The sequence below is a fragment of the Robbsia andropogonis genome, from assembly GCF_000970345.1.
Classification (GTDB): domain Bacteria; phylum Pseudomonadota; class Gammaproteobacteria; order Burkholderiales; family Burkholderiaceae; genus Robbsia; species Robbsia andropogonis.
In genome coordinates, this window is sequence record NZ_LAQU01000006.1 from 1 (window position 1) to 57,671 (window position 57,671).

33 protein-coding genes and 2 pseudogenes (1 of these 35 running past the window's edge) are annotated in these 57,671 nt (G+C 62.6%); 18 read left to right on the forward strand and 17 right to left on the reverse strand.

Translation table 11 applies throughout. From position 1 onward, the window contains the following. The 3 genes from WM40_RS07540 to typA all read right to left on the reverse strand — a co-directional run. Positions 1-885: 2-oxo acid dehydrogenase subunit E2 (locus tag WM40_RS07540; protein ID WP_046152600.1), on the reverse strand; the 885-nt coding region annotated here is incomplete at its 3' end. A gap of 182 nt (positions 886-1,067) precedes the next feature. Then, positions 1,068-3,932, reverse strand: a complete 2,865-nt coding sequence (locus tag WM40_RS07545) for a 2-oxoglutarate dehydrogenase E1 component (RefSeq protein ID WP_024901324.1) — start codon at positions 3,930-3,932, stop codon at positions 1,068-1,070. A gap of 439 nt (positions 3,933-4,371) precedes the next feature. Then, positions 4,372-6,195, reverse strand: coding sequence for a translational GTPase TypA (gene typA, locus WM40_RS07550; protein ID WP_046152601.1), 1,824 nt, complete (start codon positions 6,193-6,195; stop codon positions 4,372-4,374). Positions 6,196-6,805: 610 nt separating this feature from the next. On the opposite strand from typA, the gene WM40_RS07555 reads away from it, so the two are divergent. From WM40_RS07555 to WM40_RS07570, 4 genes are all read left to right on the forward strand, one after another. Continuing rightward, on the forward strand, positions 6,806-7,423 hold the full coding sequence (locus WM40_RS07555; protein ID WP_082102520.1) for a MarR family winged helix-turn-helix transcriptional regulator: 618 nt from the start codon (positions 6,806-6,808) through the stop codon (positions 7,421-7,423). A gap of 47 nt (positions 7,424-7,470) precedes the next feature. Further along, the gene (locus tag WM40_RS07560) at positions 7,471-8,949 is read left to right on the forward strand and encodes an efflux transporter outer membrane subunit (protein WP_046152602.1); all 1,479 of its coding nucleotides are present in this window, start codon (positions 7,471-7,473) and stop codon (positions 8,947-8,949) included. A gap of 61 nt (positions 8,950-9,010) precedes the next feature. Further along, positions 9,011-10,246, forward strand: coding sequence for an EmrA/EmrK family multidrug efflux transporter periplasmic adaptor subunit (locus tag WM40_RS07565; protein WP_036006564.1), 1,236 nt, complete (start codon positions 9,011-9,013; stop codon positions 10,244-10,246). A gap of 114 nt (positions 10,247-10,360) precedes the next feature. After that, positions 10,361-11,965: a DHA2 family efflux MFS transporter permease subunit gene (locus WM40_RS07570; RefSeq protein ID WP_082102504.1), complete on the forward strand. Its 1,605-nt coding sequence runs from the start codon at positions 10,361-10,363 to the stop codon at positions 11,963-11,965. 25 nt (positions 11,966-11,990) lie between these two features. Here WM40_RS07570 and truB read toward each other — a convergent pair whose 3' ends face one another. From truB to WM40_RS07615, 9 genes and pseudogenes are all read right to left on the reverse strand, one after another. Next, complete coding sequence (truB, locus tag WM40_RS32445) at positions 11,991-13,190, reverse strand: tRNA pseudouridine(55) synthase TruB (RefSeq protein WP_046152603.1); 1,200 nt, start codon at positions 13,188-13,190, stop codon at positions 11,991-11,993. Positions 13,191-13,194: 4 nt separating this feature from the next. Continuing rightward, entirely contained in the window at positions 13,195-13,563 is a 369-nt protein-coding gene (gene rbfA / locus WM40_RS07580; protein ID WP_024901329.1) for a 30S ribosome-binding factor RbfA, read from the reverse strand. Between the two features lie 202 nt (positions 13,564-13,765). Continuing rightward, positions 13,766-16,798, reverse strand: coding sequence for a translation initiation factor IF-2 (gene infB / locus WM40_RS07585; protein ID WP_024901330.1), 3,033 nt, complete (start codon positions 16,796-16,798; stop codon positions 13,766-13,768). A 159-nt stretch (positions 16,799-16,957) separates the two neighbouring features. Beyond that, positions 16,958-18,442 (reverse strand): transcription termination factor NusA, encoded by a 1,485-nt coding sequence (nusA, locus tag WM40_RS07590; protein WP_024901331.1) that lies wholly within the window; start codon positions 18,440-18,442, stop codon positions 16,958-16,960. Next, on the reverse strand, positions 18,439-18,906 hold the full coding sequence (gene rimP / locus WM40_RS07595; protein ID WP_024901332.1) for a ribosome maturation factor RimP: 468 nt from the start codon (positions 18,904-18,906) through the stop codon (positions 18,439-18,441). Before rimP ends, nusA begins: the two co-directional genes overlap by 4 nt. A 464-nt stretch (positions 18,907-19,370) precedes the next feature. Next, positions 19,371-21,185 (reverse strand): pseudouridine synthase, encoded by a 1,815-nt coding sequence (locus WM40_RS28675; RefSeq protein WP_461786664.1) that lies wholly within the window; start codon positions 21,183-21,185, stop codon positions 19,371-19,373. 675 nt (positions 21,186-21,860) lie between these two features. Further along, positions 21,861-22,553, reverse strand: a pseudogene (gene scpB / locus WM40_RS07605) (SMC-Scp complex subunit ScpB); the annotation flags it as partial. A gap of 501 nt (positions 22,554-23,054) precedes the next feature. Then, positions 23,055-24,320 carry a pyridoxal phosphate-dependent aminotransferase gene (locus WM40_RS07610; protein WP_024901335.1) on the reverse strand — a complete coding sequence of 422 codons (1,266 nt, stop codon included), beginning with the start codon at positions 24,318-24,320 and terminating at the stop codon, positions 23,055-23,057. Positions 24,321-24,495: 175 nt separating this feature from the next. Continuing rightward, complete coding sequence (locus WM40_RS07615) at positions 24,496-25,383, reverse strand: LysR family transcriptional regulator (protein ID WP_024901336.1); 888 nt, start codon at positions 25,381-25,383, stop codon at positions 24,496-24,498. Between the two features lie 562 nt (positions 25,384-25,945). On the opposite strand from WM40_RS07615, the pseudogene WM40_RS07620 reads away from it, so the two are divergent. The 4 genes and pseudogenes from WM40_RS07620 to WM40_RS07640 form a co-directional block, all read left to right on the forward strand. Next, a pseudogene (locus WM40_RS07620) lies at positions 25,946-26,332 on the forward strand (transposase); the annotation flags it as partial. Positions 26,333-26,849: 517 nt separating this feature from the next. Next, positions 26,850-27,377 (forward strand): hypothetical protein, encoded by a 528-nt coding sequence (locus WM40_RS07630; RefSeq protein ID WP_157685748.1) that lies wholly within the window; start codon positions 26,850-26,852, stop codon positions 27,375-27,377. A gap of 120 nt (positions 27,378-27,497) precedes the next feature. Next, positions 27,498-28,289, forward strand: a complete 792-nt coding sequence (locus WM40_RS07635; protein ID WP_024901340.1) for a YdcF family protein — start codon at positions 27,498-27,500, stop codon at positions 28,287-28,289. A 114-nt stretch (positions 28,290-28,403) separates the two neighbouring features. Next, positions 28,404-28,670 (forward strand): hypothetical protein, encoded by a 267-nt coding sequence (locus WM40_RS07640; RefSeq protein ID WP_024901341.1) that lies wholly within the window; start codon positions 28,404-28,406, stop codon positions 28,668-28,670. Between the two features lie 201 nt (positions 28,671-28,871). Here WM40_RS07640 and bamC read toward each other — a convergent pair whose 3' ends face one another. Both bamC and WM40_RS07650 read right to left on the reverse strand, forming a co-directional pair. Next, complete coding sequence (bamC, locus tag WM40_RS07645) at positions 28,872-30,056, reverse strand: outer membrane protein assembly factor BamC (protein ID WP_157685749.1); 1,185 nt, start codon at positions 30,054-30,056, stop codon at positions 28,872-28,874. 210 nt (positions 30,057-30,266) lie between these two features. Beyond that, positions 30,267-30,761 carry a hypothetical protein gene (locus WM40_RS07650; RefSeq protein WP_236693425.1) on the reverse strand — a complete coding sequence of 165 codons (495 nt, stop codon included), beginning with the start codon at positions 30,759-30,761 and terminating at the stop codon, positions 30,267-30,269. A 619-nt stretch (positions 30,762-31,380) separates the two neighbouring features. Here WM40_RS07650 and WM40_RS07655 point away from each other — a divergent pair. Beyond that, a complete protein-coding gene (locus tag WM40_RS07655) occupies positions 31,381-32,682 on the forward strand; it encodes an EAL domain-containing protein (RefSeq protein ID WP_046152649.1) in 1,302 nt (433 codons plus the stop codon). A gap of 2 nt (positions 32,683-32,684) precedes the next feature. Here WM40_RS07655 and WM40_RS07660 read toward each other — a convergent pair whose 3' ends face one another. Next, a complete protein-coding gene (locus WM40_RS07660; RefSeq protein WP_024901346.1) occupies positions 32,685-33,266 on the reverse strand; it encodes a hypothetical protein in 582 nt (193 codons plus the stop codon). 255 nt (positions 33,267-33,521) lie between these two features. On the opposite strand from WM40_RS07660, the gene WM40_RS07665 reads away from it, so the two are divergent. After that, positions 33,522-33,677 (forward strand): DUF3309 family protein, encoded by a 156-nt coding sequence (locus WM40_RS07665; RefSeq protein ID WP_036006573.1) that lies wholly within the window; start codon positions 33,522-33,524, stop codon positions 33,675-33,677. On the opposite strand, the gene WM40_RS07670 is transcribed toward WM40_RS07665, so the two are convergent. Together WM40_RS07670 and WM40_RS32050 are read right to left on the reverse strand one after the other, a co-directional pair. Then, on the reverse strand, positions 33,674-34,975 hold the full coding sequence (locus tag WM40_RS07670; RefSeq protein WP_413783799.1) for a DNA topoisomerase IB: 1,302 nt from the start codon (positions 34,973-34,975) through the stop codon (positions 33,674-33,676). The two genes, WM40_RS07665 and WM40_RS07670, sit on opposite strands and share 4 nt — an antisense overlap. A 468-nt stretch (positions 34,976-35,443) precedes the next feature. Beyond that, complete coding sequence (locus WM40_RS32050) at positions 35,444-35,578, reverse strand: hypothetical protein (protein WP_260843684.1); 135 nt, start codon at positions 35,576-35,578, stop codon at positions 35,444-35,446. Between the two features lie 489 nt (positions 35,579-36,067). On the opposite strand from WM40_RS32050, the gene glgA reads away from it, so the two are divergent. The 8 genes from glgA to treY form a co-directional block, all read left to right on the forward strand. Then, positions 36,068-37,693 carry a glycogen synthase GlgA gene (gene glgA / locus WM40_RS07675; RefSeq protein WP_082102523.1) on the forward strand — a complete coding sequence of 542 codons (1,626 nt, stop codon included), beginning with the start codon at positions 36,068-36,070 and terminating at the stop codon, positions 37,691-37,693. A gap of 234 nt (positions 37,694-37,927) precedes the next feature. Next, the gene (locus tag WM40_RS30820) at positions 37,928-41,995 is read left to right on the forward strand and encodes a maltotransferase domain-containing protein (RefSeq protein WP_169786165.1); all 4,068 of its coding nucleotides are present in this window, start codon (positions 37,928-37,930) and stop codon (positions 41,993-41,995) included. Then, positions 41,992-45,468, forward strand: a complete 3,477-nt coding sequence (treS, locus tag WM40_RS07685; protein WP_051504095.1) for a maltose alpha-D-glucosyltransferase — start codon at positions 41,992-41,994, stop codon at positions 45,466-45,468. The genes WM40_RS30820 and treS overlap by 4 nt, the downstream gene beginning before the upstream one ends. A gap of 32 nt (positions 45,469-45,500) precedes the next feature. Continuing rightward, on the forward strand, positions 45,501-47,762 hold the full coding sequence (gene glgB, locus WM40_RS07690) for a 1,4-alpha-glucan branching protein GlgB (RefSeq protein ID WP_082102506.1): 2,262 nt from the start codon (positions 45,501-45,503) through the stop codon (positions 47,760-47,762). A 201-nt stretch (positions 47,763-47,963) separates the two neighbouring features. After that, complete coding sequence (gene glgX / locus WM40_RS07695; protein ID WP_024901351.1) at positions 47,964-50,198, forward strand: glycogen debranching protein GlgX; 2,235 nt, start codon at positions 47,964-47,966, stop codon at positions 50,196-50,198. 30 nt (positions 50,199-50,228) lie between these two features. After that, positions 50,229-52,418, forward strand: coding sequence for a malto-oligosyltrehalose trehalohydrolase (treZ, locus tag WM40_RS07700; RefSeq protein ID WP_052738226.1), 2,190 nt, complete (start codon positions 50,229-50,231; stop codon positions 52,416-52,418). Then, on the forward strand, positions 52,415-55,225 hold the full coding sequence (gene malQ, locus WM40_RS07705; RefSeq protein WP_052738227.1) for a 4-alpha-glucanotransferase: 2,811 nt from the start codon (positions 52,415-52,417) through the stop codon (positions 55,223-55,225). Before treZ ends, malQ begins: the two co-directional genes overlap by 4 nt. Before the next feature lie 30 nt (positions 55,226-55,255). Next, positions 55,256-57,671, forward strand: partial view of a malto-oligosyltrehalose synthase gene (gene treY / locus WM40_RS07710; RefSeq protein WP_052738228.1) — the 5' portion only. It continues 800 nt past the right edge of the window; only the first 2,416 of its 3,216 coding nucleotides appear in the window; its start codon is at positions 55,256-55,258; its stop codon lies off the right edge, out of view.

The following is a 57,671-nucleotide window of genomic DNA, read 5'->3' on the forward strand; positions in this document are numbered from 1 at the left end:
GGCATTGCGCAGGATCGGCACCACCAGGCCGCGGGGTGAACCAACCGCGATACCAATGTCGAAGTAGCCGTGATAGACGATGTCGTTACCGTCGATCGACGCATTCACCAACGGGAATTTCTTCAGCGCGTGGATGGCGGCTTTCACGAAGAAGGACATGAAGCCGAGCTTTACGCCGTGCTCCTTCTCGAATTGGTCCTTGTACTTTGCCCGCAGATCCATCACGGGCTTCATGTTCACTTCGTTGAACGTGGTCAGGATCGCGTTCGTCTGCTGCGATTGCAGCAGACGTTCGGCGATACGTGCACGCAGGCGCGACATCGGCACGCGCTGTTCGGTACGGCCGTCGAGCGCTTCGCTCACGCCCGCCGGTGCCTTCGGCTGTGCCAGCGGTGCGGCCGCCTTTGGCGCCGCGCCGGCCTGCGCCGACAAGGCATCGCCCTTCGTCACACGACCGTCGCGGCCGGTGCCGGCGACCGACGATTCCGGTACGCCCTTCTCGGCCAGGATCTTTGCGGCGGACGGAGAAGCCGGGCCCGACGACGATGCCGGTGCGGCTTCCGGTTGTGCCGCCGGCGACGGCGCCGGCGTGGCAGCCTTCGCTTCCGGTGCGGCAGTAGCCGGTGCGGCGGCACCCGCCTTTCCTTCCGTGTCGATCTTCGCCAGAATTTGTTCCGACTTCACCGTTGCGCCATCCTGGAGCAGGATCTCGCTCAACACGCCCGACGCCGGTGCCGGCACTTCCAGCACGACCTTGTCCGTCTCGATCTCGATCAACGTTTCATCAACGGTGACGGCATCGCCGACTTTCTTCTTCCAACTGATCAGGGTGCCTTCGTCGACCGACTCCGAAAACTGGGGAACTGTGACTTCTTTGATAGCCATAACGCTTCCTGGACAATACGGTAAATGGATAGACGGGAGCCGCGCGAACGCACAACGGACACATCGAGCGCACGCGGCACGGCGCGCGAACCACCCCGCCCTCCGGTGTCACCGTGCCCGCATCGATGCTGGCAGATCTTCGTGACACGTTTGTGCAAGGCGCGTCCCGCGCCGCTGCTGCCTTACTTGGTCATTGCGCCCTTGAGACGGCCGAACGCACCTTCGATCAGCGCCTTCTGCTGCTCGTAATGCTTGGCGTAGTAGCCGACCGCCGGCGATGCGGATGCCGGACGGCCGCTGTATGCCAGCTTCTGCCCGTCCTTCAACGCCTCGAAGAGGTGATGTTCGACATAGAACCACGGCCCCTGGTTTTGCGGCTCGTCCTGCACCCAGACGACCTCGGCCAGATTGTCGTACTTCTTGACTTCGGCATCGAACGCCTTGTGCGCGAACGGATACAACTGCTCGATCCGCACGATGGCGACCTGCGCATTTGTCTCACGGCGATGCGCGACCAGATCGTAGTACACACGGCCCGAGCAAACAATCATCCGCTTGACCTTGCCGGCATCCAGCGCCTTGTTGTCCGTCACATCGCTGCGGTCGCCGATGACCGGCTGGAACGTACCGCTTGCCAGCTCGTCCAGTGAGCTGATGGCTTCCTTGTGACGCAACAGCGACTTCGGCGTGAAGACGATCAGCGGCTTGCGGAACTGCCGGATCATCTGGCGGCGCAGCACATGGAAAATCTGTGCCGGCGTGGTGGGCTGCACCACTTGCATGTTGGACTCGCCACACAATTGCAGGAAGCGTTCGATCCGCGCGGACGAGTGCTCCGGACCCTGGCCTTCATAGCCATGCGGCAGCAACATCGTCAGGCCCGACACACGGCCCCACTTCACTTCACCACTGGAGATGAACTGGTCGATGACGACCTGCGCGCCGTTGACGAAGTCGCCGAACTGCGCCTCCCATGCCACCAACGTGTTCGGTTCCGCGGTCGAGTAACCGTATTCGAAGCCCAGCACCGCTTCCTCGGACAGCACCGAGTCGATGACGGTGAAGTTCGCCTGATTCGGCGACACGTTTTGCAACGGAATATACGTACCGTCGTTCCAACGCTCACGATTCTGATCATGCAAGACCGAATGGCGATGCGAGAATGTTCCGCGACCGCTGTCCTGACCCGTCAGCCGCACCGCGAAGCCCGATGCCACCAGCGACGCGTAGGCGAGGTGCTCACCCATGCCCCAATCCAGCGGCTTGTTGCCTTCCGCCATTTCGCGGCGATCGCTGATGACACGATTGACCAGCGGGTGGACCTTGAAATTTTCCGGGTACTTCGTGATCGCGTCGCCCAGGCGCTTCAACTCGGCCAGCGGCACCTGCGTGTCGGCCGCGTCCGTCCACTTCTTGTTCAGGAACGGCGCCCAGTCCTGCGCATACTTGCTCTTGTAGTTCGACAGCACCGGATCGACGGTGTGATGACCCTGGTCCATCGCGGTCCGGAATGCCTTGACCAATTCGTCCGGGCCATCGGATTCCAACACTTTCTGCGCCACTAGCTTGTCCGCGTACAGCGCGCGGGTACCGGGGTGTTGCGCGATCTTCTTGTACATCAGCGGCTGCGTCACCGCGGGCGTGTCCTGCTCGTTGTGACCAAGCTTGCGGAAACACACGATGTCGATGACGATGTCCTGATGGAACGTCGCACGATAGTCCACCGCCAACTCGACCGCGTAGACGACCGCTTCCGGATCGTCACCGTTGACGTGCAGCACCGGCGCCTCGATCATCTTGACGACATCGGTACAGTACAATGTCGAGCGCGAGTCACGCGGATCGGACGTGGTGAAACCGATCTGGTTATTGATCACGATGTGCACGGTGCCGTGCGTGCCGTAGCCGCGCGTCTGCGCGAGATTCAGCGTTTCCATCACGACGCCCTGACCGGCAAAGGCCGCATCGCCATGCACCTGCACCGGCAGCACCTCGCGCCCTTCCAGGTCGCCACGGCGGTCCAGACGCGCCTTCGCCGAACCTTCGACCACCGGGTTGACGATTTCCAGGTGCGACGGGTTGAACGCCAGTGACAAGTGGATCGGGCCGGACTCGGTCGCGATATCGCTCGAGAAACCCTTGTGGTACTTGACGTCACCCGCGGGCAGATCGTCGACGTGCTTGCCTTCGAATTCGGCAAACAGGTCCGACGGCATCTTGCCGAGGGAGTTCACCAGGACATTGAGGCGGCCGCGGTGGGCCATGCCGATCACGACCTCCTGCACGCCGACCGATGCGGCGCGCTGCACCAACGCATCCATCGCGACGATGAAGCTCTCCCCGCCTTCCAGCGAGAAGCGCTTCTGACCGACGTACTTCGTATGAAGATAACGCTCCAGGCCTTCGGCGGCTGTCAGGCGCTCCAAGATACGCGTCTTTTTCTTCGTATCGAATTTCGGCGTCGAACGGGAGCCTTCCAGATTCTTCTGGAACCACCGTTTTTGCTCAGGGTCGCTGATATACATGTACTCGACACCGATCGTGCCGCAGTACGTGTCGCGCAGATCCTGCAGGATCTGCCGCAACGTGGCGGTGTCATAACCGAAGTACAGGCTGTTCGCGCTGAACTTCTGGTCCATGTCCGCTTCAGTGAAGTCGTAGAAACCGGGTTCGAGTTCCTTGATCGGCAGACGCTCCTGACGCTTCAACGGGTCCAGATTGGCCCAACGGGCACCCAGAAACCGGTATGCACCGATCAACGATTGGACAAATACCTGCTTGCCGGCCGTCGCCAAGCCGCTTTCGCCAGTCCGCGGCGTAAAGCCGTTGCCGCGCGCACGCTGCTCGAAAGATTCGACGATGGGACGGTGGGCTACGTCGTTCGCGGCACTGCCATCCACCGCGGGGACATGTTGTAGCGCATCGAAATAATCGCGCCACGTATCCGGAACAGACGCCGGGTTGTCAAGATACAGCTCGTACATTTCTTCAACGTACGCTGCGTTGCCGCCGAACAGGTAGGAGTTCGACTGGAATTGCTTCATCATTTTTTCACGCTCACTTTTCTTCGAGTTTCTCGAGAAATAGCGGGTTGCAAAAACCTTCCGCGACACGGCCTGACCGTTTGGCGGATTGCGAATCAAGTTGTGCTTGGAAGGACCGAGCTTCTTATTTCGAGAGCATAGCACGGATGGCCAATGCCCTGCGTCATGCAGTCGCACGATACGCGCGGCGTCTGTTCGGTTTCTGCACCTATTGACATGCCAATAAATATGACTGAACCCTTGATCCGACGGGCAAAGCGCGATGCGCATCTTTAAACGCGCCGCTCCCACGGCGCTGTCGCACGAAACGCGAGGTTACAACTATTCACCCGATCGCACTTTCCGACACGTGCCCATAAAAAACCGGCTGCCTCATTCTCACGTGGCAGCCGGTTTTTCAGACCAGTACGACAGTCAGTAACGGGCACGATGCCCGCGGCAATCAGCCTTCGCGCGATGAGCGCTTGCGCTCGTGTTCCTTCAGATAACGCTTGCGAATGCGGATCGACTCAGGCGTCACTTCCACCAGTTCGTCGTCATCGATGAATTCGACTGCGTATTCCAGCGTCGTCTTGATCGACGGCACCAGACGCACGGCTTCGTCGGTGCCCGACGAACGCACGTTGGTCAACTGCTTGCCCTTGATCGGATTGACGACCAGATCGTTATCGCGGCTGTGAATGCCGATGATCATGCCTTCGTACAGCGGATCGCCCGGTTCGACCAGCATGCGACCGCGGTCTTGCAGCTTCCACAAGGCGTACGCGACGGCATCGCCGTCGTCCTGGGAGATCAAAACGCCGTTGCGGCGCTCACCGATCTTGCCTTCCTTTGCCGGCTGGAAGCCATTGAAGGTATGGCTGATCAGGCCCGTGCCACGCGTCAGCGTCAGGAACTCGCCTTGGAAACCGATCAGGCCGCGCGCCGGAATAACGTATTCCAGGCGCGTCCGGCCACGGCCGTCGGACACCATGTTCGACAGTTCGCCTTTGCGGCGACCCAGTTCTTCCATCACGCCGCCCTGGTGTTCGTCTTCGACGTCCACAGTCAGGTTTTCGTACGGCTCGTGCTTCACGCCGTCGATTTCCTTCATAACAACGCGCGGACGCGACACGCCCAGTTCATAGCCTTCCCGGCGCATGTTCTCGATCAAGATCGTCAGATGCAATTCACCCCGACCCGACACCTCGAACGATCCTTCCTCTTCCGTATCCTTGACGCGCAACGCCACGTTATGACGCAGTTCGCTGTGCAGGCGGTCACGAATCTGACGGCTCGTCACGTACTTGGTCTTCTTGTCCCGGCCCGCCAGCGGCGAGGAATTGACCATGAAGTTCATCGTCAACGTCGGTTCGTCGACGCTGATCAGCGGCAGTGGTTCAGGCGTTCCCACGTCGCAGATCGTTGCGCCGATGCTGATACCCTCGATACCGTTGATCAGGACGATGTCGCCCGCCTCGGCCGAGGGCAACTGCACCCGGTCCACGCCCGAGAAGCCTTGCACCTGATTGATCTTGCCACTCTTCGGCTCGTCATCGACGCCGAATTGATACGTCACGTTCTGGCCCGGCTTGATCCGGCCGCGGTTGATACGGCCAATGCCGATCTTGCCGAGGAAGGTCGAGAAGTCCAGCGACACGATCTGCAACTGCAGCGGCGCATCCGGGTCGGCCGGACGTACCGGCACGTGCTTGAGGATGGCGTCGAACAGCGGACGCATATCACCATCGCGCGTTTCCGGGTCGAGGCTGGCATAGCCGTTCAGCGCCGACGCATAGACCACCGGGAAGTCCAATTGCTCTTCGGTTGCACCCAGCTTGTCGAACAGGTCCATGGTTTCGCCATGGACCCAGTCCGGACGCGCGCCTGGACGATCGATCTTGTTGATCACGACGATCGGGCGCAGGCCCATCGCCAATGCCTTCATCGTCACGAAACGCGTTTGCGGCATCGGGCCGTCAACGGCATCCACCAGCAGCAGCACGGAGTCGACCATCGACATCACGCGCTCGACCTCGCCGCCGAAGTCGGCGTGGCCCGGGGTGTCGACGATATTGATATGCGTGCCTTCGTACTCGACCGCGCAATTCTTCGCGAGAATCGTAATGCCGCGTTCTTTTTCAATATCGTTCGAATCCATCACCCGCTCGGCGGTCTGTTGGTTCTCACGGAAAGTGCCCGATTGACGGAGCAGTTTGTCAACCAGCGTGGTCTTGCCGTGGTCGACGTGGGCGATGATGGCGATATTGCGTAGCGCGCGGGTCATTGGTTAACTCGGAGGGAACTCGGATGCACGAAAATGGGGTCCGCGTCGACGGCGATGATGAGTTGACGACATCACCGGACGCTTCGGCCTGAACCGAACCTAAAAAAGGGGCCAGACCGGGCCTGTGTGCGATACCTGCCACATCTCGGTATCGCACCAGCCTGCTCTGCGCATTTTCTAGAACACGCGAGTATATCACCAGGACATGGCATAAACCCTCATTCCCATTTGCAACCAGGTCTTTTTGCGCCGCGATGCGTACCGATGCGGCTTTTTTGCCATTGCCGGCCCGACTTTCGTACCTCTTACCGTGACCTAATTCCCACACATTGCTTACCGGGAAAGAGGCTTCACCGAGCTCGTTGCCAAGGCTATGGAATACGCCTATAATCCATGCTTACTCAATGATTGCATTTGCACGCTTTTTGGTAAAAACCGAGTACTGAAAAGACGCTAACCGCAGCCGAAAGGGAGAATCCGCTTTCGTGCCGTGGCATGGCGTGGCGTGCAAGATGCCTTTTGCCGATATCGACCCGTGGTTTCCGCTCCTGCCCGTCCGCCTTCTAAAGAAGCCTACCGTTCCCGTGACGATCAGGACGATTCGCATGCCATGCCACCGTCGAACGATCGGCCGGACGGCGCGGGGCCGACGTCCGTATCCACTGCGACATTGTCGGATCGCCTCACCTCCGACGATTTCGAATGGTGTGCCGACGAGTCCGTCGGCTACCTGATGGCGCGCGTCCGATCGAAAATGGCCAATGAGACTAATCAAATTACGGTCGCGGAACTCGATCTCACCAGCACCCAGTCCAGTATGCTGCTCCTGCTCCGGCACGGCGCCTTGAGCGGTGCCGAACTGGCACGCGAATATGGCCTGGATGCCAGCGCGGTGACCCGCCTGCTTGATAAGTTGGAAAAACGCGGCCTAGTAAGCCGGGTGCGCAGCCAGGCCGACCGCCGCGTCGTCAACCTCGAATTGACCGACGATGGCTGGACGATGGTGGCGCGCCTGGGGCCGCTCTATACGAAGGTACTCGAGCGCATGCTTGCCGGCTTCACGCACGAGGAGGCCGGATTCCTGAAGAGCTTGCTGCGGCGCATCATCATCAATTGCGAACAGCCGCGCGAACCTTCTGCCGCGTCGCCCGGCATGCCCACTTCCCATAAACCGGCACGGCCCTCCCAAGGTGATGCCGGCCGTGCCTCGGGGAGAGACAAATCATGACAAAACGCTTGCAACGTCCACTATTTTTCATCCAAAGAAGACCGGCAATGACAGCCATTCGTTTCACGCGCCCCGTGTTGCGCGTCGCGCTGCTGGCCAGCACGGTCGCCAGCCTGACGCTATCGGGTTGCGCGAACTATGCGGGCATTCACAGCGACAAGCAGCCTGCCGCCCTGTCGCACTTCGATACAGCCCAGAGCCTGCCGCTCCAGGGCGGCAACTGGCCGACGATGCAATGGGCCACCACGTTCGGCGATCCCCAGTTGCAAGCGTTGATTGACGAAGGCATCGCCAATAGTCCGACGATCGCGGAGGCACAGGCACGGCTGAATCAGGCCGCGGCCTACACAGGGAACGCGGCCGCGGCGTTGCTACCGCACGTCAATGCCAACTATTCACTGAAGCGTGAGCTGTACTCGGGCAAGGCATTGTATCCGCCCCCGTATGGCGGCAATTGGTACACCGAGAACAATCTGGCCGCTACCGCATCGTACGAACTGGATCTATGGGGCAAGAATCGCAACGGACTGAAGCAGGCCATTTCGCAGGAACGCGCGGCGCTCGCCGAAACCCAGGAAGCCAAATTGACGCTGGCCGTCTCGATCGCGCAGGCCTATAGCGCGCTGGCGCGTCAATATGCGTTACTCGACGTGGCCAAGCGGGAATTACAGCAGCGCCAGGACATCGGCTCGATCAGTCGAACGCGGTTCGACGCGGGGCTCGACACGCAGGTGGAAACGCGGACGTCGGAAGCCGATATGGCCACCGCGCGCACGCAGATCAGCCAGCTCGAAGGCGCGATCGTCGTGACCCGCTACCAGTTGGCAGCCCTGCTAGGCAAAGGGCCGGATCGCGGTCTGCAAATCGCCGTGCCGGCGCTGGCGACCATCGGCACGTCGGATGCCTATGCGCTACCGGCCGACCTGCCGGCAAACCTGATCTCGCGCCGTCCAGATATTGTCGCCGCGCGCTGGCGCGTGGAGGCGGCAATGTCCGGCATCAAGGTGGCGAAGGCGAACTTCTACCCGAATCTGAACCTGAGCGCGGCTTTTGGCTTCGACGCGTTCGGCTTCGGCAACTTCCTGAAATTTGGTAGCCGGCAAATCCAGGCCGGCCCCGCCATCGATCTACCAATCTTCGATGCCGGTGCGTTACGCGCGCAGTTGAAGGACCGGTATGCGTCGTTCGACAACGCGGTGGCAAGCTATGACAGCACGTTGGTGCAGTCATTGAACGACGTTGCCACGCAAGTAGCGCAGATCCGTTCGACCGAACATCAGCAGGCGGATGCGCAATCCGCGTACGATGCCGCGCAGAAGGCCTATGACCTGGCGGTGATCCGTTACAAAGGCGGCCTGTCGACACAACTGCAGGTGCTGAGCGCGGATCAGGCGCTGCTGCAACAACGCCAGACGGTCGTGACGCTGGATGCGCAACGTCGAGACCAGCAAATCGGCTTGATCAAGGCGCTTGGCGGTGGCTTCGATGCCAACGCCGACATGCCCGGCAGCAAGCCCGCTCTATAAAACATGGACGCGTACGTCAATCTCACAACGTGCGCCACACGACGTCTTGAGGGAGTCAAGCATGAGTTCGAATCAACCGGCGGCCGGGACGCCCGATCAGGCCCCCAACCAAACACCGCATCAGGGACCGGGACCGCAACCGCCACAACCGTCGTCGGGGCGTCGCGCGCTCTGGTTGACGATTGTCGCGCTGATCGTCATTGCCGCCGCCGTCGCGTACGGCTTCTATTACTTCCTGGTAGCGCAGTTCCACGAGGAAACCGATGACGCCTATGTCAACGGCAACGTTGTGCAAATCACCCCCCAGGTTACCGGCACGGTGGTTGCCGTCAACGCCGACGACACGCAGACGGTCAAGGTAGGCGATCCGCTGATACGCCTGGATGAAGCCGATGCCAAGGTCGCGCTGGAGCAAGCCGAGGCCAGCCTGGCGCAGGCCGTGCGGCAGGTACGGACGCTGTACGCGAACACCAACGCATATCAGGCAACCGTCGCCGAACGCGAGTCGGATCTCGCGAAGGCCCGCTCAGATCTGACCCGTCGTCTGGCCATCGCGCGGACCGGTGCGGTATCCGCGGAAGAAATATCGCATGCCCGCGATGCGGTCAGCAGCGCGCAGGCCGCATTGAACGCCGCGAAGCAGCAGTTCGCCTCGAACCGCGCACTGACGGACAACCTGACAGTATCGGATCATCCGAACGTCAAGCTGGCGGCGGCCAAGGTCCGCGATGCCTATCTGAACTATGCCCGGAATACATTACCGGCACCGGTAAGTGGTTTTGTTGCAAAACGCTCGGTGCAAGTGGGGCAGCGCGTGTCGCCGGGAACACCGCTGATGGCAATCGTGCCGCTCAATGAAGTCTGGGTGGATGCCAACTTCAAGGAAGTGCAACTGCGGAAGGTGCGCATTGGTCAACCGGTTGAATTGACCGCCGATGCCTATGGTTCGAGTGTTGTCTATCACGGCCACGTGCAAGGCTTCTCGGCCGGAACCGGCAGCGCCTTCGCGCTGCTGCCGGCGCAGAATGCCACTGGTAACTGGATCAAGGTGGTGCAGCGCCTCCCGGTACGTATCGCCCTCGATCCGAACGAATTGAAGGACCATCCGCTGCGGATCGGATTGTCCATGGACGTCGACGTCGATACGCATGACCAGAATGGCGGCTTGCTTGCCAGCACGAAAAACACGGTCTACCAAACTGACGTGTTCGCACAATATGGCGCGCAAGCAGACGCGGAAATCGCGAAGATCATCGCCGATAACGTCGCGATGTCGGGCAATGCCAAGTCGAAGTAATCGAACGTAGCAACAAAGACCGGCGCGCCGGCGCGGTTCGAGGCACGGCGCACTGTCATAGCTCGCCGTGGCGACGCATCGTAGTGGGTCGTCGTCACGGCACCGAGGTCACGCATGGCATCCTCCCCTTCTCCCGCCGCATCAAGCGGCGCATCCCCCGCGCCCGGCACGCCTGGCGCGGCACACCCGCCGCTGACCGGCGGCACGCTGGCGCTGGGCACGATCGCCGTGTCACTGGCAGTGTTCATGAACGTGCTCGACACGTCGATCGCCAATGTATCGATCCCGGCGATTTCAGGGGATCTCGGCGTGGCATCGGACCAGGGGACCTGGGTCATCACGTCGTTTGCAGTGGCCAACGCCATCTCGGTGCCCTTGACGGGCTGGCTGACGCAACGAATCGGGCAAGTGCGGCTGTTCTTCTGGTCGATCATGCTGTTCGTGATCGCTTCCTGGCTCTGTGGCCTGGCGCCCACCCTCCCCTTCCTGCTGGGCGCCCGCGTATTACAAGGGGCAGTGGCAGGACCGATGATTCCGCTCTCGCAGACGTTGCTGCTGTCCAGCTATCCCCGCGCGAAAGCGCCGATGGCATTGGCGCTCTGGTCGATGACCACCTTGATCGCACCAGTCGCCGGCCCGATTCTCGGCGGCTATATTTCGGATAACTATAGTTGGCCCTGGATTTTCTACGTCAATGTGCCGGTGGGCATCATCGCCGCCGCCGTGACCTGGGCGATCTATCGCAAACGTGAGTCCGCGACGCGACGCCTGCCCATCGACACCGTCGGCCTCGGCTTGCTGATCATCTGGGTCGGGTCGATGCAGGTCATGCTGGACAAGGGCAAGGATCTGGACTGGTTTAGTTCGACGACGATCGTCGTGCTGGCGATCGTCGCGGTTCTCGGATTGGTCGTGTTCGTCATATGGGAACTGACGGCCACGCATCCGATCGTCGATCTTTCCTTGTTCGCGTCGCGCAACTTCACCGGCGGCACCGTCGCATTGGCCGTGGGTTACGGGCTGTACTTCGGTAACCTGGTATTGCTGCCGCTATGGCTCCAGACCACCATCGGCTATACCGCGACGGCGGCGGGGTTGGTGATGGCGCCCGTCGGCGTGTTTGCGGTGCTGTTGTCGCCGCTGACCGGCAAGTACCTGCCAAAAACGGACCCCCGCTATATCGCTACCGCCGCCTTTATCGTTTTCGCCATCGTGTTCTGGCTGCGTTCACGCTACACCGTGGATGTCGATACGTTTTCATTGATGCTGCCCACGCTGCTGCAAGGCGCGGCGCTGGCAGGGTTCTTTATTCCGCTGGTAACCATCACGTTGTCGGGCCTACCGGGCAGCCGAATGCCCGCGGCGTCGGGTCTCTCGAATTTCGTTCGCATCATGCTGGGGGGGGTCGGCTCGTCGGTATTCACCACAGCGTGGGAACGGCGTACGGATTTGCATCATGCACAACTGACCGAGCAGGCCAACGTCTACAATCCGTTGTTCAATCAAAGCGTCGACCAGATGCAATCGATGGGGATGTCGCACGCCCAGGCGCTGGGGACTTTCGACCGGCTTGTAAATCAGCAGGCCCAGACGATGGGTGTCAACGACCTGTTCTACCTGTCCGCCGCGATTTTCATCGTGCTGATCGGCCTTGTCTGGATCACGCAACGCCAGCGCGCGTCGGCAGGCGCCGACGCCGCGGCATCCGGCGCGCATTGACCCGCCATGCGGTCATGCAATCGTGTTAGCCCCCGGTGCCGATCAGGCGTGCCGGAGCGAGCAAGCCATCGGTCCACTGCGCCGTCCCCAGCAATCGGAGGGGCAGCGTCCCCAGTGCGCTTGCACGCCCCGGATCGGTCGGTGCATCCGCCCCGCTGCTGACCGATTCGGCCGCGCCTGGGGCACTTTCGCTTTTGCCTGTACCGTAGACCCGTACCAATCCTGCATAGCCGTCAGGAAGCGCCGCCACGGCGGTTGCGTCCACGCGCAAACGCTGCCCATGAAGAAAGCGCGCGCTGAAAACGGCATCCAACGTCACGCGCGGCAGGCGCTGCAATAAGGCGTCAACCGGTTGCAGCCATGCCGCCATTATTACCAATGCCGCGTCGTCTGGCACCCCCCCCGTGACACCGGCGGCGGCAGCGTCGCAGCCCGCACCACCCTCGTGCCGCGCTGGAGGTGGCGCTGATTGTCGATCGCCGCCACTCTCGGCATCGGCATGCTTTCCAGTGCCCCGAATCCCATCGACGCGTGCCTGCAATGCATCGAGCGTGATCGCGTCGTCGATCGATAACGTCGCCACGCCGGTGCGACGTAGTGCAATCAGATACGCCCCGCATCCGAGCGCCTCGCCGAGGTCCTCGGCAAGTGTACGAACGTAGGTGCCCTTGCTGCACGTTACGCGAAAGCGCACCTGGGCATAGTGTGTCAGTTGTGCCTCATCGGATAGCACGGTCAGTGCGTGGATATGCACCTCGCGCGCGGCCCGCTCGACTTCCTGGCCCGCACGCGCATATTCGTACAAGGGCTTGCCATCGCGCTTCAATGCCGAATACATCGGCGGCACCTGAGCGATGACGCCGGTGAAGCGGTCAAACAAAGGTGTCAACTGGGCAAAGGCAACAGCGACCGGGCGTCGATCGATGATCAGGCCCTCGGCGTCGCCGGTGTCCGTCCTCGCGCCCAGTTGCATCGTCGCTTCATACGTCTTGTCAGCATCGAGCAGATCCTGCGAAAACTTCGTGGCCTCACCAAAACACACCGGCAAGAGTCCCGATGCCAACGGATCGAGCGTGCCCGTGTGCCCGGCTTTCTTCGCCCGCAGCATGCCCTTTGCCTTGATCAGCACGTCGTTACTCGACATGCCCAGCGGCTTGTCGATCAGCAGCACGCCATCGAGTGCCAGGCGCGGCCGCATTGGCCCGCGCGCCGGACGCTTCACCATACCGTCATTCCTTTGCGCGTGTCGCATTCGCCTGATCGATCAGTTTGGACATCTCGAACGCGTTGGCGAGCGTTTTGTCGTGATGGAAATGCAGCGTCGGCACGGTATGGATGTGCAGGCGCTTGAACAGCAGGTTATGCAAAAAGCCCGACGCGTCGTTCAGCGCCTTCTGCGTCGCGGCCGTATCCTCGGAAAGCGTCGTGAAATAAATCTTCGCGTGCGCATAGTCCGGCGACAGCTCGATGCTCTGGATCGTGATCAGGCCCACGCGCGGATCCTTGATCTCGCGCATGATCAGTTCAGACAAGTCTCGCTGGATCTGATCGGCGATCTTCGTGGCGCGATCGCCACCACTACGTTTTTTACTTGGCATCGTGTGCCTCCTGCGTATCGACGCGGCCAGACAACGCTGCCGATGCCCCGCCCTGGGAACATGCGCACAGCGATCCACCGCGCAGACAAAAGAAAAAGGGTGGAGTCAGGGAGAGATACCGCGCTTTTTCAAGCACCCTCCTGAATCCACCCTCGTAGACTGTTCGCCCCGCCGATAAGCCCGGGTGGGGACGGAACGCCGTTTACAGCGTCCGGGCGACCTCGGTGATCTCGAACACTTCCAACTGGTCGCCTTCGGCGATGTCGTTGAAGTTCTTGACCGACAAACCGCATTCGAAACCGCCGCGAACTTCCTTCACGTCGTCCTTGAAACGCTTCAACGAATCCAGCTCGCCGGTATGGACGACCACGTTGTTGCGGAGCACGCGGACCAACGACGTCCGCTTGACGACACCGTCGAGCACCATGCAGCCGCCCACCGCGCCGATCTTCGGCACGCGGAAGACCTGACGCACTTCCACGGTGCCCGTGACTTCCTCGCGTTTCTCCGGCGCCAACATCCCGGACATCGCCGCCTTCACCTCATCCACCGCGTCATAGATGATGTTGTAGTAACGGATATCCACGCCGTTGGATTCGGCCAGCTTCCGTGCCAGCGCATCGGCCCGCGTATTGAAGCCGATGATGACGGCCTTCGAGGCGGTTGCCAGGTTGACGTCCGACTCGCTGATGCCACCCACGGCCGCATGCACGATCTGCACACGCACTTCGGATGTCGACAGCTTGAGCAAGGACTGCACCAATGCTTCCTGCGAACCTTGCACGTCGGCCTTGACGATCAACGGCAGCGACTGCATCTCGCCTTCGCCCATGTTTTCGAACATGTTCTCCAGCTTGGCCGCTTGCTGCTTCGCCAATTTCACGTCGCGGAACTTGCCCTGACGGAAGTTCGCGATTTCGCGAGCCTTCCGCTCGTCCGGCATGACGATCACTTCCTCGCCCGCCGCGGGTACTTCCGACAGACCCTGGATCTCCACCGGAATCGACGGACCGGCGGACTTCACCGACTTGCCCGTCTCATCCAGCATTGCCCGGACACGACCATACGCCGAGCCGGCCAATACCATGTCGCCGCGATTCAACGTACCCGATGTCACCAGGATCGTCGCCACCGCGCCGCGACCCTTGTCGAGCTTGGCTTCGATGACCAGGCCCTTTGCCGGTGTTTCCACGGGCGCCTTCAATTCCAGTACTTCGGCTTGCAGCAAGACGTTTTCCAGCAGGTCGTCGATGCCCTGACCGGTCTTCGCCGACACACCGATAAAGGGTGCGTCGCCACCGTACTCTTCCGGTACGACGCCTTCCGCGACCAGTTCCTGCTTGACGCGGTCGAGGTTCGCATCCGGCTTGTCGATCTTGTTCATCGCGACGACGATCGGTACACCGCCCGCCTTCGCATGGGCAATGGCTTCCTTCGTCTGCGGCATCACGCCGTCATCGGCCGCCACCACCAGGATGACGATGTCGGTCGCCTTCGCACCGCGCGCACGCATTGCCGTAAAGGCTTCGTGACCCGGGGTATCAAGGAAGGTCACCACACCGCGCGGCGTCTCGACATGGTATGCACCGATATGCTGTGTAATACCACCGGCCTCGCCCGCCGCCACTTTCGCGCGCCGGATGTAATCCAGCAACGAGGTCTTGCCGTGGTCGACGTGACCCATCACCGTCACCACCGGCGGCCGCGGCAACGCCTCGACATTGGCGTGTACATCGCCTTCGTCGGTCAACAATGCTTCCGGATCGTCCAGCTTTGCCGCAACCGCGGTGTGGCCCAGTTCCTCGACGACGATCATCGCCGTTTCCTGGTCCAGCGGTTGGTTGATCGTGACCATCTGGCCGAGCTTCATCATGATCTTGATGACTTCGGACGCCTTGACGGACATCTTGTGTGCAAGATCGGCAACCGTGATGGTTTCCGGTACATGCACTTCGCGGACGATCGGCTCGGTGGGCGCCTGGAACGACGTGTTGTCACCCTGGTGACGGTTGCGCCCCTTCGGGCCGCCGCGCCAGTTACGATCAGCACCACCGCTCGCATCGCCGCGGGTCTTCAAGCCACCACGGCGCTTTGACGCATCGTCCTGCCAGCCGCCGCTCTTGCCTTTCTTCTTGTCCGCGGCACCCGCTGCAGGCGCGGCCGTGGCCGGCGTCGCGGCCGGCCGCGTTTCGCGCTTGACTGCGGGCGCAGCCGCGCCTTCCGGACGTGCTGGACGATGCAAGGTCCCCTTACCGTCACCGGTCTTCGCACCGGCCGGCGCTGCGGCAGCAGGCGCCGCGGCAGCATCCGCCGCTGGCGCGACCGCCTTGGCGACCGGCTGTTCGACTGGCTTCGGCTCGATGACCTTCGCCTTGCGCGGCGTGTTCATCATTTCGCGAATGGCCGCGGCTTCCGCCTCGGCGCGTGCGCGACGACGTGCAATTTCGTCCTGCTCAGCACGCGCGGCCTGACGTTTTTCATCCGCGGCCTGTTCAGCGGCGGCACGCGCTTCATCCGCAGCCTTCTTGTCGGCGGCGCGCTTTGCTGCCGCCTCTTCCTCACGGCTGACGTGGTCCACGCTGATCGTATCCTGCTCGGCGGCACGCGCCGCTGATTCGATACGCGCGGCAGCGCCCGCTTCCTTACGATGCGCCTCGAGACGTGCCGCTTCGGCGGCGGCCTCGGCGGCACGTTGCGCCGCTTCTTCTTCCGCGCGACGCCGCACATCCTCGGCCGCGCTTTCGCGCGCACGGCGAGCCGCTTCCTCACGCTCCAGCGCTTCCTGGCGTTCGCGCAGCTCAGCTTCCTGACGTTCCAGCGCCTCCGCTTCACGGCGCGCCTCTTCCTCGCGACGTGCGAGTTCCGCCGCCTGCGCCGCGTCGATCTCGTCTTCCTGGGCCACGGACGCCTGCGCGCCTTCGCCGGCTTCGTCGTCACGCTTGACGAACACGCGCTTTTTCCGCACTTCGACCTGAATGGTACGAGCCCGCCCTGTCGAGTCCGCCTGCTTGATTTCCGATGTTTGCCGACGCGTCAGCGTGATCTTGCGCTTGTCGCCTTCGGCATCGGAGCCGTGCGAGCGGCGCAGGTGCTCTAGCAAGCGGGCCTTGTCCGTCTCGGATACGGCATCGTCAGCGCTACGCTTCTGCACCCCTGCGGCTTGCAATTGCTCGAGGAGCACGCCGGCAGGCATCTTCAGTTCAGCGGCAAATTGGGCTACGTTGTTACTCGCCATTCATCCCTCTTGGAAGCAAGGAGCGGCGCTCCCTGCGGTTATACGTGCACGTTACCGTGCGTCATGCGTATTCGTCTGCGCATCATGCGGCCCGCATGGGTTGCGCCGGCGACGAGAATCCGTCCGATTCCCGTGCATCGATCGTCGCGTACATCGGTGTCATTCTTCGGACGTGAACCAATGTTCGCGGGCCTTCATTACCAACTCCGTGGCAGCTTCGTTCGACAATCCGGTCAATTCGACAATTTCGTCGACGGCCAGTTCGGCCAGGTCGTCGCGCGTCTGGATCTGATTTTCGCGTAGCTTTGCCAGTAGTTCCGGCGTCATGCCATCGAGGGTTTCCAGCTCGGGAACAATGTTCTCGGCCTTCTCTTCGTTCGCGATCGCCTGAGTCAGCAGCGCATCGCGTGCACGGTTGCGTAATTCATGAACGGTGTCCGCGTCGAACGCTTCGATCTCAAGCATTTCGTTCAGCGGTACATATGCGATTTCTTCGAGGCTCGTGAAGCCTTCGTCGATCAGGATGTCCGCAACTTCTTCATCGACATCCAACCGCGCCATGAACAGGTCGCGCAGCCCCGCGCGTTCCTTGTCCTGCTTTGCAGCAGACTCGTCCGGCGTCATGATATTGATTTGCCAACCGGTTAACTCGCTGGCAAGGCGGACGTTCTGGCCGCTGCGGCCAATCGCGATGGCAAGCTCGGTTTCGTCGACAACGACGTCCATCGAGTGCTTTTCTTCATCGACAACGATCGACTGCACCGCCGCCGGCGCAAGCGCCCCGATGACGAACTGTGCAGGATCCTCCGACCATAGCACGATGTCGACGTTTTCGCCACCCAACTCATTGCGCACGGCCTGCACACGCGACCCGCGTATGCCGACACAGGTACCGATCGGATCGATCCGTTTGTCGTACGCCACGACCGCGATCTTCGCGCGCATTCCCGGGTCCCGCGCTGCCGCCTTGATCTCCAGCAGGCCTTGTTCGATTTCAGGCACTTCCATCTCGAACAGCTTCATCAGGAATTCCGGCGCCGTCCGCGACAACTCGATCTGCGGCCCGCGTGCGGTGCGATCAACCTTCGTGATGAACGCCCGGGCGCGGTCGCCCACCCGCAGATTTTCCTTCGGAATCATCTGGTCACGGCGCAGCAACGCTTCGACCCGGCCCGTTTCGATGACCAGGTTGCCCTTGTCCATCCGCTTCACGGAACCCGTCATGATCTGGTCGCCACGCGCCAGGAAGTCGTTCAGGATTTGCTCGCGCTCGGCATCGCGGATACGCTGCAGAATCACCTGCTTCGCGGCCTGCGCGCCAATCCGGCCGAATTCGATGGACGCCACCGGTTCCTCGATGAAATCCTCGAGGGCGATATTCGGGCTCTGCTCTTTCGCCTCGAACAACAGGATCTGCTTGTCCGGCTCCTGCAGGCCCGCCTCGTCGGGTACGACCAGCCAACGACGATACGTCTGGTGCTCACCGGTAGTCCGGTCGATTTCCACTCGTACCTCGACGTCGCGGTCATAAAGCTTCTTGGTGGCGGAGGCCAACGCGGCTTCCAGCGCGCCGAAGACCACGTCCTTGTCCACGTTCTTCTCGCGAGCGAGCGCGTCCACCAGCGTCAATACTTCGCGACTCATTGTTTGCGGCTCCTAAAGTCCACGTGAGGCACCAGCCGGGCGCGATCGATTTCCGCCAATGTGAAATCGAGCACTGCGGGGCCGGTCTTCCCTTCAAATTCCAAACCGATCTTTTCGCCTTCCGGGGCCTGCAGAATCCCCCGGAACTGCTTGCGGCCGTCCAGCGGCCGCTTCAACGTCACCGTGACCTCGGCGCCAGCGAACCGGGTGAAGTCCGCCAATTTGCGCAGCGGCCGGTCCAGGCCTGGCGACGATACTTCCAGGCGTTCAAAGTCGATGTTCTCGACAGTGAAAACGTGTTGCAGTTGGCGTGTCACCTTTTCGCAATCCTCGATCGCGATATGCGCGTCGCCGGACGGGAAGTCGATATAGACGGTCAGCAGCCCACGGCCCGACCGTTCGAGGTCGACCAGCTCATAGCCCATGCCGGCCAGAGCCGTTTCAATCAATTCGGTCAGTTGCACATACACCCCAATCACGCTTTGCGGCGGCCCGCCAGACAGCGTGCAAAACGTCCGCGCAAAAAAAAATGGGCGCACGCCCATCTCTTCGCCGCTACCCTGCAATCCTGCGGCCACGCCGCCAACGCGCATGCCACCCACCGCGTACGCGCCGCCTACGGCCGCACCGTCGGCAGACGAAAATCGGCTTGAAAACAGCACGCATTTCCATCGGACGCCATCAAAAACACGGCATCCCGGCAGTCGCGATGACGCCGATACCCACATACGGATCGTACGAAAACGACGATGCTGGTGCGTCGACCCCATGCTCAACAAAACAAGCAAGGAACCCTACGACACCAGCGACGCTCGCAATTGTACGCGAAGCGTTTGACAAAGGCAAACCCGACACGGCGTAAAAACACAGGCACCGCGGGGGCTTCTCCACGGATTTCCGATCGCGCCTTTCCTGTATCGCCTTCTATTCAGCGACCGCGATTGCCAGGGCCGCGCGGTTTGCCGCCACCCGATGCGCCGCCGGGGCCACCCGCACCGCGGGGACCGCCACGACCCGGCCCACGAGGGCCACGAGGGCCCGGTGCGCGATTGCCCGGACCGCGCTCACCTTCCGTCGCCGCATTACCCGGCCCGGCACCGCGACGCGGCCCACTCCGGCCCTTACCCGCCGGCCCGCCGGCGTTGCCGAGTGGGTTCGGCTTATTGCCCCGCGCCACGTTGCCATTGACTTCACGTACCGGCCGGGCCGTATCCGGACGCGGCGTATCACGCATCAGGAAAGTGGCGCTCATATGGCCCTTTGGCCGCTGCACGCCCGGCGTCGGCGCACCGCGGCGGGGTGGGCGTTGCGCACCGTAGCTGTAACGCCCGGAATTCGTCATCGCACCATTCTCCGGCACGATGACACCGAGGAATGACTGCATCGGGTCCGGCTGGATGCGCTTCGGCTCGTCGCCACGAGGCCCCTTGCCCGGCTTTTCCACCTGGTTCTTCATGCCGACGGCGGCCATCAGCGCACGCACTTGTTGCTCGTCAAGCTCCTCATAGCGTCCACGGCGCACCGCGCGCGACAGCGTGATCGGGCCATGACGCGTGCGGATCAGTCGGCTCACCAGCAAGCCTGCCGCCTGGAACATCCGACGCACTTCGCGATTCCTGCCTTCCGAGAGCGTTACGTGATACCAGCGGTTCGACCCTTCACCATCATCGACTCCATCGACGATCTTGTGAAACTTCGCTTGACCGTCATCGAGTTCGATGCCCGTCAGCAATTGCTGACGCGCGCTTTCAGTTAGTTGCCCGACCACGCGTACCGCATACTCGCGCTCGACTTCATAGCGCGGATGCATGAAGCGGTTGGCCAGGTCGCCGGACGTGGTCAGCAGCAGCAAACCTTCCGTGTTGAAGTCCAGCCGGCCGACCGCCAGCCACTTCGCCGTCTTCATGGTCGGCAGCTTGTCGAACACGGACGCGCGACCTTCCGGGTCCGAGTGGCTGACAATCTCGCCCGCCGGCTTGTGATAGAGCAGCACGCGCGGGGGCTTGCTCTGAATCTTTCTGCGCACCGGCTTGCCGTTGATTCGCACTTGGTCGGCGGGCAGGATGCGCTGACCGATGTGCGCCGGCTCGCCGTTGACCGTGACCCGGCCAGCCACGATCAATTCTTCCATCTCCCGGCGCGAACCCATGCCCGCCTCGGCAAGCACCTTGTGCAGCTTCGGCGCGTCATCGTCCGGTGCCAGCACGCGTTTGGGCGCTTGCTGCTTGCGGCCACGACGCAACATGGGCGCACGCAACGAAGACCCGTGATTGTCCGCGTCGAATGCGGGCGACGTGACATAGGCAAAAACGTCCGCCGTATCGCCTGGCAGCGCGTCGTCGGCACCACGCTTCGGACCGCGCGACGCGGTTGCGTCGACACCGCCCGCTTGCGCGGCGGTGGACGGTCCGCGGCCGGGATTCGGCCCGCGACGCTCACCGTTCCGGCCACCACGTGGCGCCCGCACATTATTATCGGCACGGACCCCGTCCGAAGCGTCACGCGGTGCGCGCGATTGGCGTGGTGGACGCGCCGGCGTGGGTCGCGCGTCGATATCAGGCAACGTCTCGTCGAGACCCATGCCTTGATGCGTTTGCACGGGGTCATGTTCGTACGCGAGCGGAAGCGCATCGGCACCTGCGACATCGACAGGGCGCGGCGCACGTGGCGCACGTGGCGCACGCGGTGCCCGGGCGCGGCGGGCCACCGGTGCGTCATCATCACCGGACAACGGATCACCCAGCGCGCGATCGACGTCTCGGCTCGACACATCGCTTTGATCGAGCGGCAGGTCGAATTGTGCTGCACCGTCCGCCACAACCGCCTTGGCTACCCGCGGCTTGCGCGGTGCGCGCGCCCGTGGGGCCGGCGGGGCAGCGACATCGGCATCGAAGCCACCGACAACGGCATCCGGCGATACGCCCGGCACCTCGTCCGCGCCCTCGCCTGTCTTGGTCTTTCCGGACCGACGACGCGCAATCAGGCTACGAGGACCGCGACGCAGCCCGCGACGCGGTCGCTCGTCGCCTGCCGCCGCGACGTCGTTCGTGGGCAAAGCGGCGTCGGTCCCAACGTCCGCCACGGCTGTGCGGCGTGCGCCACCGGCATCGTCCACGCCTTCGGGCGCGGCGCTATCACGGGTCTGCTTCAAAAGCACCTCTGAATTCAAGTAAAGTGCCGGGCGTTCAACGCTGCCCCAAAGACACGACGCCAAAAACGCCCGGATGGCGCATCTTGACGACGCTCCCCGGTCCATATGCGGCGTTTCCGCCACCGCATGTCGGGCCGACTGCGTTTCGCCGGCATGGGCACACGGTTCCCGTGTGCCATGTCGAAAATCGGTTGGTACGCGGCTGCCTCAAAGGGCCGGCCGCGAGGGTTCGTGCACGATGTCCGCATCACATACGCCCGCGGACTCATCCCGCTGTCGCATGTCTCGCGCGCCATCTGTATCGGCCACATCAGATGCAGGTTGCACATCAGGCACCCCGTCCGCGGGCATCCTGGCTTCAGCTTCATCCGCCTCCGCCGCCGCTTGTGCAACCGCGGCCGCATCCAACGGGAAAGCCAGCGAGGTCTGCAAACCGCTTGCTGGATCGGCTGGGTCGGCCAATGGAGGCAATTCGCCCAGCGTCTGCAATCCGAGGTCGTCGAGAAAAGAGCGCGTGGTCGCATAGAGCGCCGGGCGACCCGGTGCCTCGCGATGTCCGATGACCTCGATCCAGTCTCGCTCCTCGAGTTGCCGTATGACCTGCGTATTCACGGTAACGCCTCGAATTTCCTCGATATCGCCGCGCGTCACCGGCTGCCGATACGCAATGATCGCGAGTGTCTCCAGTACCGCACGCGAATATTTCGGCGGCTTCTCCGGATTCAACCGGTCGAGGTATTTCTGCATCGACGGCACGCTTTGGAAGCGCCACCCCGATGCCAGCGCGACCAGTTCGACACCACGGCCCGTCCAGCGCTCACTGATTACGCCGAGCAAGGACTTGATCGTATCGGCCGAGATATCGTCGTCGAAAAGTTTACGCAAATCATTGAGCCGCAATGGCTCATGCGCACAGATCAACGCGGTTTCGAGGACGATTGTCGCCTCTTGGGTATTCATGAAACCAAGGTCTGACCCTTTGGGTCACATACGCACCGGTTTACACCACTGCACTGGCTGGGTGCCGAGTGAGCTGCGGACCGTATACGCAAATGATGTTCTGAAAAGCGGCAGCGTCGTGCGCGCGGGAAACCATCTCATGCAGCGAGTAAGCAGCGAAATACGCGGAGCCTCTTGGAGGCGAAGGCGCTACGCATCAGACCGGCGTGAACGGCGTGTACCCGTTGACGGGGTACATCAGACTAGAAGCTGCGCACCTCAGACTACCTTCGATGCACATCATCAAGCAAGCCAAGATACCCCGGCTTTCGTGTCAGCCGGTACGCAGACGTCCCAAAGACGCTGCGTCGATGTAAAACCGTCACCGATTTCACGCCACGCTGTTTTTTTGCATCATCACGCCGATAACGCCAGAGAGCGGGTCACAACAACCTTCGCCTGGAGTTCAAACCATTCTACAAATAAAATTCGGACGGGTAAAGGAGCATGATCGATATATTGTCATCGCAGATACGCCGACAAGCGACGCACCCCCTCATCGATCATCGCCACATCTCCTGCATAGCACCAGCGAATAAAGCCTTCCCCCTCATCGCCAAATGCGGCGCCCGGTGCAAGCCCAAGCCGCGCATCACGTACCAGCGCCTTGCACAAGGCGAGACTGTCATGTTGCCCGGCAATCCGGAAGAACAGATACATCGCGCCGTCCGACATCTTGACATCCACGCCCGGAATACCTGACAACCCGTCGAACAAACGCTGGCGTCGAACCAACAGATCCGCGCGCAACGCATGGGTGACCGCCTCGCCTTGCTCGACAGCCACGAGACCCGCACGCTGCACGAAGTCCGGCGCGCAGGAGGTGTTGTATTCCGCCAGCTTGCCCCAGTCGTCCATGACGGATTCCGGCGCGACAATCCACCCGAGCCGCCATCCCGTCATCAGCCAGGCTTTGGAGAAGGAATTGACCACTACCACGCGCTCGTCACGCGACGCCAGATCGAGAAACGAAGGCGCCGTCAACGGCGGCGGCGCCAACGCGACGCCCGGGGTCTGGGAGGGGCCATAGTAGAGGCGCTCATAAACCTCGTCGGCCAGAATCCAGATCCCGTGCTCGCGGCAATGTGCCAGCAGCGCCGCCTGTTGCACCCGCGGCATTGTCCACCCGGTGGGATTGTTTGGCGAATTGACCAGCACCATTCTCGTGCCGGGCGTTAGTGCGCCGAGCAGCTTGTCGATATCGAGCGCCCATCCGCCGTCGCCATAATCAAGCGATACCGTCTCGACCATTGCCCCCACGATCTTCGGCATTTCGACAAGATTCGGCCACAACGGTGTCACCGCAACCACGCGATCTCCCGGCCCGACCAGTAACTGCGTGGCGACCATCAAGGCGTTGACGCCTGCGCTGGTCACCGCGATCTGACTCATGCGCGTTTCACCGTGCAGCCGCGACACGTACGCCGACAAGGTTTCACGCAGCGGCGCGATGCCGAGATTATGCGTATAAAAAGTATGTCCATCGGCCAGCGCGGCGCTTGCCGCTTCACGGATAAAAGACGGCGTCACCTGATTCGACTCACCGAACCAAAATGGCAATACATCCGGCAAACCCAGCCCCGCATTGGCAACTTCCCGAATCTTCGAGGCGCGCAGATTGGCTACCGCAGCCCGGGCGACAACCGGCGAGCGCGCGAGGTCGAGGGACGAGACCGGGGAAATGGATGCATCGGTATGGGCAAAACCAGGAGTAAAAGCGCTGGACATGGGTAAGGATGGGAGCGAAATGGGAGAAACGGCGAGTATCGCGACGCGGTGCCTGCTGGACCGGGCACGACGGGAACGCATCCCCGACACGGGACGGGCGATCGACGCGACAGGTGCAGTGTAGCGCCCACCTATCCTGTTAGGAAAGGCCCGTGCTGCACGGGAGAGGTCCCCGCTACGACGTCTGGACGTCACCCACCAGCGCCCAGACAGCATCGGCCGCTGGAGATAGCGAGCGGCCGCGGCGGCGAACCCGCGCGACAGTGCGCTCACCACGCGGCGTCAGCGGACGGACGACCAGCGAGCCCTCGGCTGGCAGCGGCAACGACAAGGAAGGCAATACGCTGACGCCCACGCCTGCCTCGACCAGACCAAAAACGGTGGTCGAGTGCGCGAGTTCCTGCACCACTATCGGCGCAACGCCGTGGTAGTGCATCAGCCGCTCGATCACCGGCCGACTGCCCGACTGGTGATCGAGCAAGACGAGCCGCATCCGCTCCAGCGCGCGCCAGTGCACCTCCGGAAACGCCGCGAGCGGATGATCGGCCCGGCAGATAAGAACGAACGGATCACGCGACACCGTCTCGACAACCAGGTCATCCGCATCCAGCGGACCGATCACCACGCCGAAGTCGGCTTCACCCGATCGGACCTTCGTCAATACGTCACGCTGAACATCGTCGCGCAAGACCAGGGTCACATAGGGATAACGTGCCTCGCAGGCAGCCACGCAAGGTGGCATCATCCTGGCGGAAACAGTGGGACTTGCGCATACGACCACCCGCCCCCGACGCTGCTCCCCGATATCCTTGATCTCGCGCAGCGCGCCATCCAGGTCGGCGAGAAGCCGACCGACGCTCGCCTGCAAATTGGCGCCCGCGGCAGTCAACCGCACCTCGCGCGTGGTGCGGTCGATCAGGCGAAGGCCCAGCTCCGTCTCCAGTTCGCGCATCCCGCGACTGACGGCGGACTGCGTTAAGCCGATCTCGTCGCCCGCACGACTGAAACTGCCGTGCCGCGCGACGGCAATGAACACCCGAAGCTGACGCAGCGTGACATTCATGTTTTTTTCGGATTCAAAAACTTTATTGATGAGCGATAGTAATGCAAGTTTCCTGGCATTCGATCACCGCGTCATGCGGCCGCATGAAACATTACGTTGCCGGCGCCACCATGACCGCCAAGCGGCGTCGGCCTGTGTGACCAGACACCTTTTTTTCAAGCGACGTCAATCACGCCGCGGCGTGTGCTCGCCATGAGGGTCAGGACTATCCTTGGTGCAATATCAGCGGATTCCTACGCACGGCTTCGGTGCATGCACGAGATTGGGGATTAATCAACTAGTCACATCACCAATATCTTGAAATACCCTTTCACAATTAAAATTTTTTAAGATCAGTGATTTAGCAAGGTAAGCGAGCGCTCCCATGTCACATGGCACGACTGATGCTTTATAGCTCGCAGAAGCAGTCCGGTCCTGGTAACTCGGGGACGATGGTGGCAAAAGTTACCATCGAAAAAGCGACAAAGGCGTTAGGCCGGACGACACGGGGGCGCGCGTGACACACTTGAACGCGGCGCCAAACGACAACGGTTTACCCGAATGCGTTTTATTGAGGTGAAACATGCTGTTTGACGACCTGAAAGATCACGAGTGGGAACTTGTCGAAATGCTGTTCAACGATGAGCCGAAACGCAGCGAGCGGCGTGGTCGGCCGCGTGTTGAACCACGTGCTGTCGTGAACGCTGTTTTGTGGGTGTTGAGCACTGGCGAAGGCTGGTCGAAACTGCCAGGCCGCTACCCGTCGCCGCCGACCTGCCGCCGCCGTTTCGACGAATGGCAAGCAGACGGCACGCTGGCCGAAATGGTAAAGCTGCTGGCCTGTTCGGGTCGCAGTGTGTCGCTGCGTGGCCGCGCCGGTTCGATGGCGGCGAAGCCGCCCGCACCGCCGAGCCGTGATCGTCTGCGCGGCGCGTTCTGGACCAACCCCGAATCATGGCGCGCGCCCGTGAAGATGGTTTGAGCATCCCCTCATCGTCCATCGTTACCAGGCTGACAGACCACCCCCCCGGCAAATCCCTCGAGCGGCATCTGCCTGGCGTGGTTGCTTCCGGGCTCTGACCGTGAGGGTGATGGCATGCCGCCCGCTTGACACCATCGCCGTCCACCTCTGCCCGCACTCATAGCGCACCGATCGCGCTATCCAGGGCACATCGATACAATTCCTCACGAAGCTTTACAGCACTGCACAACTGGCGCTCATATAGTGTAACCATCGATACGCGTGAACGCGCTGGATCGAAGGCCCACACGGATTTACGCTGAACCTTCGGTTCATCTCCTTCACCTGCTCCGCGTCCTGACGGAATGCGGTCACCGCCAGGCGGCCATTTCTTGTCATCATGCGCGGCGGCGTCGTTCAATCGGCTGGTGCCGAACGATGCGTGTCGCCTCGCCTCGCCCCGGTGCCCAGCGTTGCTGACTCACCATATCCCAGGCATGGCGCGGAACATAACAAGGAGGGGATGATGTTTACACCTCGCCAGACGCATTCAGCGGCATCCGCCGGACCATCCACGTCGCATGCGACGCCCGTGATCCGCGACGGCCACCTGCGCGCGACCGTCCGTGCGACGTCGGCACTCCCGCTTGGCATGGCGGTACGCAATGCCCTGCCGAGTGCCGAGGCATGGTCCCGATTCGCGCATTCGGCATCCGTGACGGGTGTCATGGTCGGCATCGCCGTCGGTTTGTGGGCCGCGCCGACGCTCGCGCATTGGCAAGCCGATACAACCCTTCGCTCCGCGACGTTGACGACCTCGGCCCCGGCATCGGCGGCGCGCGCGACTGAATATCATACCAATCATGCCACGGCGCGTTGGATGCATGTCGCCGATCACGATGCATCGGCGGCGTCGCCGTCCCAGGCCGCGCATAACGCCCCCCCCACGGCTGGCCCTGACCGCACGTTTGCCATTCCGCGGGGCGATCTGCGAAAGGATATCTCGGACGCAAATCGTGCCGCCGGCCCTCGAACGACGTTTAGCGGCCATTAACACGGCATCGTTACAGTGGCCGCGTAGGGGTCGCACGAATGACGAATAGGGACCTCGCACCGTGGCCTTCCGCACGGCGCTTACAGTACAATCGCGGCCGATAACCCGTTCGGCCTTTCCATGATCGTTTTCCAACTGGCCGCGCTGCCGCTCGTCGCGGTGCTGCTCATTTTTGTATGCATACCGCGCTGGCGGCGCGGGCGCTTGGGCACCGCGGCGTGGCTGCGACCGGCGTTCGCCGCTGCCGTTCTCTGCGTGTGGGTGAATGCCTGCGGCTGGTTGCAGCCCCTCTATAATCGGATCCTCGATACGCACGGCTTCACGTGCATGCCAGGATCGACGGGCCACGCCCTCGCGCCCTTCGCACCCGGATCCCATCCGGTGTTCATCGTGCTCGGCGGCGGCACCGACTTCACCGGCCCCCATCGTACGCTGCGACCGAAAGGCGATTCGATCGAAAAGATCGCGATGGCGGGAGCCTGCTATGCGCGCGCCAAAGCCGATGGCGCACACCCGCGTGTGATCGTCACGGGCGGCAATCCGCAACGCCATCCAATGGCGGAAGGCGATGTCTATGCGCCGGACCTGCTGTCGTTAGGGATTTCCGCCGCGGACCTGTCTGTCGAGAATCGCAGTTGGAATACCTACCAGAATGCGGAATTCGTCGCACCAATGGTGAGAAAAGCCGATCCGGATGCGTTGTACCTGATTACCACTGCCTTGCACATGCATCGGAGCCTTCTCAATTTCGCGCGCTTCGATATGTCGCCCACGCCAATCACGCCTCCATGGCACGCCACCCGGATGACCCTTTGGCCGTCGTTGGACAGCCTCGCATTATCCGCCACGGCGCTGCATGAAATCATCGGCACCGTGGTATTTCATCTTTACCGCGCCATTGGCAAGTACTGAAGGCGGCGGATATGCCATGCATGGCCCCGTGCGCGGCATCGCGGTTTCCCCCGCAAGCAACGCGCTGAGCGATAATGCGGCCATGCCGTCAACAGACAGACCGAGGAGAACATCCTGACTAATATCGAACTTGAAATCGAGTGGACCGAACTCGCGTTGAAAAAAATCCAGCGGTTAATGGGTGTGAAGAACGGCCCAAATGCCGATGCGCCACTGCTGGCGCTTCCGCCCATCGAATGCCTGCCAATGGAAGGAGATGTTCTGTTTTTGGGACCCAAGGGAAACCAGGAGCCGTTTATCGTCGTCGAGCGGCAATATCACCATGAAGATGGCGATGGTGGCGACTGGCGCATCGTGCTGATCCTGGATCTGCCGGAATAACCCTGGCCGCATGCGGCGTGCATTCGTCGAACGAACCGAGCGTTGCAAACACCATGGCCCCTGACACGAGATCCGTGTCAGGGGCCATTTCGTTCTATCACGGCGGGCTTACCCGACCTGACTTGGCATCGCCGACCTCACGTGATGAGGACACGATCGCCGTACGCGTTCACAACGACACGACGGCATGAAAACACGCGCCTACATGTCGCCGACAACTAGATGCATGATCCGCTGCGCCAGTGGCGTTGAGACCACCTGACCGTTATTGTCGACGATGGCGACACGGGTCTGGGTTTCCGTCAACGCCTTCACATTGATGTGATACGTCGTGGCCACTTTCTCCTTCTTGCCGTGGAACACCTGGTTCCAGAAACCTTGCGCCGCCGTTCCCAGGTCATTCGGATCGGCATAACGGATCTCGTACAGACCACGCGACTTGTCACGCGTATCAACAGTGAAGTTACCGCGATCCAGTGCACGGCCAACACGGGCCCAGGCGTGATCGTAGTCCTCGCTCAGATCCAGCGCACCGTCCGGTGCCGGAGATGCCCCCGCGGGCAACATCGGCGTCGCATTCGGCTGCGGCCGATCCTCCATGATCGGCGAGGGCGGCGGCGCCGTTTTCTTTGCCGCGTTCGCCTTCGCCTGGGCTACGGCCTCCGGTCCGACAGCCGGTGTACTCGGACCTTGCGCCAATGCCCGTTGCAGCCGGCCCAGATATTCGGCTTCCAGGCCCGGATCATTCGGACGGCTTTGCCACTGCGTCGAATCATTGGCTGAGCCAGTCAGCACTTCGTGCAGGCCTTGCTGGCTGATGAAAACATAGGTCGTTCCGTTCGGGCCGGCCTGCAAGCGCGTCCGGTAGCGATTACGCTCGGCGCTGACATAGGAATTATCCACCGCCATCGACAGCGTATCGCGGATCAGCCCTTGATTCAGCGCCGCGCGGCTTTGTTGCCAGTCCGTCTGCATGATGCCGCGCGATTCGCTGTCCTCGGTCAGGAAGAAACCCTGCTCCTGCCAGAACACACGCAGACGCGACCACAGTTGATCGCGTGAAAAACGCGAACCCGATACGACCAGCCAACGTTGACTGCCGTCAACCTGCAATGCCAGGCCGGGCGTCGGCGGCAATACGGTTGTCGGGGTGGCTGGCGTGCCCGTGCTGGTCTGGTAACCGGTCACCGAAGCGTCACCGTCAACGGGCGCATCGGCGCGCGTGCGCGGCTCCATCATCAAGTCGGGTGGTGCGGCCAGCGACGGCGCCGTCGATTTCTTCGACGGTGCCAGCAGACTGCGACTGGTCTTATAGTCGATGGCCTGCGGGTCAGGCGAGCTGCACGCCCCCAGATAGCCGGCGGCGATGACAGCGGCGCCCGCCACGAGCACGCCCTTTCGGCGCGGCGTACGACAGCGACGACGTACCTTCAATGGTGGCGGGAGACGGCGGGAACGGCTGGGAAGACACTGACTGACGTTTCATGGAATCCTTTTGCTGGCGCCACGGCCTGTTTCCGCGGGATCAGCGGGGCATTTTACCGCTGTCGCCCCCGTCAGTGCCAAAAACTTGGCGAAACGGACCACGATTCGGCCTTAAATCGCGTTACCAGAGGTTTCATCGGTGCGTCGATAGGCCGAATCCGGCGACGTTCCCGCTTTCGCCTCGCCCGACGGTGCCGCCACGGCGGCCGCGCGTGCAGGGTCGAGCGTCGCGTCGAAGATCGGGTCCAACGGCACGATCCGCGTCCGCGGCCCCTGTTGCGAGCCGCCGGCGAGATCGACGTCATAGCGAAGACAGTACGTGGCCAGCCAGCCGACCGACGCATTGAATCGGGCATAGCCGAGCAAGTCGTCACGGAAGAACGCGCCCAGGCCTTCGGAGGACAAGGCAAGGAAAGCATTCAGCGGCGCATCGAATCGGGCCGCGTGATTACGGGGCGCGGTCAACAGCAGCCCCGGAACATCGTTGATCATCCGGGGTCCGGCAAAGCGAAGCATCGGCCATCCCATCAGCAGCAGGCCGCCGAGATCGGGCGCCCACTCGTCCAGAAACCGTACGGCGTCGCGCCGCCCTTTGTATCGTTCCATGGTTCGCCTCCACGTCTGCTTCTGTCCACGCTGTCCCGCCGATGACTCCCAGTGTGCATTGCCGCGCGCCAATAGTGGACTGTCAAGCGATTGCATGCTCGACGCACCGTGCCGACGCACCGGGATACGACATCGATGCACCAGTTCGAGACGTCTTTCGACGATGCGTCCCCCGCGCGCGGGGACGGCGGCTCGACACCAGCGCGGCCATGCACCGGCGCCGCCGCGCGCCACCGGCACAAATGACGGATAAATAGCGAATGAATCGGAAGAAAGTACGTTTGATGCGGGGCGCCGGGCCAGTCAATCGGCAATATGCGCCGCACAAACGCCTGTAAGCCTCGCACGCGCACAAAGCTTGCTTTATCATCTGCAACCGGCGAATGCCCGATGATGTGGCGCCAAGCGCGACGACGGATGATGCCGTTGCGATCGACCCGATTCTCGCGCCACCGCGCCACGCCGAACACGTTCCCCTCCGTCCACCAGCGGGCCACCAGGGGATGACATGACCGAGTCGCGCAGTGCGCGCGATGCCCCGGCGGGCATTACCTCGGACCACCCGACGAACGACGCGCCGACACCCCAACCGGATGCCGGCGCGCAGGATCCGCACGACATGTACGAAGGACACGACAGCGCCCTGATCGATGATGCCCCGCTGCCCCCGCGCCCGCATATCGATGACGATGGCCGGCGACGGACCGTACGCTATGGCAACTTGACGTTGTTCAGCGCATTCGAGCCCATTTTCAGCGTGTCGCATATGCGCGCCGCGGGCTACGAAGCCAAGTTGCGGGCGCACGATGAGCTGAACCAGAGCGTGTCACCGCTCTCGGTTTTCAGCCAGGCCGCCCGGTTAGGCGACTTGCTTGAACTAGACCGCCTGAGCCAATCACTGCACCTGGCAAATTTCAAAGGGCTGCGGCAAGACCATGGCTGGCTATTTCTCAACATCCATCCCGCGGCCATCGCCGACTTCCGGCATGGTGCCGCCCTGATCGAGGAACTGCGTCGGCTCGAGATCTCACCGCAACGTATCGTGTTGCAGGTGTTGGAGCAGCCGAATACCGATCCGCGCCGCGTATTGGAAGCGGTCCAGCTTTTTCGCCGGCACGGTTTCCTGATCGCGCTCGACGATTTCGGCGCAGGCCACTCGAACATCGATCGCGTCTGGAAAGTACAGCCCGATATCGTCAAGCTGGATCGCAGCATGTTGTTCCAGGCGACGCAACAGGCGCATGTCGCGAGGATCTTGCCCGGCCTCGTCTCCTTGCTGCACGAGTCGGGGCGGCTGGTGCTGGTGGAAGGTATCGCCAGCGAACAGGAGGCCTTGATCGCGATTGAAGCCAATGTCGATTTCGTCCAGGGACATTATTTTGCCCGCCCGAGTGTCAGCCCGGCGGATGCCGCCGCCAGCTATCAATGCTTCGATACGCTGATCGATCACTATCGCGCTCGGGTGGAAGCGCGCGAACGCGATGACACAGCCGAACTGGCGCCCTATGTCAACGCGGTAGCGGCCGCGGCCAGGATTCTGGCCAATGGCGACCCGATCGAACGGGCCTGCGACGCCTTCCTTCAATTGCCGGACGCGGCCCGATGCTTCGTGCTGGACGAGCGCGGCCGCCAGTGCGGGGACAACCTGTTGCCGCCAAGGCCGCTGCGTCCCCGCGCGCGCCGCTTCATGCCGTTGATGAATTCTGAAGGAGCGCGGTGGGATCGCCGGCCGTATTTCCGCCGGGCAATCGCCGACTCGGGCGAAGTGCAGGCGACTCGCCCCTACCTGTCGATCAATGAAGCGCACCTTTGCGTCACGCTCTCGGTAGCTTATCGGGGCGCGGACGGCATGCGCGTGTTGTGCGCCGACGTCGACTGGACGCGGCATGACCGCTCCACCTATGCGCCGCGCGGGATCTAGGTCTACATCAAACCTCGAACCACGACATCCGTACCCGCGTCGTTCCCGGCGCGCCCACCGGTGCGCTCGGCCATCAAGACAGGTGCCAACTGCCACGCCAGCGTCTCCTGGGATACCGCCACGACCCGGGTCCCTTTACCAAACAGCCATTGCGCATCGTTCCGTGTCTCTATCCGCGCCGCGATTTCCGGAGTAATCACGATGACGCCCCGACAGACGCGACGCCAGGCGGCCTGATGGCGCGCGACCCAGGCGGCATAAGGTCGCCACGCCGCCGCGGCCTCCGATCCGGCGGCAGACATGCCGCCGGATCGGAGGCCGCCATGGAGCAGCAGAACAAACGGATCGCCCTTCTTCACTAGCGTGGACATCGCTCCCGCCCACCGGAAAGCATCGCCATCACGCGCGGCGCCAGGGACCCAATGGACCAGGGGCGCCACAGCAACGGACAGGGATGGCAAGCCTTTTCGGCGCCCTCGGCGCCGTCCCCGCGTGCCGCGTGTAGGCACTGAGGTCGTCGTCACGGCCCCACTCATGCCTTGCAGCAGTTGCAGGACAGGGCCGGCACGTAGGTCTTCCACCATGATCGATCTCGCAAAACATCAGGGAAAGCACGATCTTAATTGATAACGATTCTTATTATCAATTAAATTTGACTATCGTCTGGACGAACTGACAGCACAATCCCGCCGCTGATCGGGCACGCGTATTGCTCAACTGGCAGGCTGGCGTCGATCATGTGCAGCGACAATGGATCAAGCGTCGTCGCATGAGGGTTGCGTTCAGCGGTGTGCAAAACGACCACAAAAGAATCACAACTACACGACAAGGAGCGCGCCATGTTGGGCACCATACTTCTGATTGTTCTTATCCTGCTGCTGCTCGGCGCCATTCCTACCTGGCCGCATAGCCGGTCCTGGGGCTATCGTCCTTCTGGCTTCGTTGGGATCATCGTCATCATTGTGGTCATACTGGTCCTGACAGGACACATCTAGGCAGAAACGGCGCAGCCCACAGGCTGCGCCAAAAGAAAACAGGCAAACGCGCGCTCGTCGCGTCTCAGCAGGCGGCGCTGTCCTGGCGTCAGAGCCCGCCCCGGGTCTTCCGATGCCGGCACCCGCGCTACGCAACCCAATACTCCGGACTCGAATGCTTCCACCACGGCCGGGTGGATATAGCATGTGCGGCACACCGCGGGCGTATTGCCGAGACGCGCCGCGATTTCCCGAATCACCGCCACCAACCGGCGGTGCCGTTCGGTCTTGCTGATGCCACCATCCGATGGGTCAGCCAGCGGCTCCGCAGCCTGCAGCGCCGCCAGCGCAAGCACGCTTGCGGCCCATGTCCGATAATCCTTTGCCGTGAAATCGCCACCGCTTGCCCTGCGCAGGTAATCGTTGATAGCCGTTGAGTCCACGCCATGTCGCATACCTTGCGCATCGCGATATTGAAACAGATCATGTCCCGGCAAGGCCATGCAGCGGCGGATAATGCGAGCGATCTTCGGGTCCTCGACCGGCACGTCGTGTTCGACGCCACTCTTTCCACGAAATTGAAAACGCAACGTGCCTGCCGCCGTCGCGACATGGCGATGGCGAAGCGTTGTCAAACCATAGGATTTATTCTCGCGCGCGTAATCGGCATTGCCTACTCTTATCAATGTACTGTCCAGCAACCAGATCACCGTCGCCAATACCTTTTCTCGCGGCAGTCCTGGCAGGGCCAGATCGCGCCGGATGCAGTGCCGGATACGCGGCAGCGCTTCCCCAAATGCCTGCGTCCGGTGATATTTCGTGGCGTCCCGCGTGACGCGCCACTGCGCATGATATCGATACTGCTTTCGCCCACGTGCGTCACGACCATGTGCCTGAAGGTGGCCATTTGCATCCGGACAAATCCATACTGATTGATACGCTGGTGGAATCGCCAGCGCACGGATTCGCGCAATCACCACAGGGTCGCGAATCGTCTGGCCAGTCAGATCGAGATACTGGAACGCCTTGCCGCGACGACGACGAGTGAATCCAGGGCGTTGGCCATCGGCATATACGAGGCCACCCGCCAGATCGTCCCCGGCAGCATAAACAGCAGTGCCGCTCTCGTTGTCGACTGACCGCGGGGTGAGCAATGCCTGGCGCGTCCCTGGTGACGCGCTTTCTCGCGATCGCACCGGAGTAGCGGTGCCCTGTGTGTTCAAATGTTTCAACGCGCGGGCATCGGTTGCTACCTCGCGCTGCCCCCTCTTGGCGGCAGGCTGCCGCGCCTTCCCCGTACGATGTACTTGCCTTTGCACAGTGCCTCTCCCATCAATCCCGGCCAACCCCGGCTTGCGGCCGCAGGACCACGCGCCGTCGTCTAGTCATTTGATTCTCTGCAGGTCATGGATCTATACGCCTTGCGCAAAACACCCCTCTTGCTCGGCCCCCCCGCTTCCCCAAAAGCGCTATTGAAGGCCCGCTGTAACTGCATGTAAAAGCCGTGCGCCGGATGTCACTTTTACCGCGCGGTGCCACACCACATTTCGCGAACGACCATGCGGTTATGCCGACGATGTCGCGGCAAACGCGTCACCTCGATTGCTCCCTTCACACGGACATTCGTCACAAAACGCGGAGCAATTGTCGTTCCCCGTGCCGCCTGGGCGATCTGAACAAAACGTTACGAAATAGCGGAAACTGTCTCGCCGCAGACACACTTCGCGCCGCAACGGTGCGTGGCAAAAAAACGGGGAGACGCCGACAGCACGGGATTGGCACCGATTTCAGGCGTTCGCCGCAAAAGCGAGCCACATTCCGGTGCGTGTATCCGTCAAGAAAGCATTGGCCGGCATCGCGTCGCCGATTTCATCTATCGGCGTCAGTGCCAAGTCCCGCATGCCTTGCCGCGTTTCGGGCATCCATTTGACCGAACGGATGTGCCCGAAAAACAGATAAAAACGCGCGGGAAATCCGTGCGCCTAGCACTGGCACAGCCATTGCTTATATAGGCATGAACCCTGCATGAACTTAGGCGTTGTGGGTTAGTCACTTGGGCTGGATGCGATGGATCGACCGGACAGGATCGTCACATAAGGCGACCGGATGAGACGCAATTCGCGGTCCATCGCGCAGCGCCAAGCGAATGTCAAAACGATGCCTGCAGCGACAAGACCGGTCAACATCGTTGGCCTCATGAGGTGACTTCCATATGGACGGTCACTGTAAAACGCAGTGGACACCGCATTTCCAGCAGCCTCACCGACATGAATTTGCATTGCCAATGATTCACGCCGCGATGTAACGGCGCCGACGCAGTGTGTAGTGATTTTTTTTAATGATGCCGATCGCACTGGTCGATCAGTCAAAGTTTGACCGGCATCGCGGACCTTTCGCCCCCGGAGTCTATCTTGTCCCTTCACGTCCTTTTGGTTGCCTCCGAAGCCCTGCCGCTTGCCAAGACCGGCGGGTTGGGCGATATGCTCAGTGCGTATGCTTCCGCGTTGCAGGAAGGCGGCGTGGCGACGACGATCATGCTGCCCGGCTATCCGGAAGCATTGGGAAAAACCCACGCGCTGCACGCGATTGCCACGCTCGATGACCTTCCTGGCGGAAGCGCGACCTTGATGAGCGGCACGATGCCGGACAGCGGCATTCCCGTCCTATTGGTCAAGTGCGACGCGCTCTATGCACGCGATGGCCTATACCAGGATGCAAGCGGTGCTGACTTCGATGACAACGCGATCCGCTTCGCGACCTTGAGCGCTGCGGCAGTACGGGTGGCGCAAGGCATAGCAGGCGTGCAAAAGGTCGATGTCGTTCATGCGCACGATTGGCATACGGGGCTGACGCCGATGCTGATGAAGCTTGCCGGTCTGAGCACACCTTCGGTGTTCACGATCCATAATCTGGCGTTCCAGGGCAACTATGCAATGGATCTCGCGCCGCGACTTGGCATCCCGGCCGAGCTGCTGGTGTGCAATCAGGATGCGCCCGGCATCGAGTTCTACGGGCAATTGAGTTTCATGAAGGCGGCCATCCGGTACGCCGATCGGATTACCACGGTCAGCGAGACGTATGCGCGTGAAATCACCACGCCACGCTTTGGCCATCTGATGGAAGGGGTTCTTCAAGCCGAGGCGCACAAGCTGGTCGGCATCATGAACGGCATCGATGTGGACGCCTGGGACCCTGCGCAGGACCCGATGATTCCGCGTCATTTTTCGCTAGACGAGATGCGCGGCAAACACGCTTGCAAGCGCGAGCTGCAACACGCTTTCGGGCTGCCGTCCGATCCGTTCGTGCCGGTGATCGCCATGGGTAGTCGCCTGACCGGGCAAAAAATGGCCGATCTGGCATTGGAGACAATCCCCGCCCTGATGGACGCTTATCCACGTTTGCAGGTTATCGTCCTCGGCAAGGGGGAAGGCCGCATCGAACTGGGCATGGCCCGCTTGGCCCAACGCTTTCCCGATCGCGTCGCCGTGCATATCGGCTTCGATGAACGACGTGCGCACTTGCTGCATGCCGGCGCGGACATGTTGTTGCATGGCAGCCGCTTCGAGCCGTGTGGCCTCACGCCGATGTATTCGATGCGTTATGGCACATTGCCGATCGCCTCGCGTGTGGGCGGTCTGGCGGACAGCATCATCGATGCGAGCGACGACCCGTTGCACGGCACCGGGTTCCTGTTCGACGGAGAGACCGTGGAAGCGATGACAGCTGCCGCGTGCCGCGCGGTGGATGCCTATATGCGTCCACAAGCCTGGCGTGAACTGCAGCGGCACGCAATGCTGAGCGATTTCCGCTGGCAGGCGCCAGCGGCACGTTACACCGCACTGTATGCTGTATTGAGTGGCAAACGCGCGGTTCGTGCGAACGTTGCGAAAGTCCGCGCCGCCGTGCGTCGTCGCCAGGCGGCAAACGATCGTGCGCCGGAACGCAACGTGGCAACGGCCGCATCGCAAGCGGGCACCATCGTCGCCAACAGTGACATCGGGGCGGATATCGCAACGCAGGAACAATTATTGGCATGACACGTCAATTGCACTAGGCAGTACGGATGCTTGCGGCACGATCAGACGTGCCGGGCATCGTTTTAAAACCGGTCCACACGCGTGCCCGGTATCCTGCCCGAACACGGGCACGGCGCCAGCGGGACCATCAGGGACCAGGCGCCGGATGCGGCGCCATTCATGCGTGCTCCCTTGGGCCGGTCAGATCGTCCAGCGTGTCGGACGTGGCCTAATAAAAAAGGAGACACGCAGCAGATGGATTCTGATACCCGACTTCCCACCGATCACACTGTCTCACCCACTTCAGCAGGTGAGGCGCCTCCCCCGCTCCCGCACGGCAACCATGCCGCGGCTTCCCGCACCGTCTTGTTCGCGCCGCGCATCTACTATGTACAGCCGTCCTTACTTGGGCCGCTGCATGAAGTCAAGGACACGTTGAGCGAGGAGTGGGAGCGCACGCTCACGCGTGCCGCGGCGATGGGCTTCGATCACCTGCTGATCGCCCCGCCCTTCCTGCCCGGCCGCGCGAACGATTGCTTCATCACGGCCGATCACCATCGCTTGTGCAGATCCCTATTGCCAGGCGCCGCGGATCGTCACGCCGCCGATGGCGGGGATGCGCCGGACGGCAAGACGGTCGTGCCGAGCGATGTGAAGGAACCGGACGCGCTCGACTGGCTTGCCGCGCTCGCGAAGGCCAGCCAGGCACACGGGCTGACGCTGTTGCTCGACGTCGTCATCGACCGCATTGGCAATGATGCGGGTCTATACCGCGACCACCCCGACTGGTTTCATCCGCCGGGCGCGCATCATGGCCGGATCGACCCGCGCCACGACCCTCGGGCGGACCTGATCGCCCATGCGAACTTCGGCCACCCGGATACACAGTCGCCTCTGATCGATTGGTGGATTCGGCAGTTGCGCCGCTATGCGAAGGCGGGCGTCGCCGGTTTCCGGTTCGACGGTATCAATGGTATCGCGCCCCACGTGTGGCGCCGGCTCGCCGCCGGCGTACGCGAGGTCTATCCGGCGCAACGGTTCCTGGCCTGGACGCCTGGCGCCACGCGCGATGCCCTCCGCGACCTGGAAAGCGCAGCGTTCGATGGCGTGTTCTCATCGGTACGTTGGTGGGATGCACGCGCCGACTGGCTTGCCGACGAAGTGCAGGCACTGGCGCGCATCGCACCGCCCATCGCTTTTCCTGAAACCCCATTCGGGCCACGCTTGGTATCGGACCTGCCGACGCTGGCGTCCCCGGCAGACCATGCGGCGATCACCCGGGCCTATCAACGCTCGCTGCAGATTGCCGCGCTAACCGGGACCGGATGGCTGATGCCGATGGGTTTCGAATTCGGTGTCGACCGTCCCCTGACGCGCACGCCGCTGACCGGTGCCCGCTCGGATTTCAAAGAGGCGACGCGCGATGGCGAGCAACGCACGGGGGGCGCGCATGTTGGACCGCGCATCGACGTACGCGAAGCCATCACCGCGTTGAATGCCTATTGCAAACCCCGGAAATCGGGTAGCGCGAAGCCACGTGGCGCGGCACCAACCGGATTGAACGCCATCGGCGCCGACATCGGGCCCATCCTGCGAAGCCGCTGTGCGCTGACGCCGCTGACAGGCCCGGATGCCAGCGCCACCGCGTTGCTGCGCACCGATTGCATCGATCCGCGTCGCGCGCGGGATGCGATCCTCATGTTGGTCAATCCGGACCTGTACCGGCCCGCGCTTGCCGACCTGCAACGTTGGCGCGATGGAATGCCCGGTGGCTTCACCCACTACGAGACGCTGCCACTCCTGCGCGCGTCGACATCTGCCGGCGGTGACGACGCCAACGCTGCTCCGGCGCTGCCCTCGCCGCCGGCGGACGTAGTCACGCTGGCGCCTGCCGAAGTGCGCTTGCTGCACGCAACGCGACCTGACGCCGTTGTCCTGAAACCGGATGAAGGTGCGCCAAAAACCGGCGGCACGAAGAAAGCGGCACGCCCCTCCGCCAGCGACCGCAAAGCGGCCCTCGACGCGATCCAGGTGCCGCGCATCGCCATCGAGAACGTCACGCCGAACGTCGACGACGGCCGCTTTGCTGCAAAGCGCGTGGTGGGCGAACCGGTCACGATCGAAGCCGACGCGTTCATCGACGGGCACGATCATCTTGCCGCTGTCGTGCTATGGCGCGAAGCGGACTGGGCGACCGCCGCCGTCGACGGCCCCCCCGCCACCAACGACGGCTGGCGCGAGATTCCGATGCATGCAAGCGGCAACGACCGCTGGCACGCCACGCTGCCGTTGCGGCGCCTGGGAACGTACGAATTTACGATCGAGGCGTGGCGCGATACGTTTGATACCCTCGTCGACCATATCCAGAAGAAGCGTGCCGCCGCGCAGGACGTGACCCTTGAACTGGAAGAAGCCGCCCAGTTTTTCACGCGCATCCTTCGGGAGAGCGGCGGCGACGCCCCCAAGGCGGCCAAGGACGCCAAGACCAGTGCCCTGCTGGCGAAGGAAGGCAAGACAGAGGTCGTGGCCGTGGACGACACGAAGCCCGCGAAGCGCGCCAAGGCCGACAAGTCCGGCGACACCCCCGCCAAGCCCAAGTCGAGCGCCGCCAGCAGTGTCGGCGCCAGTACGACGGCGGCCCTGCCGACGTCAGGCACGGCCGGCGGCAACGCGCGGCTTGCGCATCGCAGTGATGCGCTTCGCACGATTGCAGCGGCTTACCAGGATGCCAACGCGGCAAGGCGGCTGGATATCGTCCTCTCGACAAAAACCGCCGCGGCCGTGCGCGCTACCGGACACCGCGACTTCCGCGTACGTCACCCTCGGACGCTGACGATTCAAGCCGAACGGCGCGCGGCACGCTTTGCCTCATGGTATGAGTTGTTTCCGCGTTCGGCCTCCGGCGACATGCAACGCCATGGCACGTTCATCGATGTCATCGCCCGGCTGCCGGCCATTCGGGCAATGGGCTTCGACGTGCTGTATTTTCCGCCAATACATCCAATCGGCCGGGCCAATCGCAAGGGCCCCAACAATACGCTGAACGCCGGCCCCGACGATGTCGGCAGCCCGTATGCCATCGGTGCGGAATCCGGGGGGCATACGGCGATCCACCCGGAGCTGGGCACGCTCGACGACTTCCGCACGCTGCTGCATGCCGCACGCGAGCACGGTCTCGAACTCGCCCTCGATTTCGCGATCCAATGCTCGCCCGACCACCCCTGGCTCAAGCATCATCCCGATTGGTTCGCATGGCGTCCGGACGGCTCTTTGCGGTACGCGGAGAATCCGCCGAAAAAGTACCAGGACATCGTCAACCCTGATTTCTATGCCGACGCATCGATGCCGGACCTCTGGCTCGAACTGCGCGACGCGGTACTGTTCTGGGTACGCGAGGGCGTGGATATCTTCCGCGTGGACAATCCGCATACCAAACCCTTTCCTTTCTGGGAATGGATGATCGCCGAGGTGCGCCGACGTCACCCGCAAACACTGTTTCTCTCCGAGGCCTTCACGCGGCCCAAGGTAATGAACAGGCTTGCCAAGGTCGGCTTCTCGCAGTCGTACACGTATTTCACGTGGCGTGACACGAAGGACGACCTGACTGAGTATATGGAGACGCTGACGCAGACGGCGGTACGCGAATACTTCCGTCCGAACTTCTTCGTCAACACCCCGGACATCAATCCCCGATTTCTGCAACGCAGCGGCCGCGCCGGCTTCATGATCCGGGCAGCGTTGGCGGCGCTGTTGTCCGGCGTCTGGGGCGTCTATAGCGGCTTCGAATTGTGCGAAGCCGCGGCATTGCCAGACAGCGAGGAATATCTGGATTCCGAGAAGTACCAGATCCGCGCATGGGACTGGGAACGTCCCGGCAACATCATTAGTGAGATAGCGTTGCTGAACCGCATCCGTCGCGCGAACCCCGCGCTGCAGACACACCTCAACGTGACCTTCCTGCCGTCATCGAATCCGAACGTGCTGTTCTTCGAGAAAGCCACGCCGAACCGTGACAACGTACTGCTGATTGCCGTCAGCATGACGCCATGGGACATCCAGGAGTCGGCCGTCGAGATCCCGCTCTGGCGCTGGGGTCGGGGAGATGGTGACGTGCTCGACGCCCATGATCTGGTCAGCGGCGAACACTTCCAGATACAAGGCAAGCATCAAGTTGTCCGGCTCGATCCGCAAGTACTGCCCTTTGCGATTCGTCGCGTCAGCGCGCCGGGCTGGCAACCCCCGCTCTCGGCGCCGCCCGACACCGGCAGCAGCACTGACGCCGCACCCGGCGGCAGCACGCATCATGAAGGAGCGCACGGATGAAACATCAAAAAGTCGCGCTGTTGAAGGACGATCCGCTGTGGTACAAGGACGCGATCATTTACCAACTGCACGTGAAGTCATTCTTCGACGCCAACCACGACGGGATCGGTGACTTTCCGGGGTTGTTGTCCAAGCTCGATTACATTGCGGAATTAGGCGTGGACGCGATCTGGCTGCTGCCTTTCTATCCCTCTCCGCGCCGCGATGACGGCTATGACATCGCCGACTACCGCGGTGTCAATACCGATTACGGCACGCTTGCCGACTTCAAGCGCTTCATCGCCGAAGCACATGCACGCGGCCTGCGCGTGATCACCGAGTTGGTGATCAACCATACATCGGACCAACATCCCTGGTTCCAGCGCGCACGCCAGGCCAAGCCTGGGTCGAATCATCGCAACTACTACGTCTGGTCGGACGACGACAAGAAGTACGGTGAGACGCGCATCATCTTCAACGACACGGAAACGTCCAACTGGACTTACGATCCGGTTGCGCAGGCGTATTACTGGCATCGCTTCTATTCGCACCAGCCGGACCTGAACTTCGACAATCCGCGCGTGTTGCAGGAAGTGCTGTCCGTCATGAAGTTCTGGCTGGAGATGGGCGTTGACGGACTCCGCCTCGACGCGATTCCCTATTTGGTGGAACGCGAGGGAACCAACAACGAGAACCTCCCGGAAACGCATGTGATCCTGAAAAAGATCCGTGCATCGCTGGACGCCTCGTTCCCGAACAAGATGCTGCTGGCCGAAGCCAATCAATGGCCGGAAGATGTGCAGGAGTACTTTGGCGACAGCGACGAATGCCACATGGCATTCCATTTCCCGCTGATGCCACGCATCTACATGGCCATCGCCAGTGAAGACCGTTTTCCGATCACCGACATCATGCGGCAGACGCCGGATATCCCGGAAACCTGCCAATGGGCAATCTTCTTGCGCAATCACGACGAGCTGACGCTCGAGATGGTGACCGACAAGGAACGCGATTACCTGTGGAATACCTATGCAAGCGACCGGCGTGCGCGTATCAACATGGGCATCCGACGTCGGCTGGCGCCGCTGCTCGAACGTGACCGCCGACGTATCGAACTGATCAACTCGCTGCTGTTGTCGATGCCCGGTACACCCGTCATCTATTACGGCGACGAGATCGGCATGGGCGACAACATTCATCTGGGCGACCGCGACGGCGTGCGGACGCCCATGCAGTGGTCGTCCGACCGCAACGGTGGTTTCTCGCGCGCCGATCCGGAACAACTCGTCCTGCCACCGGTCATGGGGTCGCTCTATGGCTTTGACGCGGTGAATGTGGAATCGCAAAGCCGCGACCCGCATTCGCTGCTCAACTGGATGCGGCGCATGCTGGTCACCCGGCGCGCCCGTCAGGCTTTCGGCCGCGGCCGCATCCGTTTCCTGCGCCCGTCGAACCGGAAGGTCCTGGCGTATCTGCGCGAACTTGACGGTGAATCGCCGGTCTTGTGCGTGGCCAATCTCGGCCGCGCGCCGGAGGCCGTCGAACTCGACCTGTCCGAATTCGCTGGCAGCGTGCCGGTTGAAATGACCGCTGACTCTGCATTTCCACCTATCGGACAGTTGACCTATCTGTTGACGCTACCGCCCTACGGGTTCTATTGGTTCACGCTGTGCGCCGATGGCGTGCGGCCGTCCTGGAGCGTTGCGCCATCGGAGCAATTGCCGGAATTCGTCACCTTTGTCGTTCGCAAGGGCGTGCAATTGCCAAGCGCCACCGCGCAACAGCGGACGCTGGAAACGGAGGTACTGCCGACCTATCTCGGCATGCGACGCTGGTTTGCCGCGAAGGACGCCACACTGCGCGCGGTACGGCTGGCGTATTACTCACTGATGACGCCGGGCGTGGAGAACATCCTGCTGGCCGAAGTGGAAGCCGACCTGTCCGCCAGCGATGATGTCAGCGGCGCGGTAAGAACCGAACGCTACTTCCTGCCGCTCGCCGTCTCATGGGACAACTCGGCCACGGCGTCGCCGCTGCCGCAGCAACTCGCCCTTGCCCGCGTACGCAGCGGTCGCACCGTCGGTTACCTGACCGATGCATTCTCCTTGTCCGCGCTGCCGCACGCGATGATTCGCATGCTGCATGAGAAAGCGCGCGTGCAAACGCCGCAAGGCGAGGTGACCTTTCTGCCATCCGCCGCCTTGCAGCAGGTATTGCCTGCCGAGACCACGACGCAGACGGGAAATGACGCGCCCGAGATCCGCTGGCTTGCGGCGGAACAAAGCAACAGCTCGCTAGTGATCGGCGATGCCGCCGTATTGAAACTGGTGCGACGGGTCGTGCCGGGCATCCATCCCGAAGCGGAAATGACGCGATACCTGACCGAGCGTGCGTACGCGAATACCGCCGCGCTGCTTGGCGAAGTGGTGCGTACCGATGCCTCGGGCGAGCCTCATACCTTGGCGATCCTGCAAGGCTTTATCGAAAACCAGGGTGATGCCTGGCACTGGGTCCTGGACTATCTGCGTCGCGCCACCGACGATCTCGCGGTAGCCGTGACCGTCGGTCTGGACGACGCCACGGCCGGCAAGACCGCAAAACAGACAGGCAAGCAGCCCGACCCGGGCCAGTCGATTCGCGAGGAAGACTACGCGCAATCGATCGAAGGTTATGGCGCGATGGCCGCGACGATCGGCACGCGCCTGGGCGAATTGCATGTGATCCTGGCGGCCCCGAGCGACGATCCGGCGTTTTCGCCGGAAGTCGCGAGCGCAAGCGACGTCAAAGGCTGGATCAGCGAGACAGTGACGCAGCTCGATGATGCACTCGACACATTGTCGCGCCATGTCGATGCGCTCGATGACGATGCACGCGCGCTGGCGACTACCCTGCTTGCGCGCCGCAAGGACCTGGTCCGCGCGGTCAAGGACATCGTCGGCGACAAGCCGGTTGCATTGCGCACCCGGATTCACGGTGATTTCCACCTGGGCCAGATCCTGGTGGCGCAACTCGACGCCTATCTGATCGACTTCGAGGGCGAACCGGCGCGCAGCGTGGCTGATCGGCGCCGCAAGATGAGTCCCTATCGCGATGTGGCAGGCTTGCTGCGTTCACTGTCCTACGCCGGTGCTGCCGCCTTGACGGCAACGGCAAACGAGACGGCGCAACTGCCGTCGAACGACCGGCGCCGAATGTTGCTGGAAGCATTCAGTGCCCGCGCGCGCGATCGTTTTCTGGAAGCGTATCGCACGGCAATCGCAAGCGCCGCGCAACCTCTGGCGGACGCACGAACCGAAGCGGCATTGATCGATTTGTTCCTGGTGGAAAAGGCTGCCTACGAAATCCGCTATGAAGCAGCGAATCGTCCGACCTGGCTTGCCTTGCCGCTGCGTGGCCTCGCGGCGTTGGCCGCGCGACTGCTGGGCGACACCGACACCAATGCGGCATCCGATGTCGCAGGCGCGGAAAATCTCGATCGAGGCAGCGATGTTTAAAACCGATAACGATATCCGATACGGAGCCACTCATGACTGAACCGACCCTGCCCCTCGAAAGCCATGCCGCGCAAGCGGCGCGCGAGGGCAACGGGCAGTTGCGCGCCGGACTCGGCGACCACGATGTCGATGCGTTGCTGCAAGGCCGCCATTGGGACCCGTTTGCCGTACTCGGCCCGCATGGCGTGCCCGAACGCACTGATACATTTGTCCGCACGCTGTTGCCAGGCGCCCGCGGCGTAACCCTGACGGATGCGTCCGGCAAGACGCTGGCACCCATGCAAGGTGTACCAGGCGCCGACGGCCTGTTCGTTGGCATGCTGCCAAAGAAACCAGGACCCGCGGAGTATCGATTACGGATCGACTGGGGCAGTGCCACGCAGGACTGTGCCGATGTCTACGCCTTCGGCCCCGTGCTACACGACAGCGATCTCGATCGACTGGCATGGGGTGATCCGTCGGCGGTAAACACCTGCCTTGGCTCACGCATCACGACCGTCGATGGCGTCATCGGCGTGTTGTTTGCCGTCTGGGCGCCGAATGCCCGACGTGTCTCGGTGGTGGGCGACTTCAATAGTTGGGACGGCCGACGTCATCCAATGCGCGTACGGCACCATGGTGGCGTATGGGAGCTGTTCATCCCGGGCCTGAGCGGTGGGACGCGATACAAATACGAGCTGATCGGCCCTGACGGACAAACGCTGCCCCTGAAGGCCGATCCAGTGGCACGACAAACAGAACGCCCGCCAGCCACCGCATCGATCGTTGCCGACGATAGCGCGATCCGTTGGACCGACGAGGCGTGGATGGCGCAGCGTGGCGCGCGGCAAACGGCGGCGTCGCCCATCGCGATCTACGAAGTACACGCCGAATCGTGGATGCGCGTGCCGGAGGAAGGCAACCGCGCGATGAACTGGGAGGAACTGGGTGACCGCCTGATTCCCTATGCAAAGTCCCTCGGCTTCACGCATCTCGAATTCCTGCCATTGGCCGAACATCCGTTCGGGGGCTCGTGGGGCTATCAGCCGTTGAGTCCGTTCGCCCCTTCGGCGCGCTTTGGTACGCCAACGCAATTCGCCGCTTTCGTCGATCGCGCGCACCGCGAAGGCCTGGGCGTGATCGTCGACTGGGTGCCCGCGCACTTTCCGAATGATGCACACGGCATGATTCATTTCGACGGCACACCGCTCTATGAACATGCCGACCCACGCGAGGGCTATCACCCTGACTGGAACACGTGGATCTTCAATCTGGGCCGCAACGAAGTATCCGGCTTCATGCTGGCCTCGGCGTTGGCGTGGTTGCAGCGCTTCCACATCGACGCGCTGCGCGTGGATGCGGTAGCGTCCATGCTGTATCGGGACTACAGCCGCCGCCAAGGCGAGTGGGTGCCGAATCAATGGGGCGGCCGGGAGAACGAGGAATCGATCGCCTTTCTGCGCCGTTTGAACAACGAGGTTCACCATCACGCGCCCGGCGCGATCACGATCGCCGAGGAATCCACGGCCTGGCCTGGTGTCACGGCGCCGGTAGACCAAGGGGGGCTGGGCTTCGACTTCAAATGGAACATGGGGTGGATGCACGACACGCTGGCCTATATGCAGCGTGACCCGATCTATCGTCCGCATCACCATCACGAGATGACGTTCGGCATGGTCTACGCCTACTCCGAGCGTTTCGTGCTGCCGCTGTCACACGATGAAGTCGTGCATGGCAAGGGCTCGCTGCTCGGCCGGATGCCGGGCGATACCTGGCAACGCTTTGCCAATCTGCGCGCCTACTTTGCGTTCATGTATCTGCACCCCGGTAAGAAACTGATGTTCATGGGGGGCGAACTTGGGCAGTACGCCGAGTGGAATCATGACGCCTCGCCCCATTGGCACCTGCTGGATGATGCATTGCATGCCGGCGTGCAAAGGGTCGTCGGTGACTTGAATCGCTTGTACACGCATGAACCCGCGCTTTATGCGAGTGACAGCGATCCGGCCGGGTTCCAATGGCTGGTCGGCGACGACGCGCTCAACAGCGTCTACGTGTTCGCGCGGCGCCATGGGGAACGCACGGTCCTGGCAGCCGTAAACCTGACACCTGTTCCGCGTGAACAGTATCGGATCGGTGTGCCACATGAAGGCTGGTGGCGCGAAATGCTCAATACGGACGCGGAGATCTACGGCGGCAGCAATGTCGGCAACAGTGGCGGCGTTCAGGCACAGGCGATTCCCTCGCACGGCCATGGATGGTCGATTGCATTGACGTTGCCACCCTTGGCCACCATCGTGCTGGCCGCGTTCTGACAAGCGCCTGATGCCGCACATGCTTCGGCGCCCGGATCACGGCCGCGAGTGCATGACGTAGTGTGATGGATACGGTTCAATGTGTGGTACGCCGGGCGTCACGCCCGTCCCAGGCACGGCCGATTACCCCGGACGGCAGTGCCTGAATCAAATGTTGTAAGCACTCCCTTTGATCAGCCACCTTTTCCGACAGGACTGCGCATGATCGCCGACCGGCTTTTACCCGGCGTACCCTATCCCCTGGGTGCGACCTGGGATGGATTGGGCACCAACTTCGCGGTATTTTCCGCGAATGCCGTCGCCATCGACCTGTGTATTTTCGATCCCTCCGGACGCCGTGAAATCGCGCGCATGCGGCTCCCGGAATGCACCGACGAAGTGTGGCATGGCTATCTTCCGGATGCGCAACCAGGCATGCTGTACGGATTGCGCGCCCATGGCCCCTGGCAACCGCAGCACGGCCACCGATTCAATCCACACAAGCTGTTGCTCGACCCTTATGCGAAGCAACTCGCCGGACCATTGCGCTGGTCGGACGCGCTGTTCGGATACCGCTTGTCGTCGCGGCGCGCGGACCTGGCCTTCGATCGCCGCGACAGCGCGGCGGCCATGCCCAAATGCGTGGTGACCACCGAGTCATTCGACTGGGCCAATGACCGTCGCCCCCATCGTCCGTGGTCTGATACGGTGATCTACGAAGCCCATGTACGCGGCATCTCGATGACCCGAGAGGACGTGCTGCCGCCGCAACGTGGCACCTTCGCGGCACTCGCGTCGCCCGCCTTCATCGATCATCTGGTGAAACTCGGTGTCACCACCCTCGAATTGATGCCGGTGCATGCCTTCTCTCAGGATCGCTTCCTGGTGGAGCGCGGCCTGCGCAACTACTGGGGCTACAGCACGCTCTCGTTCTTCGCGCCGGAACCGGGCTATCTGTCGCGCGGGTCCGCCGCCGGTGCGCGCGCGGCGCTCTCGTCGATGTCCTCGCCGCTGCGCGAACTCGACGAGATCCGCGTTGCCGTACGCAAGTTGCACGACGCCGGGATTGAAGTCCTTCTCGACGTCGTGTTCAACCATACCTGCGAAGGCAATGCCTTGGGCCCCACGCTGTCCTGGCGCGGGCTGGACAACGCCAGCTACTATCGATTGATCCCCGGAGACGAGCGGCACTACATCGACGAAACCGGCTGCGGGAACACGGTCAACCTGTCGCATCCACGCGTGCTGCAGATGGTGATGGATTCGCTGCGATACTGGGCCGAGGCCTTTCGCATCGATGGCTATCGCTTCGATCTGGGTGTCACCCTCGGACGCGAAGGCCATGGCTTCGATCCCGGCTCCGGCTTCTTCGATGCCGTGCGCCAGGATCCGGTGCTCTCCCGACTGAAATTGATTTCCGAACCGTGGGATGTCGGCCCGGACGGTTATCAACTTGGCGCCCACCCACCCGGTTTCGCGGAGTGGAACGATAAATTCCGCGACGGCGCGCGACGCTTGTGGCGTGGCGACGATGGGCAGCGCCCGGAAATCGCCGCCCGCATCACCGGCTCGGCGGACCTTTTCAATCGACGCCACCGGCGACCGTGGGCCTCGATCAACTATGTGGCGTCGCACGACGGCTTCCCCGCCGCCGACGTCGTGCGATACGCGGAAAAACACAACGAGGCCAACGGCGAGGAAAATCGCGACGGACATAGCGACAATTGCAGCGCCAACTGGGGCGTGGAAGGACCCACCGACGACCCCGGCATCGTCGCGCAGCGGCTGCGGGTACTGCGCGCGTTACTGGCAATGCCGTTTATCTCGCTCGGCACACCAATGCTGGCGGCCGGCGATGAATTCGGTCGCACCCAGCACGGCAACAACAATGCGTATTGCCAGGACAATGCCCTCTCATGGCTCGACTGGCAGGACGCGGCGCTTCCGCACGCCCAGGCGCTATGCCGCTACGTTGCACAACTGACCGCGCTACGCCGGTCGCAGCCCTTGCTGCGCGATACGCGCTTCCTCGATGGCACGCATCCGATTCCCGGAACGGACTGGCATGACGTCGACTGGTTTGACGAAAACGGCACGCCGATGTCGATCGACGCCTGGAATGACCCTGCGGGCAAGCGACTTTTGTGTCGCCGCGCCGGTATCGATATGCAGGGTCATCTGATGGGGCTGCTGCTGATCATCAACAGCGCCGCCGACGCCTGCACGTTTGCCTTGCCGGGGCAGGAGGTGTGGCACGCGGTGCTGGAGACGGGCGTCGACCCGGCATGGCACACCCAAGGCGCCACGCCGCCGGATGCGGCCATGGCCGCCGGGGAACCACCGTCTTCGATGCCGTTCGACACACCGATATGTCAAAGCTACCGGTGTCCTGGCCAATCGTTATCGGTCCTCGCCTTGGCTGCGCGACAATCGGCGGATGGCCCGGTTCTTGCGTAAGCGTCCTGTCATCGATACAGGACGACCGCCATGACCGCACGCAGCATCGACGCCAGCGCTTCGCGAGACGCGACGACCACCCCCACCACCCGTCACGCCGCGAGTGCGTCGACGCAGTCGCCGGCGAGCGGCATCCACGGCGCCACGGCGTCGCCGGTGCCCGGTGCAACCACGCGGTTCAGCGTGCAACCCGGCCTGCAGCCCGGTGCACGTTTTTCGCGCACGCTACCGTTCGGAGCCCAGGTCACCGGGTCCGACCATACGCGTTTCCGGCTATGGGCACCCACGGCGGAGCGGGTGGAACTCGTGATCGCGCCCTCTGCCTCCGAGGCCCAATCGACCGGCGCCACAATCATGCCGATGCGGACGGCGGAAGGCGGATGGTTCGAGCTCGAAGCCGAGTGCGGTGCCGGCACGCGCTACCTGTACCGCGTGCATCCGGAAGACCCTAATGGCAGCGTACTGGATGTGCCCGACCCCGCCTCCCGGTTTCAACCCGACGACGTACACGAACCCAGCGAGGTGATCGCGCCGACCGCCTATGCGTGGCAGCATCCGGAATGGCGCGGCCTGCCGTGGGAGGAAACCGTGCTGTACGAATTGCACGTGGGCAGCTTCGGCGGCTATCGTGGCGTTATCGAGAAGCTGCCGGAGATCAAGGCGCTGGGCGTCACGGCCATCGAATTGATGCCGCTGAACGATTTCCCGGGTGCGCGAAACTGGGGCTACGACGGCGTGTTGCCATTTGCCCCGGATGCCACCTATGGACGTCCGGAAGAGCTGAAGGCATTGATCGATGCAGCGCACGGGCTGGGCTTGATGGTGTTCCTCGATGTCGTCTACAACCATTTCGGCCCCGACGGCAATTACCTGCACGCGTACGCGGAATCGTTCTTCAAGGCCGGCACGCATACGCCATGGGGCCCGGCGATCGATTTCGATCGCGCGGAAGTGCGCGAGTTCTTCTTCGAAAACGCGTTGTACTGGTTGCTGGAATACCGCTTCGATGGCTTGCGTCTCGACGCGGTTCACGCGATTGATAACGACGGTTGGCTCCGCGAGTTGTCGGAGCGCGTGCACTCCACTGTCTCGCAAGGGCGTCACGTGCATCTGGTGCTGGAAAACGAACGCAATACGTCGAGCCTTCTGGTCCATCACTTTCAGGCGCAGTGGAGCGATGACGCGCACAATACGCTGCACGTCTTGCTGACTGGCGAAAAGGAAAGTTATTACGAGGCGTTTGCCACGGACCCGCTGCAGAAGCTCGCCCGGGTACTCGGCGAGGGATTCGTCTATCAAGGCGAGCCCTCGCCGATTCACGACGGCGCGCCTCGGGGTGAACCGAGCGGGTCGCTGCCGCCGTCGGCATTCGTCTTTTTCCTGCAAAACCACGACCAGACCGGCAATCGCGCCTTTGGCGAACGGCTACGCGCACTGACCGACGATGACAGTCTGCGTGCCGCCACGGCGTTGATGCTGCTCTCGCCGCAAATCCCGATGCTGTTCATGGGCGAGGAAACCGGTTCACGGCAACCGTTCTGTTTCTTCACCGGCTACACCGGCGATCTTGCCGACGCGGTGCGTGAAGGCCGACGCAAGGAATTCGCCAAATTCGACGCTTTTAACGATCCCGAAAAACGCAAGCGGATTCCCGATCCAAATGATGTCGGGACTTTCACGTTGTCCAAGCCGTTTGGACCGCATATCGATCAGGATGCCGATGACATCGCGGCATGGCGCGGCTTCTATCACGATGCGCTGGCCGCGCGACGTCAATACGTGATCCCCGGTCTGCAAGGAGGGGCGCACGCATTGGGCGCGCAAGTGATAGACGGTGCGATCGTGGCGTGCTGGCGCCTGACCAACGGCAATCGCCTGACCTTGGGCCTCAATCTGAGCGCGCGGGACGCCAGCGTGCCAGCGTGCCCCGCGCGCGATGCCAGAGGGCAGCCGATAGCCGCGTCCTGCTTTGACGGCGCATTACGGAATGCAAGCGTCGATGCAAGGGACAGCGACGTCGCGGCCGTGATTGGCGGTACGCCGCCGTGCGTCGACACGCCGATCTTCGAGACGTTACCGGGTGCCGCCGAAGCGTTCGGCGAGGGCCGACTACTGGCGCGCAGCTTTGTCGCCATGGTGTGCGAACCCGACGGCGCGCTGTTGCCTTCAGGACGCATTGGTACGAAGGCGCCACCCGCCACGCCTGGAGCCACTACATGATGTCGGCCTCCAAGCAGGCCCCGTCCCCGTCGGACGATGCCCTCGCCGAACGCCGCGCCGCATTGGCGACACGCGCCGGTTTCCTCGTGGACTGGCAGGATGCGACCGATCAGCCACAGCGCGTGCCGGCGGATGTCCTCGCCGTGCTGCTGGCGCGTATCGGATTGCCGTCCGACACCGTGGCGCAATGCGAGGAAAGCCTTGCGCTACTCGATGCCGAGTCCCTCGGCCGCCGGGCTCCGCCACTGCTCACTGGAACGGTTGGCGAAAAACTGGTGCTACCCGAGGGCTGGCTACGCCCTGGCATGACCTACAGCATTGCATTGGATGGCACCATTCCGCCCGGTGCCTGGGATCGTGCGTCCGGGCGACAGCCCGACCCGGCGGCGCCGAACCCGGATACCCGCCTGTCGACGCATGCTCCGGCGCCCTCCGGCGCCGCCGAGATTGTCGGCACCACGGTGGGCGACGACGTGTCGATACCGGCGCAGACGCATCTACGCACGCTGCGCGGACGCATTGCACGTTGCGCGTCCCCAGGCGACGCGATGCCCGCCGACGCGCCTGCGAATGCCTACGTCGCGATCGAGCCGATCGACTACCCGGGATATCACACGCTGCAATTATTCGATGACGCGCAGACCCGGGTCGCCTTGGCCATCGCGCCCACGCGCTGCTTCGGCGTGGCCGACGCGCTGGCCACGCAATGGCCCCTCGACGCGCCCCTCCTCACGGCGCGACCGGCCGATGAGACAGAGACCGCAGGCGATGCTATCGCGGAGGACGGGGGGGCTGGCGGCGTGCATGTCTGGGGAGTGTGCGCGCAGGTCTATGGCTTGCGACCTGCCTCGCGTTCCACCGTTTCCGGCACATCGCACGACACTGGCGCACCGGATATGGGGCTCGGTGATTTTTCCACCTTGGCAGATCTTGCGCGAACCGCCGCAACATCGGGTGCCGGGGCGCTTGCCATCAGTCCGCTTCACGCGATGTGTAATGCCGACCCCGGAAAGTACAGCCCCTACTCGCCGTCCAGCCGCCTGTTCCTGAACGCCTGGCATATCGATCCCGCCGCCGTCGTCGGCGCTGCTGCATGTGAGGATGCGATAAAGGCACTGCAACTCGGCCCAACCCTCGACGCCCTGGGCCGTGCGCCGCTGATCGATTGGCCGACGGCGGTGCGTGCGCGCCTTGCTATTTTGCGTCACCTGTTCGATACGTACTTCGCCGAGGATGCCAACGCGGCGCGGCCATCGTCCGGCTCTGATGTCGTGGGAGATACCGTGCGGCGTGCGCCCGCCGACGTGACAGCCGATACGCTGGCGGCAGCTGCGGAGCGCCGTGCCGCGCGCGCCGAATTCAATGCGTTCCGCCAAGCCGGCGGTATCGCGCTCGAACGTCACGCCCGCTTTGAAGCGTTGCATGCCGCGTCAATCGCCAACGCGGATGCTGATGACGCGGCGCATGGCCATGACTGGCGACAATGGCCCGATGCATTACGTGACCCGGACAGCGCCGAGATTGCCGCATTTGCGGAAACACATCGCCAAGACATCGACTTCCAACTGTTTCTCCAATGGCAAGCCGCGGCGGGGTTGGCACGCGCGCAAGCCGCGGCACGCGCCGCCGGCATGCCGATCGGCTTGATCGCGGATCTGGCCGTCGGCTGTGACAGCGCTGGAAGCCAGACGTGGTCGGACCCTGATGCCATGCTCAACGGCTTGAGCGTTGGGGCCCCACCCGACGTGTTCAACCGCGACGGGCAACGCTGGGGATTGACGACCTTTTCGCCACGCGCGCTGACGGCGCAGGGGTTCGCCCCGTTCATCGACATGGTGCGCGCGGCATTGCGCCATGCGGGTGGCCTGCGCGTCGACCATATCCTGGGACTGCGCCGGTTGTGGCTGGTCCCGGACGGCGAGTCCGCGGCACGCGGCGCCTACCTGTGTTACCCACAGGAGGACCTGCTGCGTCTTCTGGCGCTCGAATCATGGCGGCATCGCGCCATTATCATTGGCGAAGACCTCGGCACGGTCCCACCCGGACTGCGTGAAACGCTGGCCGAGGCCGGTTTGCTCGGCATGCGTGTGCTCTGGTTCGAGCGCGAAGAGAATACCGCATGCGCCGATGGCGTCGCACCGGAAGAAATGACCGCCCCTTTCACCCCACCCTCTCGGTGGTCGCGCGATGCGGTCGCCATGACATCGACGCACGACCTGCCGACGCTTGCCGGATGGTGGCGGGGTGATGATATCGGCTGGCGCGTGCTCATCGAAGCAGCGGAAGCCCGCGCCATCCGCACGAAAGACGGACATGACGCCAGTGCTCACCCCGGTGCTGACGGTGATCAGGAGACGGGGGCCTCCCACGACGAGGCGCGTTCGCTGACGGCCATCCTAGACGACGCGAAAGCGCGCAAGCCTGAGGACATGGCTGCCCGCCATCGCGACCGGGCGGCGCTGTGGGCCGCACTTCACGAGGCGGGTGTGCTTGACGCGGACGACCAGGCGCCTGCCACGCCCGCCCGCGCGGACGAGCTCGTACCGGACACACCGCCGGTACGAGCCATGCTGCGATTCGTCGCCGCGGCAGGGGCGCCGCTCACCTTGTTTCCGCTCGAAGACGTACTAGGACAGTCCGAGCAGCCCAACTTGCCGGGCCCATCCACCGTTCATCCCAACTGGCGCCGACGCATGCCCCGCGCGATCGACGAGACATCGTTCGCAATGGCACCGGGGACACGCGCGGACGCGGCAGCAGGCTCGACGCACATCTCGGCCCCCATGACGTCCCCGTCGTCATCCTGAGCGCAATCAACCAACAAGACATCCGCCTACATGACTCGCCCACTCGCCACGTTACGACTACAGTTTCACAAGGACTTCACGTTCGCCGACGCGCTGCGGCACGTCGACTATTTTGCAGCGCTCGGCATCAGCCACCTTTACGCTTCCCCCATCACGACGGCGCAACCCGGTTCGACACACGGCTATGACACGGTCGACTACACGCGGGTCAATCCCGAGCTGGGCGGCGAAGACGGCTTGCGTGCATTGGTGGCCGCATTGCGCGAACGCAATATGGGTTTGATCGCCGATATCGTGCCGAACCACATGGGCGTGGGCGGTAGCGCCAACGCCTGGTGGCGTGACATCCTGGAATGGGGTCGCCACGCGGCGCACGCACGCTTCTTCGACGTCGACTGGCACTCGCCGGACCCGGCGTTACGAGGCAAGGTCCTTGCGCCGTTCCTCGGCGAGTCGTATGGCGACGCGCTTGACAGCGGCAAGGTGTCGGTCGTTCTCCAAGCCGACGAAGGCCGCTTCTACATTGCATATTACGACCATCGGTTTCCCGTCTGCCCTGTCGACTACCCGATGGTGCTGTCGCAAACGACATCGACTTCGCTGCAGGCCGTGACGGCACGCTTCGCCGGCCTGACGTCACAGCTGGAGGACCACATCCGCGCTGCAGCGGCACAACAAGGGCTGGCTTCTTATGCCATGACATCGGAAGGACGGCAAAGCATCGACGCCGCGTTGCAGGCGTTCCATGTCCCCGCGGAAGCAGAATCGGATGATACGTCGTCCGCGGTGGACGGCGGGGCAGGTAGCGCAGCCGTCGCGAAACGCGTCGCGGCCCGGGATGCGCTGCATCGTTTGCTGGAGCGGCAGCACTACCGTCTCGCCAGTTGGCGCACCGCGTCCGACGAGGTCAACTGGCGGCGTTTTTTTGACATCAGTTCCCTCGCCGGCATGCGCATGGAGCGCGGCGATGTGTTCGATGCCGCGCATGCGATGATCCTGCGCCTTTATGCGGAAGGGTTGATCGATGGGGTACGTATCGACCATGTCGACGGCATGGCGGAACCGCGCGAGTATTGTCATCGATTGCGAACCCGCCTCGAGGCAGCCCGTGCCGAACGGCCCGCCGCGTTGCGCGACGCCCCACCCTATCTGGTCGTGGAAAAGATTCTGGCGCGCGGCGAGCCCATGCGCGTCGATTGGCGCATCGACGGCACGACCGGTTATGACTTCATGAACGATGTCGGCGCGTTGCTGCATGATCCTGCTGGTGCGGCCCCACTGGCGACAGTGTGGGCATCCCTATCCGGCCGGCCGGCGAATTTTGCCGAGGAAGCACTGCCGGCACGGCGAAAGATTCTCGCGGAAAACCTGGCCGCCGAACTCGATCGCGCGGCCCGCGCGCTACACCGCATTGCCCGGGACACGCCGCAAACGCGCGATTGGCCGTTGACATCGATCCGTCGCGTTTTAACGGAATTGGTCGTGCATTACGGGGTGTACCGAATCTATCCGGTGGAAGGACAGCGTAGTGCAGTCGACGAGCCGTATTTCGTCGCCGCGCGAGAGGCCGCGCGTGCATCACTACGTCGTGGCGACCATCTGCTGCTCGACCAGATCGATCAATGGCTGGGAGGACCGGCGCCGTCTCGGTCGATCAGCGATGACACGGCAGCAGCGCCGCGCGCATCAGCGGCGGCGCGTGCAACGCGCGCGGACCGTAACGAGGAGGCGCGCGCGGCGCAACGACGACTCGCGTTGACGCTGTTCTCCCAACTAACGTCCCCGGTGGCGGCCAAATCCGTGGAAGATACCGGGTGTTATCGATACGGTCGCTTGCTGTCCCGTAACGAAGTGGGCGCCGACCCGGACGACTTCTCGATGTCGGTAGAGGCTTTCCATGCATCGAACAGCGAGCGCCAGCAGCGTTTCCCGAATGCCATGCTGACCACCGCCACGCACGATCATAAGCGAGGGGAAGATGTCAGGGCGCGATTGGCCGTGCTATCTGAAATGCCTGAATCATGGGCGCGTACGTGCCGTCGCTGGTCCATGCTGAACGCGCCGCATGCGAGCGGCGCGGTGACCGGAAAGGGGTCGGACACGCGGACGACGCCTGCTCCCGGACCGGGACCGGAGGCCATGCTGTATCAGACATTGGTGGGCTGCTGGCCATCCAGCCTTGACGCCGATAACGCGGACGCGGTGGCGGAATTAGCCGAACGCGTTGCGCGATGGCAGGAAAAGGCGTTGCGCGAAGCCAAACTGGAAACGGACTGGTTTGCCCCGAACAGCGCCTACGAAGCGGCAAGCCGCGCGTTTCTGATGGAGATCCTCGCACCGCATAGACGTGAAGGATTCTTGGCGCAATTGCATGGCTTCGTCGAGCGTATCGCGCCAGCAGGGGTCATCAACAGCTTGCAACAGACCGTGTTACGGCTGACATCAC

Coding starts and splice junctions, on each gene's coding strand:
- WM40_RS07545 (WP_024901324.1), bottom strand. CDS start 3,932: ATGATGAAGCAATTCCAGTCGAACTCCTACCTGTTCGGCGGCAACGCA.
- typA (WP_046152601.1), bottom strand. CDS start 6,195: ATGACCCGCGCGCTACGCAATATCGCCATCATCGCCCACGTCGACCAC.
- WM40_RS07555 (WP_082102520.1), top strand. CDS start 6,806: ATGCCACCGTCGAACGATCGGCCGGACGGCGCGGGGCCGACGTCCGTA.
- WM40_RS07560 (WP_046152602.1), top strand. CDS start 7,471: ATGACAGCCATTCGTTTCACGCGCCCCGTGTTGCGCGTCGCGCTGCTG.
- WM40_RS07565 (WP_036006564.1), top strand. CDS start 9,011: ATGAGTTCGAATCAACCGGCGGCCGGGACGCCCGATCAGGCCCCCAAC.
- WM40_RS07570 (WP_082102504.1), top strand. CDS start 10,361: ATGGCATCCTCCCCTTCTCCCGCCGCATCAAGCGGCGCATCCCCCGCG.
- truB (WP_046152603.1), bottom strand. CDS start 13,190: ATGGTGAAGCGTCCGGCGCGCGGGCCAATGCGGCCGCGCCTGGCACTC.
- rbfA (WP_024901329.1), bottom strand. CDS start 13,563: ATGCCAAGTAAAAAACGTAGTGGTGGCGATCGCGCCACGAAGATCGCC.
- infB (WP_024901330.1), bottom strand. CDS start 16,798: ATGGCGAGTAACAACGTAGCCCAATTTGCCGCTGAACTGAAGATGCCT.
- nusA (WP_024901331.1), bottom strand. CDS start 18,442: ATGAGTCGCGAAGTATTGACGCTGGTGGACGCGCTCGCTCGCGAGAAG.
- WM40_RS07610 (WP_024901335.1), bottom strand. CDS start 24,320: ATGTCCAGCGCTTTTACTCCTGGTTTTGCCCATACCGATGCATCCATT.
- WM40_RS07615 (WP_024901336.1), bottom strand. CDS start 25,383: ATGAATGTCACGCTGCGTCAGCTTCGGGTGTTCATTGCCGTCGCGCGG.
- WM40_RS07630 (WP_157685748.1), top strand. CDS start 26,850: ATGTTTACACCTCGCCAGACGCATTCAGCGGCATCCGCCGGACCATCC.
- WM40_RS07635 (WP_024901340.1), top strand. CDS start 27,498: ATGATCGTTTTCCAACTGGCCGCGCTGCCGCTCGTCGCGGTGCTGCTC.
- WM40_RS07650 (WP_236693425.1), bottom strand. CDS start 30,761: ATGGAACGATACAAAGGGCGGCGCGACGCCGTACGGTTTCTGGACGAG.
- WM40_RS07655 (WP_046152649.1), top strand. CDS start 31,381: ATGTACGAAGGACACGACAGCGCCCTGATCGATGATGCCCCGCTGCCC.
- WM40_RS07660 (WP_024901346.1), bottom strand. CDS start 33,266: ATGGTGGAAGACCTACGTGCCGGCCCTGTCCTGCAACTGCTGCAAGGC.
- WM40_RS07665 (WP_036006573.1), top strand. CDS start 33,522: ATGTTGGGCACCATACTTCTGATTGTTCTTATCCTGCTGCTGCTCGGC.
- WM40_RS32050 (WP_260843684.1), bottom strand. CDS start 35,578: ATGCCCGAAACGCGGCAAGGCATGCGGGACTTGGCACTGACGCCGATA.
- WM40_RS30820 (WP_169786165.1), top strand. CDS start 37,928: ATGGATTCTGATACCCGACTTCCCACCGATCACACTGTCTCACCCACT.
- treS (WP_051504095.1), top strand. CDS start 41,992: ATGAAACATCAAAAAGTCGCGCTGTTGAAGGACGATCCGCTGTGGTAC.
- glgB (WP_082102506.1), top strand. CDS start 45,501: ATGACTGAACCGACCCTGCCCCTCGAAAGCCATGCCGCGCAAGCGGCG.
- glgX (WP_024901351.1), top strand. CDS start 47,964: ATGATCGCCGACCGGCTTTTACCCGGCGTACCCTATCCCCTGGGTGCG.
- treZ (WP_052738226.1), top strand. CDS start 50,229: ATGACCGCACGCAGCATCGACGCCAGCGCTTCGCGAGACGCGACGACC.
- malQ (WP_052738227.1), top strand. CDS start 52,415: ATGATGTCGGCCTCCAAGCAGGCCCCGTCCCCGTCGGACGATGCCCTC.